Consider the following 57671-nt stretch of genomic DNA (forward strand, 5'->3'; position numbering starts at 1 on the left):
TGTTTCGGGGACGCCCCATTCCTTGTCGTGGTAGGCAATGTAAAGTGGGTCCTGGCTGACCCATCCGCAACGCTGCATATTCTTCCTCGCTGTTTTTACTGGCGTAAAAATTTCATTCGGCCCGCCTTGACGCGCCAGCTAAAAAGACAATATTTAATACAGGGCCTGATGGGCCCGATATCCTTCACACAATGACAATAATATCGCCGAATTCGGCTCTTTTCTGGAGTCGCGTTGATGATTATAAGAAACAGTAGTGGTCGCCAAAGGTTAACTCTGGCGAGCGTCGTAGTTTGTGCGCTGTTCATCAATACAGCATATGGCTGGCAACAAGAATATATCGTTGATGCGATGTCAGGGCATACGGCTGAACGTTATACATGGGACAGCGATCACCAACCACGTTATAACGACATTCTGGAAGAACGTATTCGCTCCACTCAAAACGTGGCGGGTCCCGTGGTGAATCTGGCGGATGAAACGCCTATGGATGCGACCAGCGGCATGAGTATGGGCTGGAACTTTCCGCTTTCAAGGCAGGTGATGACTGGTCCGGTGGCCGCGCTGCATTATGACGGTTCGACCACGTCTACTTACAACGAATTTGGCGATAGCGTGACGTCGGTAACGCAGAACGATCCGCTGTGGCATGCCAGCGTCAGCACGTTAGGCTGGCGAGTCAATTCTCAGTTCGGTGATGTGCGACCGTGGGCGCAAATCAGCTATAACCAGCAGTTTGGCGAGAATATCTGGAAAGCGCAGTCGGGCCTCAGTCGCATGACGGCGGCGGGTCAAGACGGTAACTGGCTGGATGTTACCGTTGGCGCAGATATGCTGTTGAACCGGCACATGGCGGCTTACGCGGCGCTTTCGCAGGCGGAAAATAGCACCAATAACAGCGACTATATGTACACCATGGGAGTGAGTGCCAAATTTTAACGCAAACAATCATCATATAAACATCTCTGTTACATATTGAGATCAACAATCACAAGCCCCTCAGCGATAGCGTGTACTAACTCTTACGATAAAATTCAGTAACCCGACTTTTTGTCTCGTCATTCATTCCGCATTCCAGGCATTTCATTCCGTCCTGGTGGCATTTCATGCCGTTTTCTCCTGGCCATAAAAGCGCTTCGGTATGGTTGTTGGCAGAGAATTTCCCATTTTGCTTATGCAGGAAGACTGCCATGAAAACTTCTGATTATCAGCGCACTCGCTGGCTAACACTGATCGGCACGATTATTACCCAATTTGCTTTAGGTTCTGTTTATACCTGGAGCCTGTTTAATGGCGCGCTCTCTTCTAAGCTCGATGCGCCGGTAAGTCAGGTGGCATTTTCCTTTGGCCTGCTGAGCCTCGGGCTGGCGATTTCCTCTTCCGTTGCCGGCAAGCTGCAGGAACGTTTTGGCGTGAAACGCGTCACCATGGCCTCCGGTATTTTACTCGGCGTCGGTTTCTTCTTAACCGCCCATTCCAACAGCCTGATTATGCTGTGGCTGAGCGCCGGTGTGCTGGTTGGTCTGGCGGATGGTGCAGGTTACCTGTTAACGCTTTCCAACTGCGTAAAATGGTTCCCTGAGCGTAAAGGGCTGATTTCCGCCTTTGCCATCGGTTCTTATGGCCTTGGCAGCCTCGGTTTTAAATTTATCGACAGCCAACTGCTGAGCACCGTGGGCCTGGAAAAAACCTTCATGATTTGGGGCGCGATCGTACTGGTGATGATCGTCTTTGGCTCTACGCTGATGAAAGATGCGCCGAATCAGGAAGTGAAAGCGAAGAATGGCGTAGTTGAGAACGACTACACCCTGGCGCAGTCCATGCGCAAACCGCAGTACTGGATGCTGGCAGTCATGTTCCTGACAGCGTGTATGAGCGGTCTGTACGTCATTGGCGTGGCGAAAGATATCGCACAAAGCCTGGCGCATATGGATGTGGCGACGGCGGCGAATGCGGTTACCGTCATTTCTATCGCGAACCTGTCGGGTCGTCTGGTGCTGGGGATTCTGTCCGATAAAATCTCCCGTATTCGCGTGATCACCATTGGTCAGGTCGTTTCGCTGGTCGGTATGGCTGCACTGTTGTTCGCGCCGCTGAATGACGTAACCTTCTTTATGGCTATTGCCTGTGTCGCATTTAACTTTGGCGGCACCATCACCGTATTCCCGTCACTGGTCAGCGAGTTCTTCGGTCTGAATAACCTGGCTAAAAACTACGGTGTTATTTACCTGGGCTTCGGTATCGGTAGCATTTGCGGTTCCATTATCGCCTCGCTGTTTGGCGGGTTCTATGTGACCTTCTGCGTTATCTTTGCGCTGTTAATCATTTCGCTGGCGCTTTCTACCACTATTCGTCAGCCACAACGTAGCGTCTATACCGAGGCGCACGCCTAAATCTATTAGTAGTATGATTAATACCTGGCGCATATATTTACAAAAATTTATGCGCCATTTTCATTCTCTATAAGCACTTTTGCTCCCTCCTGTGGTCTACTTACCCGCGCCCGTAGACATTTCACCTCTGCTGTTGTCGCATTTTTCCTCTGTCAGGTCTGATTGATCGCTGCTCAGGGTTTTTTATCCCGATTTCCAGGGTTTGTTTGCATGAGATACATTAAGTCGATGACGCAGCAGAAACTCAGTTTCTTGCTGGCAATCTATATCGGTTTGTTTATGAACTGTGCTGTATTTTTCCGTCGCTTTAGCGGATATGCGCACGATTTTACCGTCTGGAAAGGACTCTCCGCGGTTGTTGAATTGGCCGGCACTGTGCTGGTGACCTTCTTTTTACTACGACTTCTCTCTTTGTTTGGCCGCCGCGCCTGGCGTGTCCTGGCAACCTGTTTGGTGCTGTGTTCTGCTGGCGCCAGTTATTATATGACCTTCCTGAACGTGGTAATTGGTTACGGTATTATCGCCTCCGTAATGACCACGGATATTGATTTATCGAAAGAAGTCGTCGGCTGGCATTTCATCGTGTGGCTGGTTTCGGTCAGTATTATTCCCTTGGTGCTGATTTGGAGTAACCGCTGCCGCTACACGTTGATGAGACAAATTCGTACACCGGGCATGAGGTGGCGTAGCGTAGCGGTAGTTTTACTGGCCGGCCTGATGGTATGGGCGCCGATTCGCCTGCTGAGCATGCAACAGAGAAGCGTAGAGCGAGAAACAGGTATCGATTTACCCAGCTATGGCGGGGTTGTGGCGAACTCTTACTTGCCGTCAAACTGGCTCTCTGCGCTGGGTTTGTACGCCTGGGCACAGGTGGATGAATCCTCAGACAACAAATCGCTGATGAACCCGGCGAAGAAATTTACCTATGTTGAGCCTAAGAACCTCGACGACACCTATGTGGTCTTTATTATCGGCGAAACCACCCGCTGGGACCATATGGGGATTTTTGGCTATGAGCGAAATACCACGCCAAGGCTCGCCCAGGAGAAAAACCTGGCCGCGTTCCGTGGATATTCCTGTGACACGGCGACCAAGCTTTCGCTGCGCTGTATGTTTGTGCGTGAAGGTGGGGCGGAAGAAAACCCGCAGCGTACCCTGAAAGAACAAAACGTCTTTTCCGTGCTCGGTCAGTTAGGGTTCAAGACAGACCTCTACGCGATGCAAAGCGAGATGTGGTTCTACAGCAATACCATGGCGGAGAACATCGCTTACCGAGAGCAGATTGGCGCAGAGCCGCGTAACCGTGGCAAGAACGTTGACGATATGCTGTTGATTACCGAAATGCAGCAGTCTCTGCAACCGACGGATGATGATGGCAAACGTCTGATTATTCTGCATACCAAAGGTTCGCATTTTAACTACACGCAGCGCTACACCCGCGAATATGCGCAGTGGAAGCCGGAGTGTGTCAATGTGGATAGCGGTTGCTCGAAAGCCGAGATGATTAACTCTTTTGATAACTCGGTAACCTATGTTGATCACTTTATTACCAAAGTGTTTGATCAACTGCGGGATAAGAAAGCGATAGTGTTCTACGCCGCCGATCACGGTGAGTCGATTAACGAGCGTGAGCACCTGCACGGTACGCCGCGTAAAATGGCTCCGCCAGAGCAGTTCCGCGTTCCTATGCTGGTGTGGATGTCAGATAAATATCTGGAAGACCCAGACCATGCGAAGGCGTTTGCACACCTGAAGCAAGAAGCTGATATGAAGGTGCCGCGTCGTCATGTGGAACTGTACGACACTATCTTGGGTTGCCTCGGTTATACCTCGCCAAATGGCGGTATTAACGAGAATAACAACTGGTGCCGTATCCCGGACGCGAAGAAGGTTACGGCTCAGTAATTGGGCTGCTGACTTTCTCGCCGATCAAATGGCATTTTGATACTAAGGGATTGACGGGGGCGCGGCTGAGCAGTAAGATGCGCCCCGCATTCGGTGATTGGCGCAGCCTGGTAGCGCACTTCGTTCGGGACGAAGGGGTCGGAGGTTCGAATCCTCTATCACCGACCAAATTCAAAACCCTGCTCAACGAGCAGGGTTTTTTGCATTAGTGGCGAGTAATCCTCTCTCTCCGACCAAAATTGACCTTCCTTTTATCTGCAAAAATTGTGCACCACTTCCCACTGACTGTTAACGATTCTGTGACATATTCCATTGCCTTTTTTTATATTTGCTTGAAACTTTTTTTGCGCTACTTATGGCTGAACCTGGCATTTTCCGCTGTGCGCTTTAGCGTTCATGGCATTAATCGCTCAGATATGCAGCATTAATTTAGAAAGTTTTAATAATTTGCATAAATGTTAATCACCAAATGTTGCGAAATATGAAGATGTTTATTCTGGCATAGTGCGCGTAGCACAAATTTCCCTGCTGAAAATGTCCTTCTGCACTTTTTTTAATCTTTGTTTGCGAATTCTCACCGTTGGTGTAAATCACGGTTACCTGTATTGACGTTTTCACATTCTGTTGACAGATTGTAGGGCATGAGGGGCATTTCATGGAGAATCCGCACTGCAACTCAGTCGCTTATGTGAACGGAATCCCTATCCTCTTAACGCCGACCCGGCCGGGTAAAAAACAAAAAAGGCCAGGCGGTGCAAACCCACTGCAAAGGGTAAAACAACAAACATCACATTTGGAGCAGAAGAATGAGTATTTCCTTGAAGAAGTCAGGGATGCTGAAGCTTGGTCTGAGCCTGGTGGCTATGACCTGCGCCGCAAGCGTACAGGCTAAAACTCTGGTTTATTGTTCAGAAGGATCTCCTGAAGGCTTTAACCCACAGCTTTTCACCTCTGGCACGACCTATGATGCCAGCTCCGTACCGATCTATAACCGCCTGGTCGAGTTCAAAACCGGTACAACTGAAGTGATCCCGGGCCTTGCTGAGAAGTGGGAAATCAGCGAAGACGGTAAAACCTATACCTTCCACCTGCGCCAGGGCGTGAAGTGGCAGGACAACAAAGATTTCAAACCGACGCGCGATTTAAACGCCGATGACGTGGTGTTCTCTTTCGATCGTCAGAAAAATGCCCAGAACCCGTACCACAAAGTCTCTGGCGGTAGCTATGAATACTTCGAAGGGATGGGTCTGCCAGATCTGATCTCCGAAGTGAAAAAAGTGGACGATAAAACCGTTCAGTTCGTGCTGACTCGCCCGGAAGCGCCTTTCCTGGCTGACCTGGCGATGGACTTCGCTTCTATTCTTTCCAAAGAATATGCAGACAACATGCTGAAAGCCGGCTCCCCGGAGAAAGTGGATCTGAACCCAATTGGGACCGGTCCGTTCCAGCTGCAGCAGTACCAGAAAGACTCCCGTATTCTGTATAAAGCATTCGAAGGTTACTGGGGCACCAAGCCACAGATTGACCGTCTGGTCTTCTCCATTACGCCTGACGCTTCCGTGCGTTACGCCAAACTGCAGAAGAACGAGTGCCAGGTGATGCCGTACCCGAACCCGGCAGATATCGCGCGCATGAAGCAGGATAAAAACATTAACCTGATGGAGCAGGCTGGTCTGAACGTTGGCTACCTCTCTTTCAACACCGAGAAGAAACCGTTTGATGACGTGAAAGTCCGTCAGGCGCTGACCTACGCGGTGAACAAAGAAGCCATCATTAAAGCGGTATATCAGGGCGCTGGCGTTGCCGCGAAAAACCTGATCCCACCGACCATGTGGGGCTATAACGACGACGTTAAAGACTACACCTACGATCCTGAAAAGGCTAAAGCGCTGCTGAAGGAAGCGGGTCAGGATAAAGGCTTCACCGTTGAGCTGTGGGCCATGCCGGTACAGCGTCCTTACAACCCGAACGCCCGCCGTATGGCGGAAATGGTTCAGGCTGACTGGGCGAAAATCGGCGTTCAGGCCAAGATTGTGACCTACGAGTGGGGCGAATATCTGAAACGCGCCAAAGCGGGTGAGCATCAGGCGGTGATGATGGGTTGGACCGGTGACAACGGGGATCCGGACAACTTCTTCGCCACCCTGTTCAGCTGTGCGGCAGCGAAAGACGGTTCCAACTACTCTCGCTGGTGCTACAAGCCGTTTGAAGATCTGATCCAGCCGGCGCGTGCGACCGACGATCACAACAAACGTATTGAACTGTACAAGCAAGCTCAGGTTGTTATGCACGATCAGGCCCCGGCTCTGATTGTTGCTCACTCCACCGTGTATGAACCAGTGCGTAAAGAAGTGAAAGGCTATGTGGTTGATCCATTAGGCAAACATCACTTCGAAAACGTCTCTGTCGAATAATTAAAAGCAAGCCAGGCAGCGCTACGGACCGTTAAGTCGGGTCACCGTAGCGCCACCTGACAGTAATGCTTTATCTCCCTCTCGCTGGAGGGGGAGATAAGATTTGTGAGCAATACAGATTCACGGTTCCAGGCCGTGCGTCATTAGAGAGAATCCGGGTTATGTTGCAGTTCATTCTCCGACGTTTGGGACTCGTCATCCCCACGTTTATCGGTATCACTCTTCTCACCTTTGCTTTCGTTCATATGATCCCCGGCGATCCGGTAATGATCATGGCGGGTGAGCGTGGAATTTCCCCTGAGCGTCATGCTCAACTGTTGGCTGAACTCGGTCTGGATAAACCGATGTGGCAGCAGTACCTCCATTATATCTGGGGGGTTATGCATGGTGATTTAGGTATCTCGCTGAAAAGCCGATTACCGGTGTGGGAAGAGTTCGTTCCTCGCTTTAAAGCAACGCTGGAACTTGGCGTCTGCGCGATGATTTTCGCCGTTGCGGTGGGTATTCCGGTGGGTGTACTTGCTGCCGTTAAGCGCGGCTCCATTTTCGATCACACTGCCGTTGGCCTGGCGCTGACGGGTTACTCCATGCCGATTTTCTGGTGGGGCATGATGCTGATCATGCTGGTTTCCGTGCAGTGGAACCTGACGCCGGTTTCCGGTCGGGTGAGCGACATGGTGTTCCTTGATGATTCCAATCCCCTGACCGGTTTTATGCTGATTGACACCGCCATTTGGGGTGAAGAGGGCAACTTTATCGATGCGCTGGCGCATATGATCCTGCCGGCAATGGTGCTTGGCACCATCCCTCTGGCGGTAATTGTGCGTATGACTCGTTCATCGATGCTGGAAGTACTGGGTGAAGATTACATTCGTACCGCACGCGCCAAAGGCCTGACCCGTATGCGCGTCATCATCATTCACGCTCTGCGTAACGCGATGCTGCCCGTTGTGACCGTTATCGGCCTGCAGGTCGGTACGTTATTGGCTGGGGCGATCCTGACCGAGACTATTTTCTCGTGGCCGGGACTGGGACGCTGGTTGATCGATGCGCTACAACGCCGTGATTATCCAGTGGTACAGGGCGGGGTGCTGCTGGTCGCGACGATGATTATCCTCGTCAACCTGCTGGTAGACCTGCTGTACGGCGTGGTGAACCCGCGTATTCGGCATAGGAAGTAAGGGGCCATCATGTCACAGGTTACTGAAAATAAAGTTATTGCTGCACCGGTGCCCATGACCCCGCTGCAGGAGTTCTGGCACTATTTTAAACGCAACAAAGGTGCGGTTGTTGGGTTGGTGTACGTTGTAGTGATGATCCTGATTGCGGTCTTTGCCAACGTCCTCGCGCCGTACAACCCGGCAGAGCAGTTCCGCGATACGCTGCTGGCTCCTCCTGCGTGGCAGGAAGGCGGTACCATGGCGCATCTGTTTGGTACTGATGATGTGGGCCGCGATGTGCTGTCCCGCCTGATGTACGGTGCGCGTTTGTCTCTGTTGGTCGGCTGTCTGGTGGTGGTGCTCTCCCTGCTGATGGGCGTGATTCTCGGGCTGATTGCCGGTTACTTTGGCGGGATTGTCGATAACGTCATCATGCGTGTGGTCGATATCATGCTGGCACTGCCGAGCCTGCTACTGGCGCTGGTGCTGGTGGCGGTATTTGGGCCCTCGATTGGCAATGCCGCGCTGGCGCTGACGTTCGTGGCATTGCCGCACTATGTGCGTCTGACGCGCGCCGCCGTCCTGGTGGAGGTTAACCGCGACTACGTTACCGCATCCCGCGTGGCCGGAGCCGGTGCGATGCGCCAGATGTTCGTCAATATTCTTCCTAACTGTCTTGCGCCGCTGATTGTTCAGGCGTCGCTTGGCTTCTCTAACGCCATTCTCGATATGGCTGCCCTCGGCTTCCTGGGGATGGGCGCACAGCCGCCTACGCCGGAATGGGGCACCATGCTCTCTGACGTGTTGCAATTTGCCCAAAGCGCCTGGTGGGTCGTGACCTTCCCGGGGCTGGCAATCCTGCTGACGGTGCTGGCATTTAACCTGATGGGTGACGGTCTGCGTGACGCGCTCGATCCCAAACTGAAGCAGTAAGAGGTTCGAGATGGCGTTATTAAATGTAGATAAATTATCGGTGCACTTCGGCGATGTGGGGTCCGAATTCCGTGCCGTAGACCGCATTAGTTACAGCGTGAACCAGGGTGAAGTGGTTGGCATTGTAGGGGAATCCGGTTCTGGTAAGTCCGTCAGCTCGCTGGCGATCATGGGACTGATTGACTACCCAGGTCGCGTTATGGCCGAAAATCTGGAGTTTAATGGCCGTGACCTGAAGCGCATCTCTGAGAAAGAGCGTCGCCAGTTAGTGGGCGCGGAAGTGGCGATGATCTTCCAGGACCCGATGACCAGCCTTAACCCGTGCTACACCGTCGGCTACCAAATTATGGAAGCCATTAAGGTGCACCAGGGCGGCAACAAAAAAACGCGTATTCAGCGGGCGATTGACCTGTTGACGCTGGTGGGGATCCCCGATCCGGCCTCGCGTCTGGATGTCTATCCGCACCAGTTGTCTGGTGGGATGAGCCAGCGCGTGATGATCGCGATGGCGATTGCCTGTCGTCCAAAGCTGTTGATTGCCGACGAACCGACAACGGCGCTGGATGTGACCATTCAGGCGCAGATCATCGAGCTACTGCTGGAATTGCAGCAAAAAGAGAACATGGCGCTGGTCTTAATCACGCACGACCTGGCGCTGGTGGCCGAAGCGGCGCACAAAATCATTGTGATGTACGCCGGGCAGGTAGTGGAAGCCGGGGCCGCGCAGGATATTTTTCGCGCGCCGCGTCATCCGTATACCCAGGCGTTGCTGCGCGCGTTGCCGGAGTTCGCTCAGGATAAAGCGCGTCTGGCTTCGTTGCCGGGCGTGGTGCCAGGTAAATATGACCGCCCGACCGGTTGTTTACTGAACCCGCGCTGCCCCTATGCGACTGACAAATGCCGCGCTGAAGAACCTGAACTGAACCTGCTGGAAGGCGGTCGTCAGTCGAAATGCCACTACCCACTTGATGATGCCGGGAGGCCTGGGCTATGAGTACGCAAAAGGCCGCTTTGCCACAGCCGCTGTTGCAGGCAATTGACCTGAAAAAACACTACCCGGTGAAGAAGGGGATGTTCGCCCCGGAACGCCTGGTGAAAGCGCTGGACGGCGTCTCCTTTACGCTGGAACGCGGCAAAACGCTGGCGGTGGTAGGCGAGTCAGGCTGTGGGAAATCCACCCTTGGCCGCCTGCTGACGATGATTGAAGTCCCGACCGGCGGCGAGCTGTATTACCAGGGGCAGGATCTGCTTAAGCACGACCCGCAGGCGCAGAAGCTGCGCCGGCAGAAAATCCAGATTGTGTTCCAGAACCCTTACGGTTCCCTGAACCCGCGCAAGAAAGTAGGGCAGATTCTGGAAGAGCCGCTGCTGATCAACTCCACGCTAAGCAAAGAGGAGCGTCGTGAAAAAGCACTGGCGATGATGGCGAAAGTGGGGCTAAAAACCGAGCACTACGACCGCTATCCGCATATGTTCTCCGGCGGTCAGCGTCAGCGTATTGCCATCGCTCGCGGGCTGATGCTTGATCCCGACGTGGTGATTGCCGACGAACCGGTCTCGGCGCTGGACGTTTCTGTTCGTGCGCAGGTGCTGAACCTGATGATGGACTTGCAGCAGGAACTGGGGCTGTCATACGTCTTTATCTCGCATGACCTGTCGGTGGTAGAGCACATTGCCGATGAGGTGATGGTGATGTATTTAGGCCGCTGCGTGGAAAAAGGAACGAAGGATCAGATCTTCAATAATCCGCGTCATCCGTATACGCAGGCGCTGCTCTCTGCGACGCCGCGCCTGAACCCGGACGATCGCCGCGAGCGTATCAAGCTGACCGGTGAGCTGCCAAGCCCGCTGAATCCACCGCCGGGCTGTGCGTTCAATGCCCGCTGCCGTCGGCGTTTTGGTCCGTGTACCCAGCTTCAGCCGCAGCTGAAGGATTACGGTGGACAACTCGTGGCCTGTTTCGCTGTTGACCAGGATGAAAATCCACAGCAATAAACGTGGGTTATGACCTGATAACCGGAGCCTTGTGCTCCGGTTTTTTTATATTTTGTTTTTACGTCCACAATGTGAGTCCTCTGGCAGAACATTATTCCATAGCGTCTAAAATGTAGTCAGATTTCCTCTCGTCACAGAAATATCTATTTCGCAGTTGCTAACTGTCAGGAGCAAATGTGGTCACGATACGCTGGGATATTAAAACAATTGATCGTCTGTCGATGGTTGAGGATGTCCTGAAGGAATTTTCCTGCTGCGATATCAATATCATCTCCATGAAAGTCACGCCTGGACGGATCCTGATTAAATCCTGGTGCCGCCAGTTACAGGATATTTCCTGCGTGCAATCCTGTTTAGGCCGGCGCGCCGATATTATTAACGTCGCTTACCTGTGTGAAGAGATAAGCGAACTGTCAACGCCTGAGCCGGAACGCCCGCGCTATTTCTCTGACATTATTTGTAGCAGCCAGAGCATGCACTCGCTTATCGAAAAGGCGATAAAAATTGCCGACAGCAAATATACCGTTTTGATCCGCGGCGATACGGGTACTGGCAAAGAACTGCTTGCCCGGGCTATCCATAATTCCGGGCAGCGACGTTTTTATCCGTTTATTCCTGTCAACTGCTCTGCGCTACCTGAGTCGTTGATGGAGAGTGAATTCTTTGGCTATGAGAAAGGAGCTTTTAGCGGTGCAGATTGTAAAGGCAAAAAAGGGCTGTTTGAAATGGCCGATAAAGGCACCCTTTTTCTCGATGAATTTGGTGAAATGTCGCTGAGCTTACAGGCTAAATTACTGCGCGTACTTCAGGATGGCGGGATCCGTCGCGTTGGCGGGGCGCAAATTATTCCGGTCAATGTACGCATTATTGTGGCAACCAACGCCAATCTGGAAGAGATGGTGGAACAACGTCTGCTGCGCGCCGATCTCTATTACCGCATCAATGTACTTTCACTGACCATTCCGCCCCTGCGGGAGCGCCCGCAGGATATCAGCCTATTGATTCGCCACTTTGTGCAGAAATACGCGAAGGAATTCCAACGACGGATCATTCTGGATAAAGCCTGCTTTGATACCCTGCATCATCACACCTGGCCGGGAAACGTTCGCGAACTGGAAAATACCATCATTCGCCTGATGCTGATGGCGGAATCCGATGTCATTACGCGGGAAGAATTAGGGATGGTGAATTTGCCTGCCGTTGAGCTGACGCCGACAGAGCGTCCTTTTAAAGAACAGGTTTTGTGTGCTGAACGCCAGCTTATTGAACAGATGGTGGAAGAGAATGTGTCGTCGCGGCATATCGCTAAAGCGCTGGGGGTGTCACATACCACGGTACTGAATAAAATTCGCAGCTATCAACTGGAGAGTGTGAGTTAAGCGCCGTCAGTGACTGACGGCGCTGTAAACGGATTAGTCAATCAGCTTCAATAATGGCGACAGGCACAGCAGGATCCCGTACAACAGGATTAGCCAGGTTTTCAGCCCGCGTAGTTTTTCCAGTTGCGTTACTTTATAAATCAGGAAAAACGGAATAATACACGACACAATCCCGTAAAGTGGGCTACCCAACTGGAAGAACACCAGTACCGATACACGAAATGACACCCAGATCACCAGGGTGATAACAATAAAGGTGCAAATACCCAGCGTAAGCACCAGGGGATTAATTTTCGCCACATCAATAACGCGGCTCAGAACATTAAGAATAATACCCTTAATCGCCTCGTGGAACCCCAGATAAATACCAAAGAATGCGGTTAATACGGCGAAGATATTTAGCACCGTTGAGGTGATATGAATAATTTGCCCAGGAATGACTTGCGCTGCCAGCGCCAGTGCGGAAATATTTTGTTCGAAGGCTGAAACGGCCTCTTCATGACTAATAGAAAAGGTAAAAGAGAATGAGAAAAACAGAATGACCGCAATCAGCGTAATGTAACTGATGCGATGTGTGCGTATTGCCATGCGGGTGGCCAGAACCCGGTCCGCTACCCGCTTGCGGTAGGCGATGTTCATTGGGTTCAACACCTGAATAAACACCGCCGAGAAGAAGCAGAACGGGATGGTCAGCAGCACGTCGCGAAAGAAGACCGATGCTTCAGGGAATGCGCTGATATTAGCGAAGTTCCAGTGCGGAACCATCGCAAAACCAAACACGATGATGATCCCCACTTTGACTACCACCATCGGGCCGGAGATTTTAAACAGCAGCTTTTCTCCCCCGGAAGCAATGGCCACCAGCACGGCAAAAATGGCCACTTTATAGATTATCGATTGTGAAAGATCGGCATCGGTTAAGCCGAAGGTTTTGATATATGAGGCACTGTCAAAAACCACGGATAAGGAATAGATAAATATGCCGTGAATAATCATCAAAAAATAGATGACGCCAAGAAATACACCCCAGTTTTTTCCCAGGTAATGACTGATAATATCGGTATAGTCATTACAAGTTTCACTTTCTGATAATGTTTTTAAATAAATATCCTGCACAATATAGGTTGCTGGATAGGCAATAATAAAGGCGACGATAAATACCCAAATGCCTGTTAAGCCTATTTGTACCGGCATCAGTACCGTTCCGGCACCAATTGCCATACCGATACACAGTAATACCCAGCCAAAGTCATATTTCGTAAACGGTATTTTCTTTGAGAATGGTACGGTGGTTGCTGTATTGTTGCTTAGTTGTAATGTGTCGTCCTGCATAGAACCCCCTGCCCAAAATACGCGCTCTCCCCGAAACAGGATTGCGCGTATTACCAGACTGTTGTGCCTTGATTCTCAACAACCTGAACCGATCGGCGTCGGTTCAGGTCATAATGGTCAGAATGTTGCCTTTCTGATGGCGTGTTCAAGGTCGTTAATAATATCTTCTGGATCTTCAAGACCCACAGAAAGACGGATAAGCCCGTCGGTAATACCTGCTTTAAGCCGTTCCTCTGGCGCAACGGGCGAATGTGTCATAGACGCTGGGTGCTGAATGAGGGTTTCGGTATCACCGAGACTGACCGCGAGGAGGCACAATTCTACAGAATTGATCATCCGTCTGCCAGCCTCGAGGCCGCCAGCGATTTCGAAGCTGATAATTCCTCCTGGCAGGCTCATCTGTCGCTGGCCCAGCTCATACTGCGGGTGTGAAGACAAGCCAGGATAATAAACGCGGGTAATGGATGGATGCCCCTCGAGGAAGCGGGCGATTTTCAATGCGTTTTCACAGTGGCGTTCCATACGTATACCCAGTGTTTTAACGCCGCGTAGCGTCAACCACGCGTTGAAAGGACTCATGCAGCCGCCGGTGATATCTTTCAGACCAACAAACCGCGCCTGGTCAATAAACTCCTGCTTACCAACAATGATCCCGCCAATCACGTCTCCGTGACCGTTGATATATTTAGTGACGCTGTGCACCACAATATCCGCGCCTAGCTGTAAAGGCTGCTGGCAGTACGGTGACATAAAGGTGTTATCCACCACCAGCAATGCGCCTTGTTGATGGGCGATACCGGCTACCGTTTCAATGTCGACCAGCGACAGCGTCGGGTTAGCGGGTGTTTCGATATACACTACTTTGGTTTCCGGGCGCATGGCGGCGCGGATTTCTTCAGGCTTTGCCGCATCGACGAAGCTGACGTTAATCCCAAACTTCGGCATGCTGTGCGACAAAAACGCGTGGGTGCAGCCGTAAATCGCGCTGGCGGAAACGATATGGTCGCCCTGCTGGCACAACGTCAGCAGCGTGGTGGTGATGGCAGAAATACCGGATGCGGTTGCCAGCCCGGCTTCACCTCTTTCCAGTACCGCCAGCTTTTTCTCCAGCGCATCGGTGGTGGGGTTACCCAAACGGGTGTAAATGTACCCGGACTCCTCGAGCGCAAAGCGGGCGGCACCTTGTTCGGCGCTGTCAAAAACAAACGTTGAAGTCTGGAAAATAGGCGTACTGAGCGCGCCAGTAGAAGGGTCGGGTTGTTGCCCCGCGTGAACGATCTGGGTGTTGAATCCGTAAGTACGACAGTCAGACATGATATCTCCTTTGATTCGGAACAAAACAGCTCACAGTCAAATAGCAATCGCTGTGCCAGAAAATGAAGGTATAGATATCAATGAGATATGTCTTTTTCTGTATTGAAGAGAGGCAGGAATGTTGCCAACTGGCAAGAATCTTTCCAGCGTAATGGTGAGAAAACAGGTGAAATGCGAGGCGCTACGCAGAGCCGTGTATTGCGCAGTGATATGGCAAGTGGGCTACCGTAGAATCAGCGGCAAGCCGGGAATTCCCGGTGAGGCGCAATGTTGCGGGGGCTTGATCCCCGGCGGCATAGGTTGCTGGAAAGAGAAAACCCCCGCACGTTGTTCGGTATAAACCTGGCAACAAAACGGGGGCTAACTTGAACCTGAACAACTCAAGAATAGCCGTGAACAGTTGCCATTGCAACACAGGCGGCTATATGACGCTCGCACAGTTAGGCGTGGCCTTCTGGCACGATTTAGCGGCTCCGATCATCGCTGGCATTATTGCCAGCCTGATTGTGAGCTGGCTGCGTAACAGGAAGTAATGCACCTTGCGGGCGTCTGTCTGCCGTGATGGCAACATGCGCCCGAACCAGGCCGCAGGGGGGAACCTTGCGGCCTTTTTCGGCTTAAATGCAGATAAATCTCGTCGCCAGGTGCCTATCCTGTCGGGATAATGCATGCTGGGAAGTTTTCAGATACCGCCTCTCTTAATACCGCTACGATCGGGTATACTCTGACGGCAGTTTCGTCTATCCGTGGAGAGTCAGTTTGCGTGTCAGTCGCTCGTTAACAATTAAGCAGATGGCAATGGTTGCGGCTGTTGTTATGGTGTTTGTGTTTATTTTTTGCACCGTTTTGTTGTTCCATCTGGTCCAGCAGAATCGCTACAACACGGCTACGCAACTGGAAAGTATCGCTCGCTCCGTCCGTGAGCCTCTGTCGGGCACGATCCTGAAAGGGGATATTCCCGAAGCAGAAGCTATTTTAAGAAGTATTCGACCAGCAGGCGTGGTCAGTCGCGCCGATGTGGTGCTTCCGAATCAGTTTCAGGCGCTGCGGATGAGCTTTATTCCTGAACGCCCGGTTCCGGTTACGGTGACTCGCCTGTTTGAACTTCCGGTACAAATTTCGCTGCCGGTCTATTCTCTTGAGCGTTCAGCGAATCCGCAACCGCTGGCGTATCTGGTGCTGCAGGCGGACTCGTACCGTATGTACAAGTTTGTGATGAGTACGCTCTCCACGTTAGTGACCATTTACTTACTTCTCTCGTTAATACTCACGGTAGCCATCTCATGGTGTATTAACAGATTGATTTTGCATCCATTACGTAAAATAGCGCGTGAGCTGAACGACATTCCCCAGCAGGATCTGATTGGCTATCAGCTGGCATTGCCGCGTCTGCATCAGGACGACGAGATTGGCCTGCTGGTGCGTAGCTACAACCTCAATCAGCAACTGATTCAGCGCCGCAGCGAAGAGCAAAGCGACCATTCAATGCGATTCCCGGTTTCTGAGCTGCCCAACAAGTCGTTTCTGATGGCGCTGCTGGAGCAGGTTGTGAACCGCCAGCAGACAACGGCGTTGATGATTGTCACCTGCGAAACCCTGCGTGATACCGCGGGTGTGTTATCCGAGACCCAGCGGGAAATCCTGCTGCTTACGCTGGTTGAAAAGCTGAAGTCAGTATTGGCCCCCAGAATGGTGCTTACCCAGGTGAGCGGCTATGACTTTGCCATCATCGCACATGGTGTGAAAGAACCCTGGCACGCTATTACGCTAGGTCAGCAAGTACTCACTATCGTTAACGAGCGATTACCGATTCAGGGCATTCAACTTCGTCCAACCTGCAACATTGGGGTGGCGATGTTTAATGGCGATTTGACCGCAGAACAGCTTTACCACCGCGCACTCTCAGCCGTGTTAACGTCGCGTCACAAGGGTAAAAACCGGATTCAGTTCTTTGACCCGTTGCAGATGGAAGAGGCGCAACAGCGTTTGACGGAAGAGAACGATATTCTTACCGCGCTGGATAACCATCAGTTTGCGCTCTGGATGCAGCCGCAGGTGGAGATGTCCAGCGGTAAGGTATTGAGCGCAGAAGCATTATTGCGAATGCAGCAGCCAGACGGAAGCTGGGAGTTGCCAGAAGGGTTAATTGACAGGATTGAGTCCTGTGGCCTGATGGTGACGGTCGGTTACTGGGTGCTGGAGGAGACATGCCGCCAGCTGTCAGCCTGGCAGGAACGCGGCCTGATGCTGCCGCTCTCGGTGAACCTGTCTGCGCTACAGCTGATGCATCCGAGTATGGTGTCGGATCTGCTGGAGTTGCTAAACCGCTATCGCATCAAGCCTGGGACGTTGATTCTGGAAGTGACCGAAAGCCGGCACATTGATGATCCTAATGCCGCTGTGGCTATTTTACGCCCGCTGCGCAACGCGGGCGTGCGTATCGCGCTGGACGATTTTGGTATGGGGTATGCGGGTCTGCGACAACTGCAGCACATGAAGTCGCTCCCGGTGGATGTACTCAAAATCGATAAGATGTTTGTTGATGGCGTCCCTGAAGATTGCAGCATGATCTCCGCCATCATTCAGTTGGCGCATAGCCTCAATTTGCAGATGATCGCTGAGGGCGTCGAAACCGAAGCGCAACGCGAATGGTTATCACAAGCGGGGGTAGAAGTGGCACAAGGGTTCCTGTTTGCCCGGCCGGTTCCGGCGAATATCTTCGAAGAACGTTATCTGACGCCGAAAAACGCTGATTACAAAAGTTAAAAAAGGCCTCGCTTGTGCGAGCCAGCTCAAAATTTTTAACATTTCTGTATCAATTATGATCCAGGCGCATTTCTGTCATGTTGTGTGGGTGTTACTTTAAGGCCGCAGGTTAAACAAAACCTTACAAGACCTGTGGTTTTTACTTTAAGGACACCCTATGAAAACCTCTATATTCAAAAGCCTTTACTTTCAGGTCCTGACAGCAATTGCCATAGGTATCCTCCTTGGCCATTACTACCCTGAATTAGGCGCCCAAATGAAGCCACTTGGTGATGCTTTCGTGAAGCTCATCAAAATGGTCATCGCACCTGTCATCTTCTGTACTGTCGTGACCGGCATTGCAGGCATGGAAAGTATGAAAGCCGTAGGCCGCACCGGTGCGGTTGCACTGCTTTATTTTGAAATTGTCAGTACGATTGCGCTGATCATCGGCCTTATCATCGTCAACGTGGTACAACCCGGTGCCGGTATGAACGTCGATCCGGCGACGCTGGATGCTAAAGCGGTTGCGATTTACGCCGAACAGGCAAAAGACCAGGGGATCGTAGGCTTCCTGATGGATATTATCCCGGGTAGCGTCATTGGCGCGTTCGCCAGTGGCAACATCCTGCAGGTATTGCTGTTTGCGGTTATGTTTGGTTTTGCGCTGCATCGTTTAGGTAGCAAAGGCCAGATGATTTTCAACGTGATTGAAAGCTTCTCGCAGGTTATTTTTGGCATCATCAACATGATCATGCGCCTGGCGCCGATCGGTGCTTTCGGTGCCATGGCCTTTACCATCGGTAAATATGGCGTCGGGACGCTGGTGCAGTTGGGTCAGTTGATCATCTGTTTCTACATCACCTGTATTCTGTTTGTGGTTGTGGTGTTGGGCTCGATTGCGCGCGCAACCGGCTTCAGCATTTTCAAATTCATCCGCTATATCCGTGAAGAACTGCTGATCGTTCTGGGCACCTCTTCTTCTGAGTCCGCGCTGCCGCGTATGCTCGATAAGATGGAAAAACTGGGCTGTCGCAAGTCGGTTGTCGGGTTGGTTATACCCACGGGCTACTCGTTTAACCTCGATGGGACATCAATCTATCTAACGATGGCGGCGGTATTTATCGCTCAGGCCACCAACAGCCATATGGATATTTTCCATCAGATAACCCTGCTGGTGGTGCTCCTGCTCTCTTCAAAAGGTGCTGCGGGTGTGACCGGGAGTGGCTTCATTGTTCTGGCCGCGACTATCTCCGCTGTGGGCCATTTACCGGTTGCTGGTCTGGCGCTGATTCTCGGTATTGACCGCTTTATGTCTGAAGCCCGTGCGCTGACTAACCTGGTCGGTAACGGTGTGGCAACTGTTGTAGTAGCGAAATGGGTGAAAGAACTGGACCATAAAAAGCTGGATGATGTGCTGAATAATCGTGCGCCGGATGGCAAAACGCACGAAATATCCTCTTAATCTCTCCACTTATGCCCGTAGTCCCTTCCAGGACTGCGGGCGTTTGCGCATAATTAACCCCTGTGCCTGAAACCGCCGATTCGGCGGCGTCGGGATTTTTTCACTTCCTCCGTGACATTTTTATGTTCTTGCGGTCTAACACGAAGTGTTTTTAACGTCATATTCAGAGAGTCCTCTCGCGGGCTGTCTTTTTATTTCCAGGATAGTTGATCAGGGGTTCACATGCAGGGCACAAAAATTCGACTTTTAGCGGGCGGCTTGCTGATGATGGCCACTGCCGGCTATGTGCAGGCAGATGCGCTCCAGCCTGACCCGGCGTGGCAACAGGGCACGCTGGCAAATGGTTTACAGTGGCAAGTCTTAGCCACTCCCCAGCGCCCCAGCGACCGTATTGAGGTTCGCCTGCTGGTCAATACCGGTTCACTCACCGAAAGTACACAACAGAGTGGTTTCAGCCATGCGATCCCGCGTATCGCGCTGACGCAAAGCGGTGGCCTCGATGCTACGCAAGCCCGTTCTCTGTGGCAGCAGGGGTTCGATCCCAGTCGTCCCATGCCGCCCGTTATCGTTTCCTATGATTCCACGCTGTATAACCTCAGTCTGCCTAACAGCCGCAACGATCTGCTGAAAGAGTCACTTTCTTATCTGGCGAATATTTCCGGTAATCTGAGCATCACCCCTGAATCGGTCAATCATGCGCTGAGTAGCGAAGATATGGTTGCAACCTGGCCGTCAGATACCAAAGAGGGATGGTGGCGCTATCGTCTGAAGGGATCGACGCTGCTGGGTCACGATCCTGCCGATCCGCTGAAAACGCCTGTTGATGCGACGAAAATCCAGTCCTTCTACCAGAAATGGTATACCCCGGATGCGATGACGCTGATTATCGTCGGTAACGTAGATGCGCGCAGCGTGGCTGATCAAATCAATAAAACCTTTGGCGAATTAAAAGGTAAACGTGAAACGCCTGCGCCGGTACCCACGCTCTCTCCGCTGCGTGCAGAGGCCGTAAGCATAATGACCGATGCGGTACGTCAGGATCGCCTGTCTATTATGTGGGATACGCCGTGGCAGCCGATCCGTGAATCTGCCGCGCTGTTACGTTACTGGCGCGCTGATTTAGCCCGTGAGGCGTTGTTCTGGCACATTCAGCAGGAGCTCACCAAAAACAATGCCAAAGACATTGGCCTTGGCTTTGACTGTCGGGTGCTGTTCCTGCGCGCGCAATGTGCCATTAACGTTGAATCACCGAACGGTAAGCTGAACGCGAACCTCAGCACGGTTGCGCGTGAGCTGGCCAAAGTGCGCGATAAGGGGCTGCCGGAAGAAGAATTTAATGCGCTGGTGGCGCAAAAGAATCTGGAACTGCAGAAGCTGTTTGCCACCTATGGTCGCACCGATACCGATATTTTGATCAGCCAGCGTTTGCGCTCGCTGCAAAACCAGGTCGTGGATATTGCGCCTGAACAGTATCAGCGTTTACGCCAAAGCTTCCTGAACAACCTGAGTGTTGAGATGCTGAATCAGGACCTGCGTCAGCAACTGTCGCAAGATATGGCGTTAATTCTGTTGCAGCCGAAGGGTGAACCTGAATTCAATATGAAGGATCTGCAGGCGACGTGGGATAGCATTATGGCGCCGGCTACCGCCGCGGCAACGTCGGTAGAAACGGATGAATCACATTCTGAAGTGACGGACATCCCGCCGGTGCAATAAGGGAATCGTGACCTGCAGGCCGGACGCGACGTTAACGTCTAATCCGGCCTGCCAGAACGCCAGATTACTGCGGCATGGCGTCGCGAGGAATAATCGCCCCACGATGCTGAATAACGGTGCTTGCCGTCAGGTGGCCGCGTTTTGCGGCATCAGCGGCATCGCCACCGGTCAGACGTACCGCCAGATACCCGGCGCTGAAGGAGTCTCCCGCAGCGGTCGTATCGATAACCTTCTCTTTCGGTAGTTTTACGGCCGGAACGTCGATGAGTTCTTCGCCTGCGATGGAAACCAGGCAAGAGTCTGCACCGCGTTTCACAACCACTTCCTGTACGCCAGCCGCGTGAGTACGGGCAATCACCTCGGCAACCGGTTTTTCACCCCACAGCGCGTCTTCATCATCCAGCGTCAGAAACGCGATATCGGTGCATTCCAGCATTTGCTGATACACCTGCTGGGTCTCTTCTTTACTGCTCCACAGACGTGGGCGGTAGTTATTGTCAAAAATGACCTTTCCACCGTTGGCGCGGCATTCTTGCAGCAGCGACAGCAGCTTGTCACGACTTGCCGGGCTTAAAATAGCCAGGCTGATTCCGCTCAGATACAGATAGTCAAATGTCGCCAGTTCTTCGCAAATAGCGGCGGACTGTTCGCTCTCAAGCCAGAATTTTGCGGCGGCTTCATTACGCCAGTAATAGAAGGTGCGCTCGCCGGTGCTATCGGTTTCAATGTAATAGAGGCCCGGCAGGCGGTTTTCCATGCGTTGGGTTAATGAGGTATCCACATTTTCGCTCTGCCAGGATTCCAGCATTTGTTGGCTAAAACTGTCGGTACCCAGCGCAGTCACATAGTGTACGGAAAGTGCCGCAGCATCGACCTGACGGGCGATATAAACGGATGTATTCAACGTGTCGCCACCGAATCCGCGCTGAACGTCAGCGCCTTTCTGTGACAGCTCAATCATGCATTCGCCAATCACGGCAATCTTTCTGGACATAGTCGTAACCTGCTCTGAAAAAAATTAGCGTTAGTGTGCGCTGTGGGTGGTAAGTGGTCAACTATATTAAAACATCGTTCCATTATTTTTTTGAGCCAGCACGTGTTCTGCGTCGTTTTTTGCCGCTTAGTTTCTATTTTGCGTAGGGCTGAACGTAAAGTTCTTCGCCTGAGCGCCGATAACCTTTGACGAGTCCGGTCAGTCACACTCTTATTTACAGGACATCTCAGATGATAAAGCAGGTTACCCAGCAGCTAATTACGCTCGATGCGAGTATTGAAAACTTGCAGGAGAGACGCTATTGGCTGCAGTGCGAGCGTGCTTACACCTACCAGCCGATTTATCAGACTAACGGACGGCTGATGGCCGTTGAGCTGCTGACTGTCGTGAGCCATCCTGAAAACCCCTCCCAACGTATCGCGCCGGACCGCTATTTCGCCGAAGTGGCCGTACGACATCGTGTAGATGTGGTGAAAGAGCAGCTTGTACAGCTTGAACAAAAAGGGGCGTTTTTCAAAGCCCACGATCTGCTGGCATCCGTGAATGTCGACGGGCCAACGCTGATTGCAATGCGCCAGGATCCCGAAATCCTGAAAATCATCGAATGTCTGCCGTGGCTGCGCTTTGAACTGGTGGAGCATATCCGCTTGCCGAAGGGTTCGTCGTTCGCCTCAATGTGCGAGTTTGGCCCGCTCTGGCTGGATGATTTTGGTACCGGAATGGCAAACTTCTCGGCTCTGAGCGAAGTGAGTTACGACTATATCAAAGTGGCGCGGGATCTGTTTGTCATGCTGCGCCAGACGCCGGAGGGCCGCAATCTCTTTACGCTGCTGTTACAGCTGATGAACCGCTATTGCCGTGGTGTGATTGTCGAAGGCGTTGAAACGCTGGAAGAGTGGCGTGATGTGCAAAACTCGCCGGCTTTCGCTGCGCAAGGCTATTTTCTCTCTCGTCCAGTGCCTCTGGATACCCTTGAAGACGTAATTCTGTCGCTTTGATAAGGATGTAGAGCGCCTCCTTTCCTCTGCTGGACTATCTTTAGGACAGGCAAGGAAGAAAGTAAGGAGGTTAAACATGACGAGAACAGGCAAAATAACCACTTCAGTAATAGGGGTTTTCTTGTTGTTGATCGTCGTACTCATCATCGTGATTGCGACATTTGACTGGAACCGGCTCAAACCGACCATCAACCAGAAAGTCTCTACAGAACTCAACCGTCCCTTCGCCATACGGGGTGACCTGGGCGTGGTTTGGGAACGCCAAAAACAGGAAACCGGCTGGCGTAGCTGGGTTCCGTGGCCGCATGTTCATGCTGAGGATATCATCCTCGGCAACCCGCCGGACATTCCTGACGTCACCATGGTGCATCTCCCGCGCGTTGAAGCAACGCTCGCCCCACTGGCGTTGCTGACAAAAACCGTCTGGCTCCCGTGGATCAAGCTGGTAAAACCCGATGCACGGCTTATCCGCCTGTCGGAGGAAAACAATAACTGGACCTTTAACCTGGCAGGGGATGAAAACCGCGATCCCAAAGCGCCGCCATCAGCCTGGTCTTTCCGGCTGGATAACATTCTGTTCGACCAAGGTCGCATCGCCATTAACGATAAGGTGACGAAGTCAGAGATTGAGATCCTGGTCGATCCGCTGGGTAAGCCGTTGCCCTTTAGCGAAGTGACTGGCGCAAAAAGTAAAGAGAGCAACGCCCACATTGAGGACTACGTGTTTGGTCTGAAAGCGCAAGGCCGATATAACGGCGAACCGCTAAGCGGTACCGGGAAAATAGGCGGAATGCTGGCGCTGCGCGGTGAAGGAACCCCTTTCCCGATTCAGGCTGATTTCCGTTCGGGTAATACGCGTGTGGCGTTTATGGGTACGATAAACGATCCGATGAATATGGGCGGGGCGGATCTGCGGCTTAAATTCTCGGGAGATTCGCTAGGGGATTTGTACGATTTGACCGGCGTGCTGCTCCCGGATACGCCGCCGTTTGAAACCGACGGACATCTGGTCGCGAAAATTGACCCGGAAAAATCCTCTGTTTTTGATTACCGCGATTTTAATGGCCGAATTGGCGACAGCGATATTCACGGAACGCTGGCCTATACCACCGGTAAGCCGCGCCCAATGCTGAAAGGGGATGTTGAGTCACGCCAACTGAGGCTGGCTGATTTGGGGCCGCTGATCGGTGTGGATTCAGGCAAAGGGGCGGAGCGGGCCAAACAATCTGAACAGCGCAAAGGAGAGAAGAGCGTCCAGCCCGCGGACAAGGTCTTGCCGTATGACCGTTTTGAAACCGACAAATGGAACGTGATGGACGCTGACGTACGTTTCAAAGGACGGCGTATTGAGCACGGCAGTAGCCTGCCGATCAGCGATCTCTCCACCCATATCATCCTGAAAAATGCCGACCTGCGCCTGCAGCCGCTGAAATTTGGCCTCGCGGGAGGCAGCATTGTCTCCAGCATCCATCTGGAAGGGGATAAAAAGCCGATGCGGGGGCAGGCGGACATCCAGGCTCGCCGCCTGAAGCTAAAAGCGCTGATGCCGGATGTGGAGCTGATGCAGAAAACGCTCGGTGAAATGAACGGTGACGCCAGGTTTAGCGGGAGCGGAAACTCGGTAGCGGCGCTGCTTGGTAACAGCAATGGCAACCTGAAGCTGCTGATGAACGACGGTTTGATCAGCCGGAATCTGATGGAAATTGTTGGCTTGAATCTGGGCAACTATCTTGTTGGACAGATATTTGGTGATGACGAGGTGCGGGTGAACTGCGCGGCGGCGAATCTGGATATTGTTAACGGCGTAGCCCGCCCGCAGATTTTTGCCTTCGACACGGAAAACGCGGTCATTAATGTCACTGGTACGGCGAGTTTTGCGTCGGAGCAACTGGATTTAACCATCGATCCGGAGAGCAAAGGCATTCGTATTATTACCCTGCGTTCGCCGCTGTATGTTCGCGGCACCTTTAAGAATCCGCAGGCCGGTGTGAAGGCCGGGCCGCTGATTGCGCGCGGTGCGGTTGCTGCCGCGCTGGCAACGTTAGTGACGCCCGCGGCGGCCTTGCTGGCGCTGATTTCACCTTCTGAAGGAGACGCTAATCAATGCCGGACCATTTTGTCGCAAATGAAGAAGTGATTTTTGCCGTTGTCGGATGGCGCTAACGCTTCGCTTCTGCGGCCTACATTTCATGCTCAACGTAGGCCGCAGACGGTGCTTACAACCAAAGAATCACAATGACTGATGGCGGGTTTCGTGGGTTAACAGCAGCGCAATCAGCGTTAGCGCCGCCATTGATGCCAGATACGTACCTACCGCCGCCAGGCCGTAATTCGCCTGCAGCCATGCGGCAATGTAAGGGGCAACGGAAGCACCAAGAATCGACGAAACGTTGTACGAGAACGACGCCCCCGTGTAGCGCACTTCGGTCGGGAACAGCTCCGGCAATAGCGCGCCCATCGGACCAAATGTCAAACCCATCAGGCTCAAACCAAGCAACAGGAAGGCGAACACCAGCACCGGATTGCCAGAGCCGAGCAGCGGTTTAAAGGCAAACAGCGCAAACAGAATAATAAGCGTGGTGATGATGAGCATGCTCTTGCGACGACCAAACGCATCGGCCAGCAGGCCTGCCACCGGCACCATGACGCCAAAGCCAATAACCGCCATCATCAGCATCCACAACACTTCATTACGCGGTAGGCCAAGCCCTACAGGCGCCGCGGCGGTGCTGAACGTCATGGAATAGACGGTCATGATATAGAACAGCGTATAGGTCGCCAGCATGATGAACGTGCCGAGGATCGTCACGCGGACATGTTTTGTCAGCAGGGTACCCAGCGGGATTTTCACCTGTTTTTTCGCCGCAGCCACTTTGGCAAAGACCGGGGATTCATGCAGCGAAACGCGAACGTACAGACCGATAATCACCAGCACCGCAGAGAAGATGAACGGTACGCGCCAGCCCCAGCTCATAAACTGCTCGTCGGTCAGCAGCCAGGAGAGCAGCAGGAAAGTGCCGTTGGCGAAGAAGAAGCCGATAGGTGCGCCCAACTGCGGGAATGATCCGTACAGCGCGCGTTTACGCGGCGGTGCGTTTTCCGTCGCCAGTAACGCCGCGCCGCCCCATTCACCGCCCAGTCCTAAACCCTGACCAAAACGCGCCAGCGCCAGCAGCAGCGGGGCGAAAATACCGATAGTTTCATAACCCGGCAGCAGGCCAATGACAACCGTCGAGATCCCCATAGTGAGCAGTGAGGCAACCAGCGTGACTTTACGCCCTACGCGATCGCCAAAATGCCCGAACACAGCAGAACCGATAGGCCGTGCCACAAAGGCGATGGCAAAGGTGGCGAGGGACTGCAGCGTTGCCGCGGTCGGATCCCCCTGCGGGAAGAAGATATGGGGGAACACGATCACCGCGGCGGTGGCGTAGATATAGAAGTCGAAGAACTCAATGGCAGTGCCAATGAGTGAGGCGACGACGACTTTATTACGCGAGTTGACCGGGGTGTGTTCCTGTTCGTTGTCGAGCGTTGTGGCTGTTGCTTGCATAATATTTTCTTATTTTTGGTCGAACGAAAGGTCATATTACGCACAGCAAAAGAGACATTTCAATCTGTAACAAACCTTGCGATTGGTCAAAAACAGAGCAAAAAGGGGATAATTTTTAGGCTGGAGATTTCACTTCCATGAAATGCTTCACATAATTTAAAACTTGGATGATAAAACTGGTTTTGGGTTAAACAAAAGTTACGGGCTGGATTTTAATTCTGATAATGCGCAGAATTTCGACGTAAGCATTGGGTTGGCCGGATAAGCGCAGCGTTATCCGGCAGTTAACAAAGATTAGCGGTGGGTTTTCCCCGGCATACGCGGGTCGTCTTTGTATTCTGCTGTGGCAATCCAGGCAGCGCAAAACAGAGTCAGACGGGCGAAGAAGTAGAAGAACGCCATCAGGCCAAGTACGGAACCAAACGCCGCGCCTGACGGCGATTGCACCAGTGATGGCAGCGTGTACGTCATGATCATTTTGATGACTTCAAACCCCAGTGCCGCGATAAACGTGCCGCGAATGAGCGCTTTTTTGCGCGGTCGGTGACGCGGTAGCCGCCAGAAAATCCAGAAGAACAGCAAGTAGTTGGCGAAAATAGAGATGGTCAGGCCGATCAGCCGCCAGGCGGGCTTCAGCCATTCGATGCCGTCGAGATACAGCGCAGAGATAATCATCTGCTGGGCGGAACCGGCGATGGAGGTAATGGACAGCGTAACAATCAGCGCAATCAGTAAACCAATCAATGAGACAAAATCACGCAGATATTTGACCCAAATTTTTTCCTGATCCTGTGGGGTCCGCTCCCAGACATCCCGCGACTGGGCACGAATAGCTTCGCGCAGGTTTCCCATCCAGTTAATTCCGGAATAGAGCGCGATGGCAAGACCCACCAGACCGACGGTGGTTCGTTGCTGAACGGCGGTATTGATGGTGTTTTTCAGCGTGGAGGCGAGTGTCGGATCGCTGACGTTGAGCAGGATTTTGCTGAAGATATCCTGCAACAGCGTAGGGTGCGAAGCGAGAATAAAACCCGCGGCGGCAAACGACACCATCAGGATAGGGATCATCGACAGAAACGAGAAGTAGGTAATGGCGGCGCCAAACTGATTTCCCATACGATCGTTAAATCTCTCCGCGGCGCGAATCAGATGGGCAATCATGGGCTGACGTTGAATTTTATCGGCGAAGGTCAGGGCGGTTTTCAGCGCCTGGTTGGTCTTACCGTTGGTTTCTGTATTCTTACGCTCCAGGGTCTCAATTTTTGGGATTGGTGCGTGCTCAAGTTCCTGAATGGGGCGTTTAATCTCTTTTTCCTGCGTCATCAGGGCAGTAATCCTTGTTCTGTTCATTCTCAGGACAGTATAGCTTGTCAGTCCACATAGTCTTTCATCACGCCGGTCAGCCATTCCATAAACAGATGTACGCGGCGGGAGAGGTTACGGCGATGCGGATAGAGCAATGAAACCGGTAATGGTTCGGCGCGATATTGCGGCAATACTTCAATCAGCGTACCGGCGCGCAGGGCATCACGCACGCCCACGCGCGGTACCTGAATAATGCCCAGACCGGCAAGACATGCCGCATGATACGTTTCGGTACTGTTCACCGTCAGCATGCCGCCGGTTTTAACCCATTTAGCACCGTTGTCTGTCGCCACTTCAAAGCCTTGCGCACGTGTTCCCAAATTGACTGAGTAGTGAACCACCGCATGCGAGGCTAAATCCTCCAGGCTTTCCGGATAACCAAAGCGGGCGAGGTATTGCGGGCTGGCGCAGTTAATCTGCGTGAGTTTCCCCAGCGGGCGCGCAATCAGCCCTGAATCTTTCAGCGTTCCCACGCGTACCACACAGTCGAAGCCTTCGCGGATCAAGTCCACCAGGCGGTCGCTGCTGCTAAGTTCGAGCTCAAGTCCCGGATACTGATGCAAGAAGGCCGGTAAGCGGGGCATCATCAGATTTCTCGCCACACCAACCGGCATATCGACGCGCAGCTTGCCGCTGATGCTGGCCGGGTCGTGATGGAATAGCCCATCCAGTTCATCGAGATTGCTCAACAAATCTTTCGCTCGTTCGTAATAGATCATGCCGTCTTGCGTGAGCTGAACGCGGCGGGTTGTGCGGTGCAACAACTGTGTGCCCAGATGATTTTCCAGGGCCTGGATTTGACGCGATACGCTACCTTTAGGAAGTCCGAGGGTGTCTGCCGCGCGCGAAAAGCTCTCCAGTTCTGCGACGCGGATGAACAACTGCATTGCGTGAATTTTATCCATTCTCATGCCCTATTGTTGTTCTAAATGAAACAGTAATGCGCAGTTAGCGGTATTTATTGTTTTTCTACCACCTAATAAGCTTTGTCTCAATCTTCACAACACCTGAAATGAGGTTTCTTATGACGCAACGTATCGCATTGGTGACCGGCGGCGGCCGTGGACTCGGTAAAAACGCGGCGCTAAAGCTGGCGAGTAAAGGCATTGGTGTCATCCTGACGTGGAACAGCAATGAAAAAGAAGCGCAGCAGGTTGTGGATGAAATTCGCCAATCTGGCGGTAAAGCTGCAGCATTACCGTTGAACGTCGGAAATATTTCCACTTTCCCTCAGTTTGTCAAACAGGTGCAGGAAACCCTACAAACGCACTGGCAAAGCGACACCTTTGATTATTTATTGAACAATGCCGGAGTTGGTATTAACGCACCGTATCCGGCGTTCACTGAGGCGCAATTTGACCAGCTTTTGGACATCCATTTTAAAGGACCTTTTTTCCTGACACAGAACCTGCTGGCGCTGATCAACAACGGCGGACGCATTCTTAATGTCTCGACCGGATTGTCGCGTTTTGCGCTACCGGGTTACAGCGCTTACGCTGCCATGAAAGGGGCGATGGAGGTGTTAACCCGTTACCAGGCGAAGGAGCTGGGAGAGCGCGGCATTACGGCGAATATTATTGCGCCTGGGGCAATCGAGACGGATTTTAGCGGCGGCAACGTACGGGATAATGCGCAATTGAATGCCTACATTGCATCGCAGACGGCGCTGGGGCGTGTTGGGTTACCGGACGATATTGGCGACGCCATTGCTGCGTTGCTCAGCGATGAGCTGGCCTGGATGACGGCACAGCGTATCGAAGTCTCTGGCGGGATGTTCCTGTAATCGACCGCCTCTTACTTAGCCTTTTGAGCAATAGAAAACCGGCGCGCCATCAGAAGTCAAAATATAGCTGGTGGCGTTTGCCGGTATTATTTGGAATCTGATACCGCAATCGCGGTGCTGAAAGAGATCGGGGATAAACGTTCTGAAGAGTTCATTCTTCTTCGGGAGTGGATTTGTTGCATCAGAAACCATGATCACCTCCCCATTCTCATGTCCGTATGATCATTTAATGCGATATTTTGTTTTGTAACATATTTGTCTGTTATCGTGAGTTCCTTATTTTTAGCTAAGAATATAAACTCCGGATTATTAATATTAGTAATCCAGTTTTGAACGTCAAATATTAAGGAGTTTCTGAACATTTGACCCCGATTTTGATCCTTTGTGTGATTCTTTGGTTTCAGCTGTAACTATTTATAACGTCTGCTTCTTTCTTCTCCGTCTATCGGTAAAATGGCCTCCGCCAAATGGTGACTTCATATTTTGCCCCTCGGATAATACCCTTCCGCGTGTTAAGGCTAATATCTTATTCAGACGGAGATAAATAATGCAGTTAATAATGTTTGACAGGCAGTCAATATTTATTCATGGAATGAATGTAATTTTGCAAGAGCGTATTCCAGGAGTGAATGTTCAGGGTGTCAGTCAGGCAGATGATCTTTGGCGGACGCTGGAAGAGAATCCTGATGCACTGGTAATGCTGGATGGAGATTTTGACGCTGAGTTCTGCCGTAGCTTGCTGCAACAGATAGCAGAGCGCTTTGCGAAGGTAAAAGTGCTGGTAACCGCAACGGACTGCCGTAAAAAATGGCTACAGGAAGTCACGCAATTAAACGTGCTGGCCATTGTTCCGCGCGATTCTGATGCGGAAACCTTCACGCTGGCACTCAATAGCGTCGCGATAGGTATGATGTTTATCCCCAGAGATTGCATCACAGCAACCGAATGTGGTGGGCAAAATATTAGATTGCTCAGCGCGCGTCAGCGGGAGATTCTGACGATGCTGGCCGCCGGGGAATCTAATAAACAAATTGGTCGATTATTAAATATCAGTACAGGAACGGTAAAAGCCCATCTTGAATCGCTGTATCAGCGCCTGGAGGTAAAAAACCGTACGCAGGCGGCAATGATGCTAAACGACACCCTATAATGGGAAAATATTTCACAGTCAGACTGTTTCTGGCTGTGAAATAGCCCCCGGCCAGAATTCAGCACTGCAAAACTGGCTAATCCCCACGCTGAGCATCCATGCAATTAACGCTTCCTGTTGAAACCGATCTTGTATTTGCGGCATTTCCTTATGGATGAATGCCTCGCAGATATTTATATCCGCGAGCAGCAATGTTTCGGCCTGCATCAGCATAATTGGGGCATCAAAGGATTCATCTGCGGTGATTTCGTGCCCGTAGCCAATGATCCAGATCCCCTTTTTGTCCTGATACTTTTCTAGCGACAGGCCCTGCCATTGCTTAATAAATGCGATACAGGCGGGCGTGAAATGCGTCGAATGCAGCGGCATAATAATCTCTGTACAAAAAGACCTATTTTAAGAAACACACCCCGTTACGCCAGCCGCCATCCAGCCATTTTTTACAGCAAAACGCCTGATGGCTTGGGCGGCTGATATTCATGTTTTAACAGGCCGAAAATCCAGTCATCATGCCAGGTTTGATGTAGCCAGTAGCTTTCGCGCAGCGTGCCTTCGAGAATGAACCCGACCTTTTCCAGTAGACGCCGTGAGGCATCGTTTCCTGCGGTGACGCAGGCCGTCAGTCGGCGTAGTCCTCCGGCGGTAAACGCATAATCGCAAACGGCATGCAGGGATTCAGCGCCATAACCTTTGCCCTGCGCCTCGGGAGTGAGCAGAAAGCCGACCTCGGCACATTCATTTTTATCCTGAATATATCCGGTTACCCCAAGCGGTACGCCCGATGCCTTATCGCACAGGACCAGGCACAGCCAGTGTGGACTGCCGGGAGACCATTCAGGCAAGCGGGAGTCAAAGACTGTCCGTATCTCCTCTTCGGTACGCGAGTCAGCGACAAAGCGCATCACATCTGCGTTCTTCTGTAACGTTAAGAAAAACGCCCAGTCGTCATGCGTGAGCGGGCGGCAGATCAAACGCGAGGTTTTCAGTACAGGCACAGGCTTATCTCCAGAATAATTTTCAATGATTGTGCGGAAGTCACTGTAAAACATATTTATTTGCTATATGAATGTGTTTTAGTCTGTGGCGGCACAGCGCTGCATTTAAAAAAGATAACTACACACCATTGTGAGGCCGCACTTTTTGGGTCCTTTTAGGGAAGATAATGACCAATAGCGCGTTACAGGCGACATGTACACCATTCGAACATTGTTTGGGGATAATCCGGCAAGCCTCGGTAGAAATTTTGCTGATGCTTGGCGTGCGCGTCGCAGAGGGTAAAGATCCACGCTGGTTTCTCGAGCAGCTTGACCAGGCGCGATTGAATCTGGGAGGTTGGGGCGTTGTCGCCAGGCGGTTGCAGATGAATGACGCGCAATTGAGTCAGTTCACGTTGCGGCTACGCCATCTTCAGCAGAGCGTGCCGCAATATGAAAATGGCCAGGACGTCAGTGAAAACCAGCTGATTTCTGCGCTGCGCTTTGTCGCTTCTCTGGAACAGTTGCGCCAGCAACAGCCCCTCCTGAAGTATCCAACCGAGATTGAACGTGCAGAGCCGGATGCGCAGATGCGGGCGCAGCGTCAGCTTCGCGCAATAGAATTAACCCTCAAATCCCTGATTGCGCGGGTATGGCCGGATCAACATCCGCTCAACAGCTTCCTGAAACAGCACTTTGGTGGTGAACGTCTGCGTCGCTGGTTAAAGCTGGGGGAAAGTCGGGATGCGCTGGACGGCATGATGTTTAGCGAACTGGCGCTGATGGTTGTCGATAAGAAGTTATTCGTTCGGCATTTTAGCGAGATTTTTAACGACACCTCGGTGCTCATGTCGTTTGTTGAGCCACGTATCACGCTGAGGATGTTCCTGGATGACTGCCGCCTGGCCCGTAACTGCGTTATCGCGCAGCAGCCGCTAACCTCAGTACAACTGCTGTTGCTGGATTGCCAGTACCGACAGATTACTCACCCTGTGCAGCGGGCATTTGAAGAACGGCGAACGCGCATTAATCCTGCGTCGTATATGGAGTCTGATGAGGCGATGGTTCGCCAGTTTTGGGAAAGCGCAAAGCAAAAAGACGAGCAGGCGGGGGGCGATAAACAGGAAATCGCAGACAGTATCGATCCGCCGGAGAAGCGGGCCAGGCGCACGGCGGAAGAACGTGAACAGCTGATTTCCGGCATGTTGTGGGTAGCGGTCGGCGTGATGGTGCTGGTGATTTCGCTGGGCGCGTTCTGGTTATTCATTTCGCCAGCGCCACAAGCGTCTTCCGGGCAATCTGTTGAAATCGTGCAGGAGGAGCCACGGCGTGATGCCCCTGGTGCGCGGGAGTCGGTGACCCGAATGGGCATCACCTGGGATGCCTTTAACATGCGCGCGGCTATCGAGCGCAACGACACCCGTGTGACGTCACTTTTCCTGCAGGGCGGGATGGACTGGAAGCTGGCGTGGACGGAGCAGGCATTCTCGGCAGGCAATACCGAGGTGTTGAGGCTGCTGCTGCGTTACCCTTCGCAGATGAGTGAGAGTAAGCCATGTCGGCAGTTTATGACCACGGTCAGCCATGCGATGGCGAATGGGGCGTCACTCACATCGCTGCATAAAAGCTATCTGCAAAGTTTTTGCTCGGTGCCGGCGGTTGTCGCGCGTCAGCAGTATAACCTTGAACAGGCCGAGCTACGCGTTCGCGCGCAGCCAAGCCCAGAGAACAAGAAATGGCAAAAAATTCACGCCGAACTGTACGATGCGATTAACTGACGGTCTGATAATTCAGACTGTCAGCTGCTAGGGTTCGCCATACAGACCGATGAGTCGGCGCACCACGCCATTGGTCCAGCCAAAGCCGTCCTGTAACGGATATTCTCCGCCGCCGCCTTCGCGCGGCGCGGCGTCGGCGATGTGGTATTTTTCGATAAGCTTGTGGTGTTCCTGATAAAAGAGATTCACCGTTTTCAACCAGTTACGGGCGATTTCATCCCCGAGATGGTCGTCGCCGTAAAGTTTGAAACCCTGGATCGCCATCCACTGCAGCGGCGCCCAGCCGTTGGGTTTATCCCATTGCTCACCCGTTTCATGCTCCGTGGCTAAAATCCCTCCGGGGGTAAGCAGGCGACTGCGGACCGCATTGGCAAGTCGGTCGGCTTGTTCATGCGTTGCCATGCCGACATACAGCGGCACAATACTGGCGGCAGAGAACAGGGCCATTTGTTCGCGCCGCCAGTCGTAATCGCGATAGCAGCCGTTTTCATCGTCCCAGAGATAGCGATTCACCGCATCGCGGCGGTCATTGGCTTTCTGGCGAAACTGCGCTTCAGTTTCTTTGTCGCCTTTCAGTGCGGAAATATTGGCTATAGTGCTCTCCAGCTTGTAGAGGAACGCGTTCAGGTCAATAGGGATGAACTGAGTGGTGCGTATGCTGGCAAGACGGCCTGCATCGCGTAGCCAGCGTGAGGAGTAATCCCAGCCGGAGGCCGCGCCCGCGCGCAAATCCCGATACACTTCATTGGGTGGGCGACCCGAATGCTTGGCGGTCTCGACGTCTTCAAGCCACGACTCATCGCGCGGCGTATCACGATCGTCCCAATAGCGGTTGAGCAGGGAGCCGTCCGACATTCTGATCACGTGACGGTAGGCCTGGTTGAGTACCAGGGAATCTGCGCCATCCATCCAGAACGCGTACTCCATTTTTAGATGATCAAGGTAACGACGCGCGCCGCGTACGCCATCCTCTTCAAACAGTTCGACCATCAGCGCAAAGACCGGCGGCTGCGAGCGACTCAGGTAGTAAGTACGGTTACCGTTCGGGATGTGACCATAGTTTTCAATCATCCAGGCAAAGTTATCCGCCATACATTTCAGCAGATCTTCGCGACCGCTCTCCGCCAGACCCAGCATGGTGAAGTAGGAATCCCAGTAGTAGGTTTCACTAAAACGCCCGCCGGGCACAATATATGACTGCGGTAACGCCAGCAGCGAGGACCAGGGAATGTGGTCCTGTGGCTCGCGCGTCAGCACCGGCCACAGTTGATCGATATGCTCTTTCAGCGAATTTGCCGGGTCAGAAACATATTCACTGGAGGGCGTTTCCGGGAGCCAGAAGTGGTTCTCGACGAAGCGTCGCAGATCAAAATCGCGGTGGCGTTTAACCTTGCGATAGCGGATCAAAATATCCAGCGGATCCATTTTCGGTGCACAGTCGGGGAAGGTTTTGCTATCGGCAAACAGTTTCGACGACTGAACGTGTTCGAACAGCTCGAGGTAACGATCGGCGGGAGTTAACGCATCTGAGGCGGGTAACCCTTCAATCATCTCCGGTTCAGGCTCCGCCTCAATCATTTCATCCAGCTTTAACTCGCACGGATCCATTTCATAAAGCAGATCGATGTCGATCGTCATTTCTTCAGAAGGGGCGTGGGGTAGTTTCTGGTTGAGCATAATGCGAAAGACCTCCGATGGACGTTGAAAGATTAAGGCTATTGCCCGCTCGTCAATTAAGCGTAGACATTCGCTTCGGTATCTGGTGAGTAAAGCGTGCGGTCGATCACATTTTAGTGCTGCGCAATATCCAAAAAATAAATCTATCCCAATGAAAATAATGAATAATTCCGAATTCTGCACAACCCGAGGATATTCCATTTTCAGAACATTCGATTGCAACGAGGTGTGAACATAACCTGGTAACGTTTAACTCTATAATAGGCACAGGCTATTCTATCGATAGTTCTCCTCCATGTAATTGCTTGATACTTATCAAAATAGTAATCCCCTCATTTCCTATGATGGTCAGGTCTGACAAAGACTGTCTATTAATTATTCTAATTTTCTGGGTCACAATAACTCACAACGGTGAGGGTAAAATAATGAAAATCATTACCCGTCTTACCGTGATTGCCATAGCTGGCGTCGCGATTTGTTATTTTGGATTATCCGGTTATGTGTGGTATCACGATAATCAACGGAGTAAACAGGCTGATGTTCAGGCCTCTACGCTGGAAGAAAATAATAAAGTACTAGGGTTCTTACGTGAAAAAGGATGCGATTATTGTCACACTCCTTCGGCTGAATTACCTTTCTATTCTTCTTTTCCCGTCGCTAAGCAGTTGATGAATTACGATATTCAACTGGGATACAAATCATTCAATCTGGAGGCCGTTCGTGCGGCGCTGGTCGCGGATAAACCCGTTTCGCAAAGCGATCTGAATAAAATTGAGTGGGTGATGCAGTACGACACCATGCCGCCGACGCGTTATACCGCATTGCACTGGGCTGGCAAAGTAAGCGATACGGAGCGAGCAGAGATCCTGGGCTGGATTGCGAAACAGCGTGAGCAGTACTACGCCAGTAACGATACTGCCACGCAGCATCGTAATGAACCTGTACAGCCGATACCGGAAAGCATTCCGACCGATGCCCGCAAAGTAGCGCTTGGTTTTACGCTTTACCATGACCCGCGTATTTCCGGCGACAGCACGATTTCTTGCGCGCACTGTCACGCCCTGAATGCGGGCGGCGTGGATGGCCGGAAAACGTCAATCGGTGTAGGCGGCGCGGTTGGCCCTATCAATGCGCCAACGGTATTTAACTCGGTCTTTAACGTTGAGCAATTCTGGGATGGCCGTGCGCCAACACTGCAGGCGCAGGCCGGTGGTCCACCGTTGAACCCTATCGAAATGGCGTCTAAATCCTGGGATGAAATTATCCAGAAACTGGACAAGGATCCGCAACTTAAGCAAGAGTTCATTGCCGTTTATCCGCAGGGATTCAGTGGGGATAATATTACCGATGCGATTGCTGAGTTTGAGAAAACGCTGATTACGCCAAATTCGCCGTTTGATAAATGGCTGCGTGGTGATGAAGCGGCCTTAACCGCTCAGCAAAAACATGGCTATCAGTTGTTTAAAGATAATAAGTGCGCGACCTGTCATGGCGGTATTATTTTAGGCGGACGTTCATTTGAGCCATTGGGGCTGAAAAAGGACTTTAATTTCGGCGAGGTCACTGCTGCAGATATTGGCCGCATGAACGTCACCAATGAATTACGTGACAAGCTGCGTCAGAAAGTCCCTGGATTGCGTAACGTTGCGCTGACTGCGCCTTATTTCCATCGCGGTGATGTGCCTACGCTCGACGGCGCGGTAAAACTGATGCTGCGTTATCAGGTGGGTAAAGAACTGCCTCAGGAAGATATCGACGATATCGTGGCATTCCTCGAAAGCCTTAATGGGGTATATACACCGTATATGCAGGGTAAATAAGAGAAAACCGGATGGCAAAGTGCCATCCGGTTTTTTATTGATTAACGCATGGTCACGAACTCTTCAGATGCCGTTGGGTGAATGGCAACGGTGTTATCAAAGTCTTTCTTGGTTGCGCCCATTTTCAGAGCGACCGCGAAGCCTTGCAGCATTTCATCCATCCCAAAACCAATGCCATGAATACCGACAATCTTCTCTTCCGGACCGACGCAAACCAGCTTCATGCGGCACGGCTGACGGTGGGTGGTGACAGCGGTATACATCGCGGTAAACGATGATTTATACACTTTCACCTGATCATCGCCGTGCTGTTCGCGAGCCTGCTGCTCGGTCAGGCCCACGGTACCAATAGGCGGATGGCTGAAGACCACGGTCGGGATGTTGCTGTAGTCCAGATGCTCGTCCGGCTTGTTGTTAAACAGACGCTCGGACAGGCGGCGGCCCGCGGCAACGGCAACCGGCGTCAGCTCAACGGCCCCGGTGTTATCGCCGACGGCATAAATACCCGGCACGCTGGTGTTCTGGAATTTATCAACGACGATGTAGCCTTTTTCGTTGGTTTTCACGCCAGTAACCGCCAGGTTGAAGTTGTCGGTGGCAGGTTCACGACCGATCGCCCAAATCAGGCAATCTACCGTTTCGCTACGACCATCTTCCAGTTGCAGGGTCAGGCTACCATCAGCGTTTTTAACGACCGCTTTTGGAATCGCGTGAGTATGCAGAGTCGGGCCTTCGGCGTTCATCACCTCAACCAGCGTGTCGACGATCATCGGGTCGAAGCTGCGCAGCGGCGCGTGTTTACGCACGAACAGATGCGTTTGTGCACCCAGACCGTTAATTACGCCCGCCAGTTCAACGGCGATGTAGCCTGCGCCAACAACGGCCACGCGTTTTGGCAGCGCGGGCAGCTCAAAGAAACCGTCGGAGTCGATACCGTATTCCACACCCGGAATGCTCGGATGGCTCGGGCGACCACCGGTAGCAATCAAAATATGATCGGCAGTAATGGTTTCACCGTTCACTTCAATGGTTTTGGCATCCACAAAGCGGGCAAAGCCTTTAATCACATCGACATTATTTTTGCTCAGCACGTTGTCGTACGAGGTATGAATGCGATCAATATAAGCGGTACGCGTGGCGATCAGTTTATCCCAATCGAACTTATTGATGGTGGTGTCGAAACCGTAATCCGGCCCGTACATGTGGATTGCTTCGCGGACCTGTGCGGCATGCCACATCACTTTTTTCGGTACGCAGCCAACGTTAACGCAGGTGCCGCCTAGCTCTTTAGCTTCAATCAGCGCGCATTTCTGGCCGTACATTGCTGCACGGTTAATGGAGGCAATACCACCGCTGCCGCCGCCAATAGCGATGTAATCATAGTGCTTGGTCATGACCGCTCCTTCATGTTCATTGTAGGGCGGAGAAGCGTTACGCCATCCGCCAAAATATTCGCGATTGTATACCTGAAATTAAAAGGTTCCACCGATGACTGCGATTACTCCGGCACGATCCAGCTTACCGACGTATGACCGGTTCCTGCCGGAACCAGTTTGCTGTGCAACCACGGCAGGACACTGTTCATCTGCTGCTCCAGCTTCCACGGCGGGTTTATTACAATCATACCGGACGCCGTCATGCCGCGCTGATCGCTGTCCGGACGCACCGCCAGCTCAATTTGCAGAATTTTGCGGATACCGGTGTCTTCCAGGTCGTGGATCATGCGTTTGATTTGCTGGCGCAGAACTACCGGATACCACAGCGCATAGGTGCCGGTTGCGAAACGCTTATAGCCTTCGTTAATACCGGTCACCACCGCCTGGTAGTCGCTTTTGATTTCGTAGGGGGGATCGATAAGGATCAGCCCGCGACGGGAAACCGGCGGTAATTTTGCTTTTAGCTGCTGATAACCATCGGCTTTGGCCACGCGTGCGCGCTCATCTTTCTGGAATTCGCCGCGCAGCAAAGGAAAGTCGCTCGGGTGCAGTTCCGTTAATTGCAGGCTGTCCTGTTCTCGCAGCAGCTGGCGAGCAATTAACGGAGAGCCGGGGTAATAGCGCAACTGGCCGCTACGGTTGAAGTGCTTCACCACGCCAATGTAGGGTTCCAGTTCGGCAGGCAAATCGTCCTGCTGCCAGATACGGGCGATCCCTTCCAGATATTCACCGGTACGTTCGGCATGCTCACTGCTCAGCTGATAACGGCCTGCGCCAGCATGGGTATCCAAATAGAGAAACGGTTTTTCTTTCTCTTTAAGCGATTCGATGATCAGGCTCTGGACGGTGTGTTTAAGGACGTCGGCGTGGTTGCCAGCGTGATAACTGTGGCGATAACTCAGCATGGGTAAACGTGTTCCAGGTTATAAACGTAGGCCCGAAAACAGCGCAATATCGGGCGAAAATAAAGCGTATCGCCACAGTATACAGAAAAGTCGTCACTGCCGCGAAAGCGCAACGCCTGGCATTGAAATCCTCTACACTTAACCCCATTGTACAAATTAATATGCACAGCGCCGGATACGCGCTTCATTCACTCTTTTCAACAGGACCGCGCTAATGACCAATCCATTGCTGACCCCCTTCGAACTGCCGCCGTTTTCTAAAATTCAGCCTGAGCACGTCGTGCCTGCCGTGACTAAGGCGCTGAACAATTGCCGCGAAAACGTTGAGCGAGTGGTTGCGCAGGGCGCGCCGTACACCTGGGAAAATCTTTGCCAGCCGTTGGCGGAAGTTGACGATGTGCTGGGGCGTATTTTCTCTCCGGTTAGCCACCTGAACTCGGTGAAAAACAGCCCGGAATTGCGCGAAGCCTACGAACAAACGCTGCCGCTGCTGTCTGAATACAGCACCTGGGTTGGGCAACATGAAGGTCTGTACAAAGCGTACCGCGACCTGCGTGACGGCGATCATTACGCTACTCTGAACACCGCACAGAAAAAAGCGGTCGATAACGCGCTGCGCGATTTTGAGCTTTCTGGTATTGGTCTGCCGAAGGAAAAACAGCTGCGCTATGGTGAGATTGCCACCCGCCTGTCTGAGCTGGGCAATCTCTACAGCAATAACGTCCTCGATGCCACGATGGGCTGGACTAAGCTGGTGACTGATGAAGCGGAACTCTCCGGCATGCCGGAAAGCGCGCTGGCGGCTGCAAAAGCCCAGGCTGATGCTAAACAGCAGGAAGGCTACCTGTTAACGCTGGATATCCCAAGCTACCTGCCGGTGATGACCTACTGTGATAACCAGGGGCTGCGTGAGGAGATGTATCGCGCTTACTCCACTCGCGCGTCTGACCAGGGGCCAAACGCTGGTAAATGGGACAACAGCCCGATAATGGAAGATATCCTCGCGCTGCGCCACGAGCTGGCACAGCTGCTGGGCTTTGAAAGCTACGCTTTTAAATCTCTGTCCACCAAAATGGCGGAAAACCCGCAGCAGGTACTCGACTTCCTGACGGACCTGGCGAAACGTGCCCGTCCTCAGGGCGAGAAAGAGCTGGCTCAACTGCGCGCCTTCGCGAAAGCGGAATTTGGTGTCGATGAGCTGCAGCCGTGGGATATCGCTTACTACAGCGAGAAACAAAAACAGCACCTCTATAGCATCAGCGACGAGCAGCTGCGTCCATACTTCCCGGAAAACAAAGCCGTTAACGGCCTGTTTGAAGTGGTTAAACGTATTTACGGCATTACCGCTAAAGAGCGCACTGATGTTGACGTCTGGCACCCGGAAGTACGTTTCTTCGAACTGTATGACGAAAACAACGAACTGCGCGGCAGTTTCTATCTTGACCTGTATGCCCGTGAACATAAACGTGGCGGGGCGTGGATGGACGACTGCGTCGGCCAGATGCGTAAAGCCGACGGTACGCTGCAAAAGCCTGTTGCCTACCTGACCTGTAACTTTAACCGCCCGGTGAACGGCAAACCCGCGCTGTTTACCCACGATGAAGTGATCACCCTGTTCCACGAGTTCGGCCACGGTCTGCACCATATGCTGACCCGTATCGAAACCGCCGGTGTTTCAGGTATCAACGGCGTGCCGTGGGATGCGGTCGAACTGCCGAGCCAGTTTATGGAAAACTGGTGCTGGGAGCCCGAAGCGCTGGCATTTATCTCTGGTCACTTTGAGACCGGTGAGCCGCTGCCCAAGGAGTTGCTGGATAAAATGCTGGCGGCGAAAAATTACCAGGCGGCGCTGTTTATTCTGCGTCAACTGGAGTTTGGCCTGTTTGATTTCCGTCTGCACGCGGAGTTTAACCCACAGCAAGGGGCGAAAATCCTCGAAACGCTGGCGGAAATTAAAAAGCAGGTCGCCGTGGTGCCGGGCCCAACGTGGGGCCGCTTCCCGCATGCCTTCAGCCACATTTTTGCTGGTGGCTATGCGGCGGGTTACTACAGCTACCTGTGGGCCGACGTGCTGGCGGCGGATGCATTCTCTCGCTTTGAAGATGAAGGGATTTTCAACCGTCAAACCGGACAATCGTTCCTCGATAACATTCTCACCCGTGGTGGTTCTGAAGAGCCGATGGAACTGTTCAAGCGCTTCCGTGGCCGTGAGCCGCAACTGGATGCAATGCTGGAGCATTACGGGATTAAAGGCTGATTATTCACGTGAAAATCTGCTTAGTAGATGAAACAGGCGCCGGAGACGGCGCCTTATCTGTTCTTGCCGCCCGCTGGAATCTTACGCACGATGAAGATAACCTGATGGCGCTGGTGATGACACCGGAACATCTGGAACTGCGTAAACGTGATGAGCCCAAACTCGGCGGTATCTTCGTGGATTTCGTTGGCGGTGCGATGGCCCATCGGCGCAAATTTGGCGGTGGTCGCGGCGAAGCGGTGGCGAAGGCGGTTGGCATTAAAGGCGATTACCTGCCGGATGTGGTTGATGCGACTGCAGGGCTGGGGCGCGATGCGTTTGTGCTGGCCTCAGTAGGCTGCCGCGTGCGAATGCTGGAACGTAACCCGGTCGTGGCGGCGCTGTTGGATGATGGCCTGGCGCGAGGGTATGCTGACCCGGAAATCGGTCCGTGGCTGCAGGAACGTTTACAACTGATCCACGCCTCAAGCCTGACGGCGTTAACCGATATCACCCCGCGTCCGCAGGTGGTGTACCTCGACCCGATGTTCCCGCATAAGCAGAAAAGCGCGCTGGTGAAAAAAGAGATGCGCGTGTTTCAGTCGTTGGTGGGGCCGGACCTGGATGCGGATGGGCTGCTGGAGCCTGCGCGTCAGCTAGCCACTAAACGTGTGGTAGTGAAGCGCCCGGATTACGCACCGCCGCTGGCGAATGTCGCCACGCCGAACGCGGTAGTTACGAAAGGGCATCGGTTTGATATTTACGCGGGGACTCCTGAATAGCCTATCCACTTAACTCGATCATGGGTGGTGGTCATCATAATGCTCCCAAATCTTCGGATGTTGGCGCTTATTTAAAAATAAGCGCCAATGATATTAGCTTATTCACCTAAACCATTTTCGATTTCGGCGCTAAGTTTTTGTAATGCAATTTGGGCATCTTCACCCAGGAATACGATATTGACTTCATGGCCTTTTTTTATACCCAGGGACATGAGAGCCATTAGACTCTTTGCATTTACGTATTTATCACTTCTTGCAAGATTTGCGATCTTAACTTCACATTTAAAGGGTTTTAATGTCGCAACCAAGTTTGCTCCTGGACGAGCATGTAGACCATGCTCATTTTTTATGATGAAACGAGCATTGCAATTGGCATCAGGCATCATAATTAACACTGTGTCGTTGGAATTAAATTTTCAGCATCCAGCGCTAAATATTGCTGTGCAACATTAAGCGTCACAGGGTGATTTTTAGGTAAGCCAATGATTTCGGCAGCGGTAGTCAGCAATCCCATTCGTTGCATTTTCTGTTGCAGTTTGACAGAGGCTTGATCGTCTTCGGCATAATAAGCAAGGCCGCAAGCGATCGCTTTTGTGAGGGGGGTGTAATCGAGGTCGTGTTTAAGACAAAGTTGCACGACACCCATTAAGCGATCCTGATAAGCCAATTTCCGAATAGGATCATAGGCGACACGATGAATCGAATCCGGGAGTTCGTTTTTAGCTTTAGGTAAGTACTCCAGATCTTTTAATGCTTCACGCGTGATTTGTGGGTATTCGGTCATTACCGCAGTAATTGTGACATCGTGTACCGCATTGGCCAAATCTGAAACCTGAGGATCGGCTGAGGCATCAGGAATGGTTTTGTAACCTTTCAGATGTCCATACCAGGCGGTAGTAGCGTGAGGGCCATTGATGGAAAATACTTTGATGTCTTTAAGCATTTCCAGATGTTCGCGTGGCTCTAGCCATTCCACACCACTGATGTCGTTATAAAGAGGAGTTTGAATGATCAATGAGGCAACGGCGGTGCTGTCTATCTGGGTTGCGTAGTGCGTTTTGGCATCGGTGGAGCGTCTGACAATTGAGTCGCGGATCGCTACGTGGGTGTCGAACCATTGACGCGCTTCAGCAGATGGGATTGCGTCACGGTACCAGCCTTCAATATCTTTAATAATATGATTTTTATTTGTCAGGCAAATTAATGACATTTTTTTGTTTGGGTCAATATGATATTGATGCTCAAAACATTTGCCAAGATACTGAGCGGATTCTGCAAAATCCTCTGGATAAAGTGGACACATAATGACAGACGACTCAAGAAAGTCATTCATGACAGAATAGTTGTCATCGGTCAAAAAAGCATTAAAGTTGGTGATCTCGTGTAAAATGATGTCATCAGTACGAAAAACCTGAACGGTATATTTGTTTTCACGGTTCAGTTCATCAATAACTCTTTGGTCTTTATCCAGAAATGTTATATCCCAGCCAGCATTGTCAAATGTTTCGCCCACAAAACCTTTACCAAGGCGGCCAGCGCCTATAATTAATACGCGTTTCATTATAACTCCTCATATTATTAGATATCCTTGCTCGTGAATATATGATTTATATCCTTGAGTGAGGACACCACGAAATTAGATCTGGTCTCGAGTTTTTCTTCGGTTACAAGAATGGCAACTTCATTAGAGACTTCAGCCATTTTTTGTTTGGTATAACACTCATCCAGATCGGGAATAGTTACACCGACTTCACTGTCAACATGCGCAACACCCATAAAGTATATATCCGGGCGAATAGCATTTAATTCGCGAATGGTTTCAGCACCAATTAAAACCAAAGAGTTTTTATAAAGCCTGCCCCCTAATCCTATAACCTCTACATTCTTGTAATCACTTAATAAATGCAGAATAGGGATGTTATTAGAAACAACAGTGCATTTTAAATCTTTGGGTATTAGCTTTATGAGTTCGTAGTTAGTTGTTCCTCCGTCAATTAAAATGACGCTATTTTCTTTAATTAAATGTACGGCTTTCTTTGCCAGCTTTACTTTCTCATTGGTGTTCAGATCCTGCCGGACATTAAACTCAGTGATGGCAGGCCCGACGCGTATTGCGCCACTATGAACACGATGAATTACTCCTTGATTCGCAAGCTCATTTAAGTCGCGTCTTATGGTGTCCTCAGAAACCTTAAGACGCTCACTTAATTTACTGACAACAATCTTTTTCTCTTTCTCAAGTATTTGAAGAATAATATCTTGTCTTGCCGCTTTCATCGTAATGACTCATTTTATTCAGAGAATAATGAGTATATCTTAGATGTTTAGCACTTGTAAAATATATTCTATAGAGTTAGCGGTTCGTAATGCCTGAACATTCTTTTCTTCAATGCAAATTAAGGCGATTTTATTTAACAAGTCCATATGTTCGCCTTCTTTACCCGCGATACCTATGGTTATATAGGCAGTATTTCCATCACCAAAGTCTATACCGTCAGGAAACTGTACTAAAGAAATGCCTGACTTAATGATTTCGCAATCTGAACCATCCGTACCATGTGGTATTGCTAAACCATTGCCTAAATAAGTTGAAACAATCTCCTCTCTGAGTTTCATTCTCTGAACGTATTTATCTGTCACATAGCCATTCATTATCAGAATATTTCCAGTAAGGGTTATAGCTTCAAATTTATCGTTGGCATGTGCATTAAGAATAATGTTCTCGGGGATAAAGATGTCACTCATGCTGGCACCTCTTCATGGTTTTCATGATTATGCGATTTTATAAACGCAACTGTTTCGTCATAATCACTCAACTTAATAAAGTTATTAACGGTCATAAACACAGTATCGGTGTTTTCACAGCTTAATTTTGCGCGCTCAAGGAGCCCAGATAAAGTAATTACCATATCGTAGTCTCTACCCACTCGGTTTGCTGAATCGTTAATAACCTTAATATAGCCGAGCCCTTCTTCTTGTAGTCGTTTACGTAGAACAGAAGCGCCCATTGCGCTAGAACCCATCCCGGAATCACATGCGACCAATATACGTTGCACCTTTTTTACGCTGGTATTGGATAAGCCTGGGACAAAATCAGCCACAGATTTAACCTGACGCCCGCCGACAGTCACTGGGCTTTCATCATCATCTTCTGAACCGGGGCTGATTTTAAGTATTAACCAGCCCAGCGCGCATGACACGATAAATCCTGCGCTGATGGACACCAGATTGGCAACGATGGCGCTTTTCGGCGTCATCATGGCGATAGCGATTAAACTGCCTGGAGATGCAACGCCGATCAACCCGCCTTCCATGATGACTTGTAAGAATAAGGAGACGGCAAGTCCTCCCATTGTGGCGAATACCAGTAATGGATTTGCCAGCACAAACGGAAAATAGACTTCACCGATCCCCGCTATACCTGCAATAAACATCGCCATCGGTGCTGTTTTCTTCGCGCGTCCACGTCCAAACAGGGCTATCGCCATTAATGTTCCGAGCAGTGGGCCATTATTGGTATCTACCAGGAACATGATTGATTTACCCAGTTCGGGAACCTGGGCGAAACCAATTGGTGCGAGAATGCCGTGGTTAACCACATTATTCAGGAACAGAACCTGAGCGGGCGCCATAAACACTGACAGTAAAGGGAGTAAATTATTGCTGGTACACCAGTTTACCCCTGACGTGATAATGACAATCAGCAGGCGGATAACCGGCCCAACGGTCATATAGGCGAAAATAGCGCATATCAGGCCAATAATTCCGAGACTGAAATTATTGACGAACATTTCAAATCCCGGCTTAATTTTGTCCTGCACTTTTTGGTCAAATTTCTTCAACAGCCAGGAAGAGAGTGGCCCCATGACCATCGCCCCACTGATCATCGTGATTTCTGACCCGACAATAACGCCCATTGTCGCGAATGCAGCAATGACTCCTCCACGTTGACCGTGGATGTTATATCCTGCGGTATAGCCAATCAGTAATGGAAAAAGGTAATTCAGGATTGGGCCAACCATTTCACCTAATTTTTCATTAGGGAACCAGCCATTAGGGATAAAGATGGCGGCCATTAAACCCCATCCCACAAATGCTCCCAGATTCGGCATAACCATGCCGCTCATAACTCCACCAAACTTTCTAATTTTTGCTAACGCAGGGCTATTGGCAATTCGACTGTTCCCCATGGTCGGCTCCATTCTTATATTGATGAGTGATTAATGATGCGATTTACCGCCGGTAATATTGATTACGGACCCGGTGATATAAGAAGAATGATCGGAAACCAGGAAAGAGATCAGGTCGGCAATCTCTTCAAGTTTCCCCGGACGACCAAGAGGAATAATGCCTTTATAGTCTTTATGAACATGATTTGGATCAGTTCCTCGTGTGTAAGCCAGCGCCCGGAAATTGGCTTCGCTGTTCATTGGCGTTGGTACATTAATGGCTGGCTCAACGCTAACAACGCGCACATTGTGGGGGCCCAGCTCTTTCGCCCATGAAAATGTGAAGGCGTTAACGGCGGCTTTCGTTGCGGAATAGCAGCTCTGCCCGCGTGAACCCTGAACACCAGCTTCGGAAGTCATATTGATAATGACGCCGGATTCTTGTTCGACCATCTGGCGCCCAATGGACTGCGATACCAGAAAAACAGCTTTCTGGTTAACGTTGACCATAAAGTCGAAATCATCTTCGCTCAGTTCATATTCTGGTTTTTCCTTAAATACATCGACTAACAGGCGTGGACGGCTGACACCCGCATTGTTGACTAAACCGTCTATATGACCAAACCTCTTTACCACTGAGGCCGTGAGCTGCTCAACTTCTGTTTTTTTGGTCACATCGCATTTGATGAAGATGATGTCGTCGAACTGGCTGAAGTTTTTATTGGGTGATAAATCGGCATAAACCACGGTTGCACCGTTGGCGTAGAGATTCTCAACCATTTTTTCACCCAGGCCCATACTGCCACCCGTCACGACCACGACTTTACCGGAAAGATCCAACCACTTTGTTGCTTGATCCATTTACGTTCTCCCACTTTTCACGATTGACTGACAGCAGCTGCCTGGGTATTTGACATTCGATGCCCGCAGCATATTGTTTACATGTTGATGCGGTTTTTTGCGTGTTTATAATCTATGCGCAGAAAAACGCATTGCCTACGAAGATCGTTGATTTTTGCGATGCTAATCACAGGATACATTTTAAATTCTTTTAATTCAGTTAGTTGCTTATATTTCTTGTGTTTTGCGTAAAGGATCGCATTTGTGGTGTGTACGATTGTTAATCGATTCATTAATGCGTTTATTTGCACGTTTGCTTTTTTAATGCGTCTTTATGCGTGATTAAAATTGAGGGGAATAATTGATAAAGAACCATGTATATAACTGATGGGGCATTGCTGGGGAGGTTGTATGGCACTGGCGACTTCCTGACAGAGTGATTGTCCGTCAGGAAGACTATGTTTACTGGAGGTTAGACAAACGGTGCGTATGGGTCAGCCATCTCAAATGCGACGGCTCTTTCCGCTTTCGGCGGATAAATCAGTTCACTGACAATCGAGACTTTCAGTTTCTTCGCTTCTGCGCGAGTGAGTTTGACCTGCTGATCCCATCCTTCGGTATACACCGCGCCCCACGCGCCGAGATCCAGACAGGTGACGTACATCTCCTGACGATACGGTGAAGGTTCTACTCCTAGCAGGCTTGCAACGGCGTTATTACCGGCAAATTTACCCAACAAAATAGCGTGCTGGCAGGTCATTAACGCATGGTTGCCTTTGTCATCGGTGGCGGCGTAGGCCACATCGCCAGTGGCGTAGATATTATCATGACCCACGACCTGCAGATTGGCATTCACATGCAGGCGGCCCTGTCGATCGCGCGGGGCGTTAATCTGTGCTGTCAGGCTATTGGCCTGCACGCCGACGGTCCAGATAACTGTTTGAGAGGCAATAACCTGCCCATCTTTCAGCGTTACGCCCCCGGCATCCACGCTTTCTACTTCTGCATTTACCAACCATTCGATGCCCAGTTCAGCGGAGGCTTTGATTATCACGTCGCGTAATTCCTGGCTCCAGCGCCCGGCAGGCTGAGCACCGCGCTCAACTACGACCACTCTGGTCTTAGCATCGGCACCCAGAATCTCACGCAGACGACCAGGTAATTCCAGCGCCATCTCAATCCCGGTAAAGCCGCCGCCACAGACCACCACCGTATTGCGAGCCTCACTTTCCGGCTGTAATGCCAGGTCTGTAATGTGCTGCTCCAGTGCGGTGGCGCTCTCGAGCTGGTCGAGGTCAAACGCATGCTCGGCTGCACCGACAACGGCGTCGCGGTTAACGTGACTCCCGCTGGCGAGTACCAGGCGGTCGTAGCGGCGCAGATGAATTTCTCCGTTGGCATCTTTCCAGCTCACCTCTTTAGAGTCCGGGATGATCTGCTCGACGTGACCTTGCAGGAAGTTGACGCCGGTAACGTCAAACAAGGGTTGCAGCGGGGCGACCAGGGTTTGTACGGCGCGTTCATAAAAGCGTGGGCGGACACGCAGCTCTGGCTGTGGTGCAATTACTGTAATATCAATGGCCTGCTGATGTTTATCCGCCAGTCGTGCGGCGCTTAATGCTGCCCACATACCGGCAAAGCCGGCGCCCACGATCAGAATTCGTTTACGCATTGGGGGGTTCTCTCTGGTGACTACGAATAATTTACTCGGATTTTATTTGTCGTAGTTAAGAATTGCAATGCGATCAGGATCCTTTTTGTCCTGATGTCGTAGGGTGTTTGATTATCTATTTGATAAATATATGGTTAAAGTTTTTATATAAATATGGGTTGTGCTGCTGTCTGGAATGAATGAGACGAAAAAGCTACAATTAACTCAGATTCATTTTGGCTGAGATAAGAGAATGGCATTTTACAGTTCCGGGGTTGAGTACGGCATTCATAGCCTGATGTGTATGGTCGACAGCAAGGGCGACGCGCGGGATATGAGCGTGCGGGAAATTGCCGAGCTGCAAAGCGTGCCGTACGACTACCTGGCGAAAATTTTCACCCGTTTGTCGAAAGCGGGCCTGGTGCGCAGCATTGAGGGAAAGGGCGGCGGTTTCCAGTTGGCTAAACCTGCTGAACATATTACGGTGCTGGACGTGGTGAATGCCATTGATGGCGATAAGCGCATCTTTGAGTGTCGTGAAATTCGCCAGCGGCTGGCGGTATTTGAGGAGCATCCGCCGGAGTGGGCCTGTGAAGGCATTTGTGGTGTGCGCTCGGTAATGGATATGGCTCAGCAGCGAATGGAAGAAGCGCTCAGTCAGCATACGATTCTGGATTTGGCGCGCAAAATGTACCGCAAAGCGCCGGACACTTTTGTGGTCGAAGTTCAGGAGTGGATTAACGCGCGCAAAGGGTAGCGATTGAAAATGCCCGGTGCTTATCCTCGGTGAGAAGCGCTTTCCGCTGGCGTGATAAGACCGAAGTCTTAATCAACGCAATATCGTTCATGGTCATGTCCATTCATGATGACCTGTTTGTATAAACTACGCTCTTACAATGCAGGACTTAAAAGGCAAAAAAAACCGCGATGTGACTCGCGGTTAATGTTAAAAAAAGCTTATTTGCTGCTATCTGGCGTATTAATCATTCGGTTCAGCCAGGGCACCATAATCGCCATCACCACCGTGACAGCCAGGGTGACCAGGCCTATCTTGCTGAATACGTTGGTGTAGATCGGCAGCGTTTGCAGCGGGTCGGTGATGTTCTCCGGTACGGCAGTAAACGTGGCGACATACCCGCCCATCAGGAAGGCGGCGGCTTGCGTCAGGAACCACATCCCGAGAATAAAGCCCATCAGGTGCTGCGGCACGAGAGCGGCGACCATCGCCAGTCCCAGGGCACTAATCAGCAGTTCACCCAGGCTCTGGAACAGATATACCAGCACGATAAACCACGGCGACGTCAGCCCCTGCGCATCCGCAAACCACATCCCGGCAGCGGCTGCCGTCAGGAAGCCCAACGAGCACAGGAACATACCGAGCGTAAATTTCATCGGCATAGTCAGGTCTTTGCCTTTGTTTCCCAGACGGGTATAGATCGCGGCCAGTACCGGACTTGCCAGCACCACCCAGAACGGGTTCAGCGCCTGGAAGCTCACTGGGTTAATGGCGAAACCGAGAATTTCATGGTGCACATTATTGATAGCAAAGAAGTTCAGCGATGTCGGCATCTGCGCGTACAGCACGTAGAACACAACCGCTTCCAGCATCAGGATGAAGGCCACGAACATCTTGTTGCGCCCGGTTTTATCCAGTTTGAATGCCTGACGGAAGAAGATGATAGTCACGGCAATCGACAGGACGATCAGCACCAGGTTGGCAATCTGCACGTTGTGCATCAGCCAGGCGCATATAAATACCATCACTACCGTACCGGCCAGCACGTACAGCAGATTACGGAAATTCAGCGGCTTATGGTCTGGCTCAGAACCGATATTTTTTACCATCCCACGGCAGGCAAAGTAGACCAGCAGCGCGACAATAAGCCCGGCCCCGCACAGGTTGTAGGTCACCGCGTAGCCAAACTTATCGGCAATCACCGGCGCCAGCGACAGCGACAGCAACGAACCGATGTTAATCGACATATAAAACAGGGTGAAAGCACCGTCCAGACGGGCGTCTTTTGGTGGATAGCATTTTGACAACAGGCTTGCCGGGTTGGCTTTAAACAGCCCGTTACCGACGGCAATGGTACCCAAAGCAATAAAGATCAGATCGGGCTTGAGCAGCGACATCCCGGTCATGAAGTAGCCGATTGCCAGCACAATGGCACCGAGAACCAGCGTGCGCTTAGTGCCTAACAGGTGGTCGCCGACGTAGCCGCCGATCGAGATCAGGCCGTAGACCAGCGCAGCAAAGGCACCAAAGGTGACAAATGCCTGTTCCTGTGAAAATCCTAGCTGCTTAACAAAGAATACCGCCAGGATGCCCTGAACGCCGTAATAGCCAAATCGTTCCCATAATTCTACAAAGAAGATCATGAAGAACGGACGAGGTTGCTGCAGCAAGCCCGTAGGTGCAGTTTTATTCATATTCCATCGCCTTTCAAAGCCATCCTGAAAAGTATGAACGCGTATGCTTGAACGCGCCGAAAAAGTCTTATTTTGTTATAGACTGCGGCTATTGGCCGCGAGAGTAGAGTATTATAGAGATGGTTTTCGATCCAATTAGTTGATCACACTAATTATGATTTGTTTGTTGGATTGATGTACTAATTGTGTCCGAATGATAAAAACAAAAACGCCCGCACAGGCGGGCGTTTACAGGCTTAACTACTTGCAGCAGGCCGGGCTATTTCCCGGCGGCAAGCATTTTATGCTTCTTCGTCGTCACGCAGCGGAACAATCAACATGTCGACGTGGACGGTGTTGATCAGTTGGCGCGCGGAGGACATCAGTTTGCTCCAGAAATCCTGGTGGTGACCACAAACGACCAGATCCATGTCGTATTTTTTGATGGCATCAACCAGAACCTGACCCAGGTCGCCGCTACCGCTCAGGGTTTCGGTGATTGGGTAGCCTGCGTTGGTGGACAGCTCGGTTAACGCGTGGTGGGTTTCTTCAGAAATGCGTTTCTGCATGTCGCCCAGATTCACGTCGATAAGGCCGGTGTACAGGTCGGAATAGTTTACGTCAACGTGGATAAGGGAAACTTTAGCATTGTAAGGCCGCGCCATAGAGACCGCTTTTTCAACCAGAACTTTGCTTTCCGGAGAAAGATCAACCGCGATAAGAATGTGTTTATAAGCCATAGTGTTACTCCTTCCATAAGTTGTCGATGACTAGCCTGCTGGCGTTTCTCTGCCGCCGCGTCATCCGCGTCCTGCGAACCTTGTGCGCGGGGCTAGCCCAGTCGTAAAAACGTACCATATAAGGACTATCCTTACATTATAGCGACCAGAATAATCCGTCAATCCGCCTTGCTTGCCAAGCAGTTAAACAAATTTTTTAGTTAATTGCATTGATAGCGATTAACCTTCTGGCAAAAAAATTAACTAATCTCCTACACTATCTAGAGGGGCGTTCGAATGCGTGATACTAATACGAACGGTTTCTTCAGTACTCTTCACTGAATGGTTTGGCAGGGTATCGGGGAGCGGTAGTCCCGGAAAGGAGTTCCGTGGGCGGGTCGCCGGGGAGGGGGTATGATAAGCACCATTGCATTGTTCTGGGCTTTATGTGTCGTTTGCATTGTTAATATGGCGCGCTATTTTTCTTCGCTACGCGCACTGCTAGTAGTACTTCGTGGTTGCGATCCATTGCTTTACCAGTATGTAGATGGAGGGGGCTTTTTTACCTCGCATGGGCAACCGAACAAGCAGATGCGTCTGGTGTGGTATATCTACGCTCAGCGTTACCGCGATCATCATGATGATGAATTTATTCGCCGCTGTGAGCGGGTTCGCGGTCAGTTCATTCTCACCAGCGCGCTATGCGGCCTGGTGCTAATCAGCATGGTTGCGCTGATTATCTGGCACTGATTCCAACGACAGATACAAAAAAAGCGGGCCAGTTTCCTGACCCGCTTTTTTACCGCGCATTCGCTTAGATAAGCTTCAGGGAGAGCCAGTACAGCCCGCCGGAAAGAAGAATTGCTGCTGGCAGGGTGAAGACCCAGGCCATCAGAATGCTGGTCACTGTTTTACGTTGCAAACCGCCGCCATCAACAACCATTGTTCCCGCAACGGAAGAGGAGAGAACGTGTGTGGTGGAAACGGGCATACCGGTGTAGCTGGCAAGACCGATAGAGACTGCGGCGGTCATCTGCGCCGACATCCCCTGGGCATAGGTCATGCCTTTTTTACCGATTTTCTCACCGATAGTGGTTGCCACGCGACGCCAGCCAATCATCGTACCAATACCCAGCGCCAGTGCGACGGCCATAATGATCCAGATAGGCGCGTACTCAATGGTGCTCAGCATGTCAGATTTCAGTTTCTTCAGCAGACGCTGATCGTCAGCGCTTACGCCAGGCAGCTTAACCACTTTATCGGTGGTATCAGAGATGCACAGCATAATACGGCGCAACTGACCACGCTGTTCGACGCTTAACTTGTCGTAGGTTTCCAGATTCGCCAGCATACCTTTCGCACGTTCCAGCGCGTTGATGGTATTCGCCGGGTGACAATGGAACTCGGTCGGTGTCGCTGGTGCCGCGTCCGTCGGGGACGGAATCAGCTGGTCTACGCCTGTGGCCTGTTTAAGCAGGTCAGGGCGCTGCTGGAAGAAGACTTCGACGTTATTGATTGCATCACGGGTACGGGTAATTTCGTAACCGGAAGCATTCATATTCACCACGAAACCTGCTGGCGCTACGCCAATCAGCACTAGCATCACCAGACCAATGCCTTTCTGACCATCGTTCGCGCCGTGGGAGAACGCCACGCCGATAGCGGAGAGGATCAGTGCAATACGCGTCCAGAACGGCGGCTTTTTCTTTCCGTCTTTCTTTTCACGTTCTGCCGGCGTCAGGTGGATACGGGCACGTTTTTTCGTACCGCTCCAATAGCGACGCAGAATGAAAATAAGACCACCTGCAACCACCAGACCGACAATAGGTGAGATGATAAGCGAGGCAAAAATACCGATAACTTTCGGGATGTTAAGTGCATCCACCACCGAGGTGCCGTTCATCAGCGCATTGGTTAAACCAATACCGATAATGGCGCCAATCAGCGTGTGGGAGCTGGATGCAGGCAGACCAAAGTACCAGGTACCCAGGTTCCAGATAATTGCCGCCAGCAACATGGAGAACACCATGGCGAGGCCATGTGACGATCCCATATTAAGCAGCAGATCCGTTGGTAACATATGCACGATGGCATACGCCACGCTGAGACCGCCCAGCAAAACACCAAAGAAGTTGAACACCGCAGCCATGACCACCGCCAATTGCGAACGCATTGCACGGGTATAGATCACAGTTGCGACAGCATTGGCTGTATCATGGAAGCCATTAATTGCTTCGTAGAACAGCACGAAAGCCAGAGCAAGCAATAGTAAAAGCCCGGTATGTAAATCCAGGCCAGCAAACAAATGTAGCATAGGACGTTACGCCATTTTGAGGACATGAACGCGGCGCATTATCAGTGACTTTGGCGGCGCGGGCAAAGTGAAATATAGAGTTTTTTTGATTTGTCTCCTGCTTTGTTTTACACCACTAAAGAATTATCCTATATATTTCAGATAAATACCCTTTATCGGTAGTTTGGTGCTGGTGCGACCACTGAGGAATCTTTACAATTCACTCCCGCTTTTTAGAGAGGATCGCAACGTGGAAAGGTTTGATACCGTTATTATAGGCGCTGGCGCAGCGGGTATGTTTTGTGCCGCGCAGGCAGGACAAGCAGGTAGTCGCGTACTGCTAATTGATAATGGTAAAAAGCCCGGGCGCAAGATTCTCATGTCTGGCGGGGGCCGCTGCAACTTTACCAACCTTTATGTCGAGCCGGCTGCGTATTTGAGCCAAAACCCGCATTTTTGCAAATCGGCGCTGGCGCGTTATACACAGTGGGATTTTATCGATCTGGTGGGTAAGCACGGTATTGCCTGGCATGAAAAAACGCTAGGCCAGCTTTTCTGCGATGATTCCGCCCAGCAAATTGTCGATATGCTGGTGGATGAGTGTGAAAAAGGTAACGTAACTATGCGGTTACGTAGCGAAATCCTGAGCGTTGAGCGAGATGGTGACGATTTTGTCCTGGAATTGAATGGGATGAGTGTCGGCACGAAAAAGCTGGTTATCGCCTCCGGTGGTCTCTCTATGCCGGGTCTTGGCGCGACGCCGTTTGGTTATAAAATTGCGGAACAGTTCGGCCTGAACGTTTTGCCTACGCGCGCAGGTCTGGTGCCTTTCACCTTACATAAGCCGCTACTGGAGCAGCTTCAGGTGCTCTCTGGCGTATCCGTTTCTTCCGTTATCACCGCCGAGGACGGCACCGTATTTCGTGAAAACCTGCTCTTTACGCACCGCGGGCTTTCTGGTCCGGCCGTGCTGCAGATTTCCAGTTTTTGGCAGCCAGGTGAATTTGTCAGCATTAATTTGTTGCCGGATGTTGACCTCGCGAGCTTCCTCGATGACCAACGTAGCGCACACCCTAATCAAAGCTTAAAGAACACCCTGGCAATGCAGTTGCCAAAGCGTCTGGTGGAATGTTTACAGCAGTTAGGGCAAATCCCGGATGTCTCGCTGAAGCAGCTTAATGTGCGCGATCAGCAAACGCTGGTTGAGACGCTGACTGAGTGGCGGGTGCAGCCGAACGGTACGGAAGGGTATCGTACCGCTGAAGTCACGTTGGGCGGCGTCGATACCAACGAGCTGTCATCGCGCACGATGGAAGCGCGCAAAGTGCCGGGACTCTACTTTATCGGCGAAGTCATGGACGTCACCGGCTGGCTGGGCGGCTATAACTTCCAGTGGGCGTGGTCGAGCGCCTGGGCATGCGCGCAGGATTTGGCGCCTGCCTGACCGTGGTGCCCGACAACCTGGGCTGTCGGGCGTTATCATTAGTTCAGACCAAGAAAATACTGGGCGATTTTAAAGTAGATAATCAACCCGGTACCGTCGATAAGCGTGGCGATAAACGGGGCCGAAACCACGGCGGGATCAATGCCGATACGCTTGAGCACCATGGGGATCACTGATGACACCACGGCGCTCCACAGCGTAATGCAAACCAGCGTCAGGCTGACGATTAGCGTGATTTCCACTCCGATACCCATCATCCACGCGCGCAAGCAGCCTGCCAGACCCAGCGTCAGGGCAATCAGCAGCGAAGTTGAAACTTCTTTGCGGATCACCCGACCCATATCGCGCAGCCGCACTTCTCCCAGCGCCATTGAACGTACCAGCGTTGAGGTGATCTGCGTACCGCTGTTGCCGCCAGTACCAATTAATAGTGGAATAAAAAAGGCCAGTGCAATAGCAGATTCCAGCGCCTCTTCAAAATGTTGAAGAACGCTGCTGGTATAGGCCTCTGCGACAAAAAGTAGCAGGAGCCAGACAGAACGTTTTTTCCACAATGTCCACGGGCTAATCTCCAGGTAGGGTTTTTCCAGCGGCAACGTTGCCCCCTGAAGCTGAACATCTTCGGTAACATCATCTTCCTGTAGATGAGCGATCTCTTTTTCCATCAGACAACCGACCAGCTCACCTTTCTCAACGACAGCCACCAGATCGAGTTCGCGTTCGGCTAACTCGGCAACGACCTGTGCCCGTTCATCATCAGGCTTTACATGAAACAAACAACTGTCCGTAAGATGGTTGATGCTCAACGATGTATCTTTTTCCTGCAATAAGCGCTTGATGGATAACACCCCGCGCAGCGCTTTTCCAGCCACAACAAAGACCTGGCCTGGAATATCATCCGTTGTGAGCTGGGAGACAAAGTATTCACGAGCGCCGTTCACGCTGAGATGATCCGGCAGGGTAATAAAATCGGTGCGCATATATTGCGCGATAGCATCGCCATTGAAATCCGGCATAGGATGATGGGCGGCGCAGAGTGGCATAGATGACATGGTGTAATTCCCTATAAAAATCTCTCATAGGGGCGAACAAGACAGGGTTAGCGCAGGCGGATCCCTACGTCCTGGTTTTAGCACTGAACAACGTATCTGCCCGATGGTGAAATCGTCAGAAGTTACCTTGGCAACACCTTGATTCGATGGATGCCTGTATTTCCCTGAGTGGCCTCTCTCGATACCAGCAGGGCGGTAACTTGTATTTGTACAGGAGCCTCGCCATAACGAGATCGGTAAATGAGCCACTATTATAGTGATGTCTAATTATTGATTATGTTTATAGTTGTGAATGTTTATCAATCGTTGATATACGAAATATTCCCTGTGCCAGAGCGCGATAGGGCTGAAGTGGAAACTACAACCGAATAGACATATTGAATCCAGGTGTTAGTATTCAATAGACAGCAGTTATGAGTATGCGTGTTTCATTTCCGGCCAGGAACGCTGATGATGACAACATTACTACCCGATTTCACAGCATTTTCGTCATTCACTTCCTGCGCGGCGCAGGTTGCCTTAGCGCCTGTCCGCTCTCTGGCCATGGTTTCTTATTCCTTCTCATCCCGGATGGAATCTCCCGCTGAATAGCTATTCAGTGGGCTTTGTGACACGCATCGTTTGATAACAGGGATTACGGCGGGTCGAATATGGATAAGTTTAAGCGTCATGTGATGTGGTGGGGGGCGGGCACCCTGGTCGTGGTGGCCGCGATAGCATGGTGGATGCTCCGTCCTGCCGGAATACCGGAGGGGTTCGCAGCCAGCAACGGCAGAATTGAAGCCACCGAAGTGGATATTGCTACCAAGATTGCCGGGCGAATTGACACGATCCTTGTGTCGGAAGGGCAGTTCGTTCGTCAGGGCGAGGTGTTGGCGAAAATGGATACTCG

49 protein-coding genes, 1 tRNA gene and 1 riboswitch (2 of these 51 only partly in view) are annotated in these 57671 nt (G+C 51.5%); of the genes, 27 read left to right on the forward strand and 23 right to left on the reverse strand.

Features of this window, described 5'->3' with window-relative positions; genetic code table 11:
- Positions 1 to 78, reverse strand: the beginning of a protein-coding gene (gene tag / locus OGW44_RS07560; RefSeq protein ID WP_016154908.1) for a DNA-3-methyladenine glycosylase I. Its footprint begins 492 nt before the window's first position; 78 of the gene's 570 nt are visible here — the first part of the coding sequence; its start codon is at positions 76 to 78; its stop codon lies beyond the left edge, outside the window.
- 159 nt (positions 79 to 237) lie between these two features.
- Between tag and OGW44_RS07565 the strand changes: the two genes are divergently transcribed.
- The 11 genes from OGW44_RS07565 (at position 238) to OGW44_RS07615 (ending at position 12179) form a co-directional block, all read left to right on the forward strand.
- Positions 238 to 939 (forward strand): autotransporter outer membrane beta-barrel domain-containing protein, encoded by a 702-nt coding sequence (locus OGW44_RS07565; protein ID WP_016154907.1) that lies wholly within the window; start codon positions 238 to 240, stop codon positions 937 to 939.
- Between the two features lie 251 nt (positions 940 to 1190).
- Positions 1191 to 2393, forward strand: a complete 1203-nt coding sequence (locus tag OGW44_RS07570; protein WP_016154906.1) for an L-lactate MFS transporter — start codon at positions 1191 to 1193, stop codon at positions 2391 to 2393.
- A 210-nt stretch (positions 2394 to 2603) separates the two neighbouring features.
- Positions 2604 to 4298 carry a kdo(2)-lipid A phosphoethanolamine 7''-transferase gene (gene eptB / locus OGW44_RS07575; protein WP_016157716.1) on the forward strand — a complete coding sequence of 565 codons (1695 nt, stop codon included), beginning with the start codon at positions 2604 to 2606 and terminating at the stop codon, positions 4296 to 4298.
- A 91-nt stretch (positions 4299 to 4389) separates the two neighbouring features.
- A tRNA-Pro gene (locus tag OGW44_RS07580) sits at positions 4390 to 4466 on the forward strand.
- Between the two features lie 487 nt (positions 4467 to 4953).
- A complete protein-coding gene (locus OGW44_RS07585) occupies positions 4954 to 5190 on the forward strand; it encodes a hypothetical protein (RefSeq protein ID WP_137398959.1) in 237 nt (78 codons plus the stop codon).
- Complete coding sequence (gene dppA / locus OGW44_RS07590) at positions 5105 to 6712, forward strand: dipeptide ABC transporter periplasmic-binding protein DppA (RefSeq protein WP_016154904.1); 1608 nt, start codon at positions 5105 to 5107, stop codon at positions 6710 to 6712. The genes OGW44_RS07585 and dppA overlap by 86 nt, the downstream gene beginning before the upstream one ends.
- Before the next feature lie 161 nt (positions 6713 to 6873).
- Positions 6874 to 7893: a dipeptide ABC transporter permease DppB gene (dppB, locus tag OGW44_RS07595; RefSeq protein WP_016154903.1), complete on the forward strand. Its 1020-nt coding sequence runs from the start codon at positions 6874 to 6876 to the stop codon at positions 7891 to 7893.
- Between the two features lie 9 nt (positions 7894 to 7902).
- Positions 7903 to 8805, forward strand: coding sequence for a dipeptide ABC transporter permease DppC (gene dppC / locus OGW44_RS07600; protein WP_016154902.1), 903 nt, complete (start codon positions 7903 to 7905; stop codon positions 8803 to 8805).
- A 10-nt stretch (positions 8806 to 8815) separates the two neighbouring features.
- A complete protein-coding gene (dppD, locus tag OGW44_RS07605; RefSeq protein WP_016154901.1) occupies positions 8816 to 9799 on the forward strand; it encodes a dipeptide ABC transporter ATP-binding protein in 984 nt (327 codons plus the stop codon).
- Complete coding sequence (gene dppF / locus OGW44_RS07610; RefSeq protein WP_003827418.1) at positions 9796 to 10800, forward strand: dipeptide ABC transporter ATP-binding subunit DppF; 1005 nt, start codon at positions 9796 to 9798, stop codon at positions 10798 to 10800. Before dppD ends, dppF begins: the two co-directional genes overlap by 4 nt.
- 176 nt (positions 10801 to 10976) lie before the next feature.
- Positions 10977 to 12179, forward strand: coding sequence for a sigma-54 interaction domain-containing protein (locus OGW44_RS07615; RefSeq protein WP_016157713.1), 1203 nt, complete (start codon positions 10977 to 10979; stop codon positions 12177 to 12179).
- A 33-nt stretch (positions 12180 to 12212) separates the two neighbouring features.
- Here the strand turns inward: OGW44_RS07615 and OGW44_RS07620 are convergent, their stop codons facing one another.
- Both OGW44_RS07620 and megL read right to left on the reverse strand, forming a co-directional pair.
- Positions 12213 to 13511, reverse strand: coding sequence for an SLC5/6 family protein (locus tag OGW44_RS07620; protein ID WP_185654921.1), 1299 nt, complete (start codon positions 13509 to 13511; stop codon positions 12213 to 12215).
- 117 nt (positions 13512 to 13628) lie between these two features.
- Positions 13629 to 14825, reverse strand: coding sequence for a methionine gamma-lyase (megL, locus tag OGW44_RS07625; protein ID WP_003023295.1), 1197 nt, complete (start codon positions 14823 to 14825; stop codon positions 13629 to 13631).
- Positions 14826 to 15250: 425 nt separating this feature from the next.
- On the opposite strand from megL, the gene OGW44_RS07630 reads away from it, so the two are divergent.
- The 4 genes from OGW44_RS07630 to OGW44_RS07645 all read left to right on the forward strand — a co-directional run bounded on the left by OGW44_RS07630 (position 15251) and on the right by OGW44_RS07645 (position 20751).
- Entirely contained in the window at positions 15251 to 15358 is a 108-nt protein-coding gene (locus OGW44_RS07630) for a type I toxin-antitoxin system toxin Ldr family protein (RefSeq protein WP_016154898.1), read from the forward strand.
- Positions 15359 to 15584: 226 nt separating this feature from the next.
- On the forward strand, positions 15585 to 17591 hold the full coding sequence (gene hmsP, locus OGW44_RS07635) for a biofilm formation regulator HmsP (protein WP_032931922.1): 2007 nt from the start codon (positions 15585 to 15587) through the stop codon (positions 17589 to 17591).
- A 157-nt stretch (positions 17592 to 17748) separates the two neighbouring features.
- The gene (dctA, locus tag OGW44_RS07640; RefSeq protein ID WP_003023301.1) at positions 17749 to 19035 is read left to right on the forward strand and encodes a C4-dicarboxylate transporter DctC; all 1287 of its coding nucleotides are present in this window, start codon (positions 17749 to 17751) and stop codon (positions 19033 to 19035) included.
- A 222-nt stretch (positions 19036 to 19257) separates the two neighbouring features.
- Positions 19258 to 20751, forward strand: coding sequence for a M16 family metallopeptidase (locus OGW44_RS07645; RefSeq protein WP_047415873.1), 1494 nt, complete (start codon positions 19258 to 19260; stop codon positions 20749 to 20751).
- Between the two features lie 64 nt (positions 20752 to 20815).
- Here OGW44_RS07645 and kdgK read toward each other — a convergent pair whose 3' ends face one another.
- A complete protein-coding gene (kdgK, locus tag OGW44_RS07650; RefSeq protein ID WP_016157709.1) occupies positions 20816 to 21745 on the reverse strand; it encodes a 2-dehydro-3-deoxygluconokinase in 930 nt (309 codons plus the stop codon).
- A 230-nt stretch (positions 21746 to 21975) separates the two neighbouring features.
- On the opposite strand from kdgK, the gene pdeH reads away from it, so the two are divergent.
- Together pdeH and OGW44_RS07660 are read left to right on the forward strand one after the other, a co-directional pair.
- Positions 21976 to 22743: a cyclic-guanylate-specific phosphodiesterase gene (gene pdeH, locus OGW44_RS07655; protein WP_016157708.1), complete on the forward strand. Its 768-nt coding sequence runs from the start codon at positions 21976 to 21978 to the stop codon at positions 22741 to 22743.
- A 76-nt stretch (positions 22744 to 22819) separates the two neighbouring features.
- Positions 22820 to 24880, forward strand: a complete 2061-nt coding sequence (locus tag OGW44_RS07660; RefSeq protein ID WP_075848062.1) for an AsmA family protein — start codon at positions 22820 to 22822, stop codon at positions 24878 to 24880.
- A 93-nt stretch (positions 24881 to 24973) separates the two neighbouring features.
- On the opposite strand, the gene OGW44_RS07665 is transcribed toward OGW44_RS07660, so the two are convergent.
- The 3 genes from OGW44_RS07665 to OGW44_RS07675 form a co-directional block, all read right to left on the reverse strand.
- Positions 24974 to 26296 (reverse strand): MFS transporter, encoded by a 1323-nt coding sequence (locus OGW44_RS07665; protein WP_003023312.1) that lies wholly within the window; start codon positions 26294 to 26296, stop codon positions 24974 to 24976.
- 294 nt (positions 26297 to 26590) lie between these two features.
- Positions 26591 to 27619 carry an inner membrane protein YhjD gene (yhjD, locus tag OGW44_RS07670; protein WP_016154892.1) on the reverse strand — a complete coding sequence of 343 codons (1029 nt, stop codon included), beginning with the start codon at positions 27617 to 27619 and terminating at the stop codon, positions 26591 to 26593.
- A gap of 47 nt (positions 27620 to 27666) precedes the next feature.
- Entirely contained in the window at positions 27667 to 28566 is a 900-nt protein-coding gene (locus tag OGW44_RS07675; RefSeq protein WP_185654922.1) for a LysR family transcriptional regulator, read from the reverse strand.
- A 119-nt stretch (positions 28567 to 28685) separates the two neighbouring features.
- Here OGW44_RS07675 and OGW44_RS07680 point away from each other — a divergent pair, with 119 nt between their 5' ends.
- Both OGW44_RS07680 and OGW44_RS07685 read left to right on the forward strand, forming a co-directional pair.
- Positions 28686 to 29444, forward strand: a complete 759-nt coding sequence (locus tag OGW44_RS07680; RefSeq protein WP_016157705.1) for an SDR family NAD(P)-dependent oxidoreductase — start codon at positions 28686 to 28688, stop codon at positions 29442 to 29444.
- A 547-nt stretch (positions 29445 to 29991) separates the two neighbouring features.
- On the forward strand, positions 29992 to 30594 hold the full coding sequence (locus OGW44_RS07685) for a helix-turn-helix transcriptional regulator (protein WP_047415886.1): 603 nt from the start codon (positions 29992 to 29994) through the stop codon (positions 30592 to 30594).
- Positions 30595 to 30612: 18 nt separating this feature from the next.
- On the opposite strand, the gene OGW44_RS07690 is transcribed toward OGW44_RS07685, so the two are convergent.
- Both OGW44_RS07690 and OGW44_RS07695 read right to left on the reverse strand, forming a co-directional pair.
- Positions 30613 to 30963, reverse strand: a complete 351-nt coding sequence (locus tag OGW44_RS07690) for a glycoside hydrolase family protein (protein WP_137352439.1) — start codon at positions 30961 to 30963, stop codon at positions 30613 to 30615.
- A gap of 71 nt (positions 30964 to 31034) precedes the next feature.
- On the reverse strand, positions 31035 to 31589 hold the full coding sequence (locus tag OGW44_RS07695) for a GNAT family N-acetyltransferase (protein WP_019078092.1): 555 nt from the start codon (positions 31587 to 31589) through the stop codon (positions 31035 to 31037).
- A gap of 167 nt (positions 31590 to 31756) precedes the next feature.
- On the opposite strand from OGW44_RS07695, the gene OGW44_RS07700 reads away from it, so the two are divergent.
- Positions 31757 to 33346 (forward strand): STY4199 family HEPN domain-containing protein, encoded by a 1590-nt coding sequence (locus OGW44_RS07700; RefSeq protein ID WP_185654924.1) that lies wholly within the window; start codon positions 31757 to 31759, stop codon positions 33344 to 33346.
- 27 nt (positions 33347 to 33373) lie between these two features.
- Here OGW44_RS07700 and OGW44_RS07705 read toward each other — a convergent pair whose 3' ends face one another.
- Entirely contained in the window at positions 33374 to 35023 is a 1650-nt protein-coding gene (locus tag OGW44_RS07705; RefSeq protein WP_016154885.1) for an alpha,alpha-trehalase, read from the reverse strand.
- Between the two features lie 425 nt (positions 35024 to 35448).
- On the opposite strand from OGW44_RS07705, the gene OGW44_RS07710 reads away from it, so the two are divergent.
- On the forward strand, positions 35449 to 36843 hold the full coding sequence (locus tag OGW44_RS07710) for a cytochrome-c peroxidase (protein ID WP_016154884.1): 1395 nt from the start codon (positions 35449 to 35451) through the stop codon (positions 36841 to 36843).
- Positions 36844 to 36884: 41 nt separating this feature from the next.
- Here OGW44_RS07710 and gorA read toward each other — a convergent pair whose 3' ends face one another.
- The gene (gorA, locus tag OGW44_RS07715) at positions 36885 to 38237 is read right to left on the reverse strand and encodes a glutathione-disulfide reductase (protein WP_185654925.1); all 1353 of its coding nucleotides are present in this window, start codon (positions 38235 to 38237) and stop codon (positions 36885 to 36887) included.
- 104 nt (positions 38238 to 38341) lie between these two features.
- Positions 38342 to 39184, reverse strand: coding sequence for a 23S rRNA (adenine(2030)-N(6))-methyltransferase RlmJ (locus OGW44_RS07720; protein WP_016154881.1), 843 nt, complete (start codon positions 39182 to 39184; stop codon positions 38342 to 38344).
- 214 nt (positions 39185 to 39398) lie between these two features.
- Between OGW44_RS07720 and prlC the strand changes: the two genes are divergently transcribed.
- Together prlC and rsmJ are read left to right on the forward strand one after the other, a co-directional pair.
- The gene (gene prlC, locus OGW44_RS07725) at positions 39399 to 41441 is read left to right on the forward strand and encodes an oligopeptidase A (RefSeq protein ID WP_185654926.1); all 2043 of its coding nucleotides are present in this window, start codon (positions 39399 to 39401) and stop codon (positions 41439 to 41441) included.
- A gap of 8 nt (positions 41442 to 41449) precedes the next feature.
- The gene (rsmJ, locus tag OGW44_RS07730) at positions 41450 to 42202 is read left to right on the forward strand and encodes a 16S rRNA (guanine(1516)-N(2))-methyltransferase RsmJ (RefSeq protein WP_094761590.1); all 753 of its coding nucleotides are present in this window, start codon (positions 41450 to 41452) and stop codon (positions 42200 to 42202) included.
- Between the two features lie 98 nt (positions 42203 to 42300).
- Here rsmJ and OGW44_RS07735 read toward each other — a convergent pair whose 3' ends face one another.
- The 7 genes from OGW44_RS07735 to OGW44_RS07765 form a co-directional block, all read right to left on the reverse strand.
- On the reverse strand, positions 42301 to 42588 hold the full coding sequence (locus tag OGW44_RS07735; protein ID WP_029139725.1) for an HPr family phosphocarrier protein: 288 nt from the start codon (positions 42586 to 42588) through the stop codon (positions 42301 to 42303).
- 2 nt (positions 42589 to 42590) lie between these two features.
- The gene (locus OGW44_RS07740) at positions 42591 to 43763 is read right to left on the reverse strand and encodes a mannitol dehydrogenase family protein (protein WP_016157695.1); all 1173 of its coding nucleotides are present in this window, start codon (positions 43761 to 43763) and stop codon (positions 42591 to 42593) included.
- A gap of 17 nt (positions 43764 to 43780) precedes the next feature.
- Positions 43781 to 44479, reverse strand: a complete 699-nt coding sequence (locus OGW44_RS07745; RefSeq protein WP_016157694.1) for a DeoR/GlpR family DNA-binding transcription regulator — start codon at positions 44477 to 44479, stop codon at positions 43781 to 43783.
- Between the two features lie 39 nt (positions 44480 to 44518).
- Positions 44519 to 44947, reverse strand: a complete 429-nt coding sequence (locus OGW44_RS07750; RefSeq protein WP_185654927.1) for a PTS mannitol transporter subunit IIA — start codon at positions 44945 to 44947, stop codon at positions 44519 to 44521.
- Positions 44944 to 46392, reverse strand: coding sequence for a PTS transporter subunit EIIC (locus tag OGW44_RS07755; protein ID WP_016157692.1), 1449 nt, complete (start codon positions 46390 to 46392; stop codon positions 44944 to 44946). The genes OGW44_RS07750 and OGW44_RS07755 overlap by 4 nt, the downstream gene beginning before the upstream one ends.
- 30 nt (positions 46393 to 46422) lie before the next feature.
- Positions 46423 to 47232: a sorbitol-6-phosphate dehydrogenase subunit gene (locus OGW44_RS07760; RefSeq protein WP_016157691.1), complete on the reverse strand. Its 810-nt coding sequence runs from the start codon at positions 47230 to 47232 to the stop codon at positions 46423 to 46425.
- A 451-nt stretch (positions 47233 to 47683) separates the two neighbouring features.
- Positions 47684 to 48883, reverse strand: a complete 1200-nt coding sequence (locus tag OGW44_RS07765; protein WP_185654928.1) for an NAD(P)/FAD-dependent oxidoreductase — start codon at positions 48881 to 48883, stop codon at positions 47684 to 47686.
- A gap of 232 nt (positions 48884 to 49115) precedes the next feature.
- Here OGW44_RS07765 and OGW44_RS07770 point away from each other — a divergent pair, with 232 nt between their 5' ends.
- Positions 49116 to 49619: an RrF2 family transcriptional regulator gene (locus tag OGW44_RS07770; RefSeq protein WP_019078103.1), complete on the forward strand. Its 504-nt coding sequence runs from the start codon at positions 49116 to 49118 to the stop codon at positions 49617 to 49619.
- 200 nt (positions 49620 to 49819) lie between these two features.
- Here the strand turns inward: OGW44_RS07770 and dtpB are convergent, their stop codons facing one another.
- Both dtpB and uspA read right to left on the reverse strand, forming a co-directional pair.
- A complete protein-coding gene (dtpB, locus tag OGW44_RS07775; protein WP_019078104.1) occupies positions 49820 to 51292 on the reverse strand; it encodes a dipeptide/tripeptide permease DtpB in 1473 nt (490 codons plus the stop codon).
- Positions 51293 to 51573: 281 nt separating this feature from the next.
- Positions 51574 to 52011, reverse strand: coding sequence for a universal stress protein UspA (uspA, locus tag OGW44_RS07780; RefSeq protein WP_003023368.1), 438 nt, complete (start codon positions 52009 to 52011; stop codon positions 51574 to 51576).
- A 393-nt stretch (positions 52012 to 52404) separates the two neighbouring features.
- Between uspA and uspB the strand changes: the two genes are divergently transcribed.
- Positions 52405 to 52740 carry a universal stress protein UspB gene (gene uspB / locus OGW44_RS07785; protein WP_003023371.1) on the forward strand — a complete coding sequence of 112 codons (336 nt, stop codon included), beginning with the start codon at positions 52405 to 52407 and terminating at the stop codon, positions 52738 to 52740.
- Between the two features lie 64 nt (positions 52741 to 52804).
- On the opposite strand, the gene pitA is transcribed toward uspB, so the two are convergent.
- Positions 52805 to 54304 carry an inorganic phosphate transporter PitA gene (gene pitA, locus OGW44_RS07790; protein WP_016154875.1) on the reverse strand — a complete coding sequence of 500 codons (1500 nt, stop codon included), beginning with the start codon at positions 54302 to 54304 and terminating at the stop codon, positions 52805 to 52807.
- Between the two features lie 229 nt (positions 54305 to 54533).
- Here pitA and OGW44_RS07795 point away from each other — a divergent pair, with 229 nt between their 5' ends.
- A complete protein-coding gene (locus tag OGW44_RS07795) occupies positions 54534 to 55727 on the forward strand; it encodes a BaiN/RdsA family NAD(P)/FAD-dependent oxidoreductase (RefSeq protein WP_153689928.1) in 1194 nt (397 codons plus the stop codon).
- A gap of 38 nt (positions 55728 to 55765) precedes the next feature.
- Here the strand turns inward: OGW44_RS07795 and OGW44_RS07800 are convergent, their stop codons facing one another.
- Entirely contained in the window at positions 55766 to 56779 is a 1014-nt protein-coding gene (locus OGW44_RS07800; protein ID WP_046274494.1) for a magnesium transporter, read from the reverse strand.
- A 55-nt stretch (positions 56780 to 56834) separates the two neighbouring features.
- Positions 56835 to 57018: riboswitch (M-box (ykoK) riboswitch) on the reverse strand.
- Positions 57019 to 57429: 411 nt separating this feature from the next.
- Here OGW44_RS07800 and OGW44_RS07805 point away from each other — a divergent pair.
- On the forward strand, positions 57430 to 57671 hold the start of the coding sequence (locus OGW44_RS07805; protein WP_046274495.1) for an HlyD family secretion protein. The gene runs 826 nt beyond the window's last position; only the first 242 of its 1068 coding nucleotides appear in the window; its start codon is at positions 57430 to 57432; its stop codon lies beyond the right edge, outside the window.

The sequence above is a fragment of the Citrobacter sp. Cb023 genome, from assembly GCF_030336805.1.
GTDB lineage: Bacteria > Pseudomonadota > Gammaproteobacteria > Enterobacterales > Enterobacteriaceae > Citrobacter > Citrobacter braakii.

Coding starts and splice junctions, on each gene's coding strand:
- OGW44_RS07565 (WP_016154907.1), top strand. CDS start 238: ATGATTATAAGAAACAGTAGTGGTCGCCAAAGGTTAACTCTGGCGAGC.
- OGW44_RS07570 (WP_016154906.1), top strand. CDS start 1,191: ATGAAAACTTCTGATTATCAGCGCACTCGCTGGCTAACACTGATCGGC.
- eptB (WP_016157716.1), top strand. CDS start 2,604: ATGAGATACATTAAGTCGATGACGCAGCAGAAACTCAGTTTCTTGCTG.
- OGW44_RS07585 (WP_137398959.1), top strand. CDS start 4,954: ATGGAGAATCCGCACTGCAACTCAGTCGCTTATGTGAACGGAATCCCT.
- dppA (WP_016154904.1), top strand. CDS start 5,105: ATGAGTATTTCCTTGAAGAAGTCAGGGATGCTGAAGCTTGGTCTGAGC.
- dppB (WP_016154903.1), top strand. CDS start 6,874: ATGTTGCAGTTCATTCTCCGACGTTTGGGACTCGTCATCCCCACGTTT.
- dppC (WP_016154902.1), top strand. CDS start 7,903: ATGTCACAGGTTACTGAAAATAAAGTTATTGCTGCACCGGTGCCCATG.
- dppD (WP_016154901.1), top strand. CDS start 8,816: ATGGCGTTATTAAATGTAGATAAATTATCGGTGCACTTCGGCGATGTG.
- dppF (WP_003827418.1), top strand. CDS start 9,796: ATGAGTACGCAAAAGGCCGCTTTGCCACAGCCGCTGTTGCAGGCAATT.
- OGW44_RS07620 (WP_185654921.1), bottom strand. CDS start 13,511: ATGCAGGACGACACATTACAACTAAGCAACAATACAGCAACCACCGTA.
- megL (WP_003023295.1), bottom strand. CDS start 14,825: ATGTCTGACTGTCGTACTTACGGATTCAACACCCAGATCGTTCACGCG.
- OGW44_RS07630 (WP_016154898.1), top strand. CDS start 15,251: ATGACGCTCGCACAGTTAGGCGTGGCCTTCTGGCACGATTTAGCGGCT.
- dctA (WP_003023301.1), top strand. CDS start 17,749: ATGAAAACCTCTATATTCAAAAGCCTTTACTTTCAGGTCCTGACAGCA.
- OGW44_RS07645 (WP_047415873.1), top strand. CDS start 19,258: ATGCAGGGCACAAAAATTCGACTTTTAGCGGGCGGCTTGCTGATGATG.
- kdgK (WP_016157709.1), bottom strand. CDS start 21,745: ATGTCCAGAAAGATTGCCGTGATTGGCGAATGCATGATTGAGCTGTCA.
- pdeH (WP_016157708.1), top strand. CDS start 21,976: ATGATAAAGCAGGTTACCCAGCAGCTAATTACGCTCGATGCGAGTATT.
- OGW44_RS07660 (WP_075848062.1), top strand. CDS start 22,820: ATGACGAGAACAGGCAAAATAACCACTTCAGTAATAGGGGTTTTCTTG.
- OGW44_RS07665 (WP_003023312.1), bottom strand. CDS start 26,296: ATGCAAGCAACAGCCACAACGCTCGACAACGAACAGGAACACACCCCG.
- yhjD (WP_016154892.1), bottom strand. CDS start 27,619: ATGACGCAGGAAAAAGAGATTAAACGCCCCATTCAGGAACTTGAGCAC.
- OGW44_RS07675 (WP_185654922.1), bottom strand. CDS start 28,566: ATGGATAAAATTCACGCAATGCAGTTGTTCATCCGCGTCGCAGAACTG.
- OGW44_RS07680 (WP_016157705.1), top strand. CDS start 28,686: ATGACGCAACGTATCGCATTGGTGACCGGCGGCGGCCGTGGACTCGGT.
- OGW44_RS07685 (WP_047415886.1), top strand. CDS start 29,992: ATGCAGTTAATAATGTTTGACAGGCAGTCAATATTTATTCATGGAATG.
- OGW44_RS07690 (WP_137352439.1), bottom strand. CDS start 30,963: ATGCCGCTGCATTCGACGCATTTCACGCCCGCCTGTATCGCATTTATT.
- OGW44_RS07700 (WP_185654924.1), top strand. CDS start 31,757: ATGACCAATAGCGCGTTACAGGCGACATGTACACCATTCGAACATTGT.
- OGW44_RS07705 (WP_016154885.1), bottom strand. CDS start 35,023: ATGCTCAACCAGAAACTACCCCACGCCCCTTCTGAAGAAATGACGATC.
- OGW44_RS07710 (WP_016154884.1), top strand. CDS start 35,449: ATGAAAATCATTACCCGTCTTACCGTGATTGCCATAGCTGGCGTCGCG.
- gorA (WP_185654925.1), bottom strand. CDS start 38,237: ATGACCAAGCACTATGATTACATCGCTATTGGCGGCGGCAGCGGTGGT.
- OGW44_RS07720 (WP_016154881.1), bottom strand. CDS start 39,184: ATGCTGAGTTATCGCCACAGTTATCACGCTGGCAACCACGCCGACGTC.
- prlC (WP_185654926.1), top strand. CDS start 39,399: ATGACCAATCCATTGCTGACCCCCTTCGAACTGCCGCCGTTTTCTAAA.
- OGW44_RS07735 (WP_029139725.1), bottom strand. CDS start 42,588: ATGATGCCTGATGCCAATTGCAATGCTCGTTTCATCATAAAAAATGAG.
- OGW44_RS07740 (WP_016157695.1), bottom strand. CDS start 43,763: ATGAAACGCGTATTAATTATAGGCGCTGGCCGCCTTGGTAAAGGTTTT.
- OGW44_RS07745 (WP_016157694.1), bottom strand. CDS start 44,479: ATGAAAGCGGCAAGACAAGATATTATTCTTCAAATACTTGAGAAAGAG.
- OGW44_RS07750 (WP_185654927.1), bottom strand. CDS start 44,947: ATGAGTGACATCTTTATCCCCGAGAACATTATTCTTAATGCACATGCC.
- OGW44_RS07755 (WP_016157692.1), bottom strand. CDS start 46,392: ATGGGGAACAGTCGAATTGCCAATAGCCCTGCGTTAGCAAAAATTAGA.
- OGW44_RS07760 (WP_016157691.1), bottom strand. CDS start 47,232: ATGGATCAAGCAACAAAGTGGTTGGATCTTTCCGGTAAAGTCGTGGTC.
- OGW44_RS07765 (WP_185654928.1), bottom strand. CDS start 48,883: ATGCGTAAACGAATTCTGATCGTGGGCGCCGGCTTTGCCGGTATGTGG.
- OGW44_RS07770 (WP_019078103.1), top strand. CDS start 49,116: ATGGCATTTTACAGTTCCGGGGTTGAGTACGGCATTCATAGCCTGATG.
- dtpB (WP_019078104.1), bottom strand. CDS start 51,292: ATGAATAAAACTGCACCTACGGGCTTGCTGCAGCAACCTCGTCCGTTC.
- uspA (WP_003023368.1), bottom strand. CDS start 52,011: ATGGCTTATAAACACATTCTTATCGCGGTTGATCTTTCTCCGGAAAGC.
- uspB (WP_003023371.1), top strand. CDS start 52,405: ATGATAAGCACCATTGCATTGTTCTGGGCTTTATGTGTCGTTTGCATT.
- pitA (WP_016154875.1), bottom strand. CDS start 54,304: ATGCTACATTTGTTTGCTGGCCTGGATTTACATACCGGGCTTTTACTA.
- OGW44_RS07800 (WP_046274494.1), bottom strand. CDS start 56,779: ATGTCATCTATGCCACTCTGCGCCGCCCATCATCCTATGCCGGATTTC.